Annotated in this window: 49 protein-coding genes and 1 pseudogene; 43 read left to right on the top strand and 7 right to left on the bottom strand. The window is 28.6% G+C overall.

The annotated features are described in order from the left end of the window. From B5X81_RS25150 to B5X81_RS25095, 12 genes are all read left to right on the top strand, one after another. On the top strand, nt 1-2,193 hold a 2,193-nt coding region (locus B5X81_RS25150; RefSeq protein WP_079495787.1), incomplete at its 5' end, for an S-layer homology domain-containing protein. A gap of 193 nt (nt 2,194-2,386) precedes the next feature. Then, a complete protein-coding gene (locus B5X81_RS25145) occupies nt 2,387-2,635 on the top strand; it encodes a TIGR04540 family protein (protein ID WP_170917608.1) in 249 nt (82 codons plus the stop codon). A gap of 13 nt (nt 2,636-2,648) precedes the next feature. Beyond that, nucleotides 2,649-3,011, top strand: coding sequence for a nucleotidyltransferase domain-containing protein (locus B5X81_RS25140; RefSeq protein WP_079495785.1), 363 nt, complete (start codon nt 2,649-2,651; stop codon nt 3,009-3,011). Nucleotides 3,012-3,039: 28 nt separating this feature from the next. After that, nucleotides 3,040-3,969 carry a copper amine oxidase N-terminal domain-containing protein gene (locus B5X81_RS25135; RefSeq protein WP_170917607.1) on the top strand — a complete coding sequence of 310 codons (930 nt, stop codon included), beginning with the start codon at nt 3,040-3,042 and terminating at the stop codon, nt 3,967-3,969. Beyond that, nucleotides 3,962-6,394 (top strand): Athe_2463 domain-containing protein, encoded by a 2,433-nt coding sequence (locus tag B5X81_RS25130; RefSeq protein ID WP_079495783.1) that lies wholly within the window; start codon nt 3,962-3,964, stop codon nt 6,392-6,394. Before B5X81_RS25135 ends, B5X81_RS25130 begins: the two co-directional genes overlap by 8 nt. A gap of 23 nt (nt 6,395-6,417) precedes the next feature. Next, nucleotides 6,418-6,636, top strand: coding sequence for a hypothetical protein (locus B5X81_RS25125; RefSeq protein WP_079495782.1), 219 nt, complete (start codon nt 6,418-6,420; stop codon nt 6,634-6,636). A 248-nt stretch (nt 6,637-6,884) separates the two neighbouring features. Next, nucleotides 6,885-8,666: a VirB4 family type IV secretion system protein gene (locus B5X81_RS25120; RefSeq protein ID WP_079495781.1), complete on the top strand. Its 1,782-nt coding sequence runs from the start codon at nt 6,885-6,887 to the stop codon at nt 8,664-8,666. Continuing rightward, nucleotides 8,635-9,750 carry a M23 family metallopeptidase gene (locus tag B5X81_RS25115; protein WP_079495780.1) on the top strand — a complete coding sequence of 372 codons (1,116 nt, stop codon included), beginning with the start codon at nt 8,635-8,637 and terminating at the stop codon, nt 9,748-9,750. The genes B5X81_RS25120 and B5X81_RS25115 overlap by 32 nt, the downstream gene beginning before the upstream one ends. Continuing rightward, nucleotides 9,743-10,018, top strand: a complete 276-nt coding sequence (locus tag B5X81_RS25110; protein ID WP_079495779.1) for a hypothetical protein — start codon at nt 9,743-9,745, stop codon at nt 10,016-10,018. The genes B5X81_RS25115 and B5X81_RS25110 overlap by 8 nt, the downstream gene beginning before the upstream one ends. Before the next feature lie 83 nt (nt 10,019-10,101). Beyond that, nucleotides 10,102-12,141, top strand: coding sequence for an FtsK/SpoIIIE domain-containing protein (locus B5X81_RS25105; protein WP_079495778.1), 2,040 nt, complete (start codon nt 10,102-10,104; stop codon nt 12,139-12,141). 224 nt (nt 12,142-12,365) lie between these two features. Further along, nucleotides 12,366-12,959 (top strand): HD-GYP domain-containing protein, encoded by a 594-nt coding sequence (locus B5X81_RS25100; RefSeq protein WP_079495777.1) that lies wholly within the window; start codon nt 12,366-12,368, stop codon nt 12,957-12,959. 108 nt (nt 12,960-13,067) lie between these two features. Beyond that, on the top strand, nt 13,068-13,658 hold the full coding sequence (locus B5X81_RS25095) for a metal-dependent hydrolase (RefSeq protein WP_079495776.1): 591 nt from the start codon (nt 13,068-13,070) through the stop codon (nt 13,656-13,658). 47 nt (nt 13,659-13,705) lie between these two features. Here B5X81_RS25095 and B5X81_RS25090 read toward each other — a convergent pair whose 3' ends face one another. After that, a complete protein-coding gene (locus B5X81_RS25090; protein WP_079495775.1) occupies nt 13,706-14,017 on the bottom strand; it encodes a hypothetical protein in 312 nt (103 codons plus the stop codon). A 28-nt stretch (nt 14,018-14,045) separates the two neighbouring features. Next, nucleotides 14,046-14,261, bottom strand: coding sequence for a LexA family protein (locus B5X81_RS25085; RefSeq protein WP_170917605.1), 216 nt, complete (start codon nt 14,259-14,261; stop codon nt 14,046-14,048). A gap of 178 nt (nt 14,262-14,439) precedes the next feature. Between B5X81_RS25085 and B5X81_RS25080 the strand changes: the two genes are divergently transcribed. The 7 genes from B5X81_RS25080 to B5X81_RS25050 all read left to right on the top strand — a co-directional run bounded on the left by B5X81_RS25080 (nt 14,440) and on the right by B5X81_RS25050 (nt 20,595). Then, nucleotides 14,440-15,261 (top strand): DNA adenine methylase, encoded by an 822-nt coding sequence (locus B5X81_RS25080; protein WP_079495788.1) that lies wholly within the window; start codon nt 14,440-14,442, stop codon nt 15,259-15,261. Between the two features lie 81 nt (nt 15,262-15,342). Continuing rightward, nucleotides 15,343-15,570: a hypothetical protein gene (locus tag B5X81_RS25075; protein ID WP_079495773.1), complete on the top strand. Its 228-nt coding sequence runs from the start codon at nt 15,343-15,345 to the stop codon at nt 15,568-15,570. A 15-nt stretch (nt 15,571-15,585) separates the two neighbouring features. Beyond that, entirely contained in the window at nt 15,586-15,864 is a 279-nt protein-coding gene (locus B5X81_RS28905) for a DUF7678 domain-containing protein (protein ID WP_456298925.1), read from the top strand. A gap of 901 nt (nt 15,865-16,765) precedes the next feature. Continuing rightward, a complete protein-coding gene (locus B5X81_RS25065; RefSeq protein ID WP_139380472.1) occupies nt 16,766-18,922 on the top strand; it encodes a P-loop NTPase fold protein in 2,157 nt (718 codons plus the stop codon). Between the two features lie 94 nt (nt 18,923-19,016). Beyond that, nucleotides 19,017-19,586, top strand: coding sequence for a hypothetical protein (locus B5X81_RS25060; protein WP_079495770.1), 570 nt, complete (start codon nt 19,017-19,019; stop codon nt 19,584-19,586). Nucleotides 19,587-19,776: 190 nt separating this feature from the next. After that, a complete protein-coding gene (locus B5X81_RS25055) occupies nt 19,777-20,157 on the top strand; it encodes an RNA polymerase sigma factor (RefSeq protein WP_139380471.1) in 381 nt (126 codons plus the stop codon). A gap of 189 nt (nt 20,158-20,346) precedes the next feature. After that, the gene (locus B5X81_RS25050; protein WP_079495768.1) at nt 20,347-20,595 is read left to right on the top strand and encodes a hypothetical protein; all 249 of its coding nucleotides are present in this window, start codon (nt 20,347-20,349) and stop codon (nt 20,593-20,595) included. A gap of 81 nt (nt 20,596-20,676) precedes the next feature. Here B5X81_RS25050 and B5X81_RS25045 read toward each other — a convergent pair whose 3' ends face one another. After that, complete coding sequence (locus tag B5X81_RS25045; protein WP_139380470.1) at nt 20,677-21,204, bottom strand: hypothetical protein; 528 nt, start codon at nt 21,202-21,204, stop codon at nt 20,677-20,679. 773 nt (nt 21,205-21,977) lie between these two features. Between B5X81_RS25045 and B5X81_RS25040 the strand changes: the two genes are divergently transcribed. Together B5X81_RS25040 and B5X81_RS25035 are read left to right on the top strand one after the other, a co-directional pair. Then, complete coding sequence (locus tag B5X81_RS25040; protein ID WP_079495766.1) at nt 21,978-22,640, top strand: Fic family protein; 663 nt, start codon at nt 21,978-21,980, stop codon at nt 22,638-22,640. Nucleotides 22,641-22,694: 54 nt separating this feature from the next. Next, on the top strand, nt 22,695-23,591 hold the full coding sequence (locus B5X81_RS25035; protein ID WP_079495765.1) for a tyrosine-type recombinase/integrase: 897 nt from the start codon (nt 22,695-22,697) through the stop codon (nt 23,589-23,591). A 278-nt stretch (nt 23,592-23,869) separates the two neighbouring features. Here the strand turns inward: B5X81_RS25035 and B5X81_RS27975 are convergent, their stop codons facing one another. Next, the gene (locus B5X81_RS27975; RefSeq protein ID WP_208985134.1) at nt 23,870-24,007 is read right to left on the bottom strand and encodes a hypothetical protein; all 138 of its coding nucleotides are present in this window, start codon (nt 24,005-24,007) and stop codon (nt 23,870-23,872) included. Between the two features lie 112 nt (nt 24,008-24,119). Here B5X81_RS27975 and B5X81_RS28875 point away from each other — a divergent pair. Then, nucleotides 24,120-24,218: pseudogene (locus B5X81_RS28875) on the top strand (transposase); the annotation flags it as partial. Nucleotides 24,219-25,429: 1,211 nt separating this feature from the next. On the opposite strand, the gene B5X81_RS25015 reads toward B5X81_RS28875, so the two are convergent. Further along, nucleotides 25,430-26,245 carry a hypothetical protein gene (locus B5X81_RS25015; protein ID WP_079495762.1) on the bottom strand — a complete coding sequence of 272 codons (816 nt, stop codon included), beginning with the start codon at nt 26,243-26,245 and terminating at the stop codon, nt 25,430-25,432. A 405-nt stretch (nt 26,246-26,650) separates the two neighbouring features. Here B5X81_RS25015 and B5X81_RS25010 point away from each other — a divergent pair, with 405 nt between their 5' ends. The 11 genes from B5X81_RS25010 to B5X81_RS24960 all read left to right on the top strand — a co-directional run bounded on the left by B5X81_RS25010 (nt 26,651) and on the right by B5X81_RS24960 (nt 40,968). Then, nucleotides 26,651-29,740 carry a hypothetical protein gene (locus B5X81_RS25010; RefSeq protein WP_079495761.1) on the top strand — a complete coding sequence of 1,030 codons (3,090 nt, stop codon included), beginning with the start codon at nt 26,651-26,653 and terminating at the stop codon, nt 29,738-29,740. Nucleotides 29,741-29,756: 16 nt separating this feature from the next. Further along, the gene (locus B5X81_RS25005; RefSeq protein WP_079495760.1) at nt 29,757-31,253 is read left to right on the top strand and encodes an LPXTG cell wall anchor domain-containing protein; all 1,497 of its coding nucleotides are present in this window, start codon (nt 29,757-29,759) and stop codon (nt 31,251-31,253) included. Nucleotides 31,254-31,723: 470 nt separating this feature from the next. Then, a complete protein-coding gene (locus B5X81_RS25000) occupies nt 31,724-32,653 on the top strand; it encodes a hypothetical protein (protein ID WP_139380469.1) in 930 nt (309 codons plus the stop codon). A gap of 294 nt (nt 32,654-32,947) precedes the next feature. Further along, complete coding sequence (locus tag B5X81_RS24995; RefSeq protein ID WP_079495758.1) at nt 32,948-33,700, top strand: hypothetical protein; 753 nt, start codon at nt 32,948-32,950, stop codon at nt 33,698-33,700. Nucleotides 33,701-33,711: 11 nt separating this feature from the next. After that, nucleotides 33,712-34,104 carry a recombinase family protein gene (locus B5X81_RS28280; protein WP_079495757.1) on the top strand — a complete coding sequence of 131 codons (393 nt, stop codon included), beginning with the start codon at nt 33,712-33,714 and terminating at the stop codon, nt 34,102-34,104. 497 nt (nt 34,105-34,601) lie between these two features. Further along, a complete protein-coding gene (locus tag B5X81_RS24985; protein ID WP_244282245.1) occupies nt 34,602-36,530 on the top strand; it encodes a DEAD/DEAH box helicase in 1,929 nt (642 codons plus the stop codon). A gap of 26 nt (nt 36,531-36,556) precedes the next feature. Next, nucleotides 36,557-36,757 carry a hypothetical protein gene (locus B5X81_RS24980; RefSeq protein ID WP_139380468.1) on the top strand — a complete coding sequence of 67 codons (201 nt, stop codon included), beginning with the start codon at nt 36,557-36,559 and terminating at the stop codon, nt 36,755-36,757. Nucleotides 36,758-36,841: 84 nt separating this feature from the next. Further along, nucleotides 36,842-37,495 carry a hypothetical protein gene (locus B5X81_RS24975; RefSeq protein WP_079495754.1) on the top strand — a complete coding sequence of 218 codons (654 nt, stop codon included), beginning with the start codon at nt 36,842-36,844 and terminating at the stop codon, nt 37,493-37,495. Nucleotides 37,496-37,998: 503 nt separating this feature from the next. After that, nucleotides 37,999-39,066, top strand: coding sequence for a PIN domain-containing protein (locus B5X81_RS24970; RefSeq protein ID WP_079495753.1), 1,068 nt, complete (start codon nt 37,999-38,001; stop codon nt 39,064-39,066). A 231-nt stretch (nt 39,067-39,297) separates the two neighbouring features. Beyond that, the gene (locus B5X81_RS24965) at nt 39,298-40,140 is read left to right on the top strand and encodes a hypothetical protein (RefSeq protein WP_079495752.1); all 843 of its coding nucleotides are present in this window, start codon (nt 39,298-39,300) and stop codon (nt 40,138-40,140) included. 225 nt (nt 40,141-40,365) lie between these two features. Further along, complete coding sequence (locus B5X81_RS24960; RefSeq protein WP_170917603.1) at nt 40,366-40,968, top strand: nitroreductase family protein; 603 nt, start codon at nt 40,366-40,368, stop codon at nt 40,966-40,968. A 484-nt stretch (nt 40,969-41,452) separates the two neighbouring features. On the opposite strand, the gene B5X81_RS24955 is transcribed toward B5X81_RS24960, so the two are convergent. Then, nucleotides 41,453-41,959 carry a hypothetical protein gene (locus B5X81_RS24955; RefSeq protein ID WP_079495750.1) on the bottom strand — a complete coding sequence of 169 codons (507 nt, stop codon included), beginning with the start codon at nt 41,957-41,959 and terminating at the stop codon, nt 41,453-41,455. 244 nt (nt 41,960-42,203) lie between these two features. Between B5X81_RS24955 and cas13a the strand changes: the two genes are divergently transcribed. From cas13a to B5X81_RS24920, 6 genes are all read left to right on the top strand, one after another. After that, on the top strand, nt 42,204-46,079 hold the full coding sequence (gene cas13a, locus B5X81_RS24950) for a type VI-A CRISPR-associated RNA-guided ribonuclease Cas13a (RefSeq protein ID WP_079495749.1): 3,876 nt from the start codon (nt 42,204-42,206) through the stop codon (nt 46,077-46,079). Nucleotides 46,080-46,106: 27 nt separating this feature from the next. Further along, a complete protein-coding gene (cas1, locus tag B5X81_RS24945; protein WP_079495748.1) occupies nt 46,107-47,009 on the top strand; it encodes a type II CRISPR-associated endonuclease Cas1 in 903 nt (300 codons plus the stop codon). Continuing rightward, nucleotides 46,999-47,325: a CRISPR-associated endonuclease Cas2 gene (cas2, locus tag B5X81_RS24940; RefSeq protein WP_079495747.1), complete on the top strand. Its 327-nt coding sequence runs from the start codon at nt 46,999-47,001 to the stop codon at nt 47,323-47,325. The genes cas1 and cas2 overlap by 11 nt, the downstream gene beginning before the upstream one ends. Before the next feature lie 1,599 nt (nt 47,326-48,924). Continuing rightward, a complete protein-coding gene (locus B5X81_RS24930) occupies nt 48,925-49,698 on the top strand; it encodes a hypothetical protein (protein WP_079495746.1) in 774 nt (257 codons plus the stop codon). Nucleotides 49,699-50,058: 360 nt separating this feature from the next. Beyond that, nucleotides 50,059-50,484, top strand: coding sequence for a hypothetical protein (locus B5X81_RS24925; protein WP_079495745.1), 426 nt, complete (start codon nt 50,059-50,061; stop codon nt 50,482-50,484). A 36-nt stretch (nt 50,485-50,520) separates the two neighbouring features. Continuing rightward, a complete protein-coding gene (locus B5X81_RS24920) occupies nt 50,521-50,733 on the top strand; it encodes a hypothetical protein (RefSeq protein ID WP_079495744.1) in 213 nt (70 codons plus the stop codon). 99 nt (nt 50,734-50,832) lie between these two features. Here the strand turns inward: B5X81_RS24920 and B5X81_RS24915 are convergent, their stop codons facing one another. Continuing rightward, complete coding sequence (locus tag B5X81_RS24915; RefSeq protein WP_079495743.1) at nt 50,833-51,285, bottom strand: helix-turn-helix domain-containing protein; 453 nt, start codon at nt 51,283-51,285, stop codon at nt 50,833-50,835. Between B5X81_RS24915 and B5X81_RS24910 the strand changes: the two genes are divergently transcribed. The 4 genes from B5X81_RS24910 to codY all read left to right on the top strand — a co-directional run bounded on the left by B5X81_RS24910 (nt 51,270) and on the right by codY (nt 56,266). Further along, nucleotides 51,270-51,767: a magnesium chelatase subunit ChlI family protein gene (locus B5X81_RS24910; RefSeq protein ID WP_079495742.1), complete on the top strand. Its 498-nt coding sequence runs from the start codon at nt 51,270-51,272 to the stop codon at nt 51,765-51,767. The genes B5X81_RS24915 and B5X81_RS24910 overlap by 16 nt on opposite strands. A 90-nt stretch (nt 51,768-51,857) precedes the next feature. Beyond that, complete coding sequence (dprA, locus tag B5X81_RS24905) at nt 51,858-52,940, top strand: DNA-processing protein DprA (RefSeq protein WP_170917601.1); 1,083 nt, start codon at nt 51,858-51,860, stop codon at nt 52,938-52,940. A 267-nt stretch (nt 52,941-53,207) separates the two neighbouring features. After that, complete coding sequence (gene topA, locus B5X81_RS24900) at nt 53,208-55,274, top strand: type I DNA topoisomerase (RefSeq protein WP_079495740.1); 2,067 nt, start codon at nt 53,208-53,210, stop codon at nt 55,272-55,274. A gap of 212 nt (nt 55,275-55,486) precedes the next feature. Next, nucleotides 55,487-56,266, top strand: a complete 780-nt coding sequence (gene codY, locus B5X81_RS24895; RefSeq protein WP_079495739.1) for a GTP-sensing pleiotropic transcriptional regulator CodY — start codon at nt 55,487-55,489, stop codon at nt 56,264-56,266. Nucleotides 56,267-56,623: the final 357 nt, after the last annotated feature.

The following is a 56,623-nucleotide window of genomic DNA, read 5'->3' as shown; positions in this document are numbered from 1 at the left end:
ATAGCTGTAAATGCACCAAATACCCTTAAAGTACTGCTGAAGGATAAATTCAGCAATATTACAGAAAAAGAAATTGCAGTAAAAGATAAGGATGAGATTATATACGGAGAAGTACCAGATGATATAAGAGATATTATAGAAGGAGATAAAAATAAGAACAGGGATAAAGATAAATTGGAAGATGAAGATATAGTTATTACTGACCCAGACATTGATGAAGAAATAAAGGAGGATATAATAGACACAATTAATGATACCGATGTAAAGCCTGGAGATACAGACCTTAATAGTGGTGAAGGAGAGCTAATCATTGATATATCCGATAGAATAAGTAATAAATACAGAAATGGAGATTATGGATATAGACTAGATATTATAAAAAAGGAAAATATGAAGCTAGTTTATACTAAAATACTGGATAAACCCCAAAGGGTGGAAATCCCTAAACTCCAGGACAGCACAACATATATAGTGAGAATAAGCATATTAAAGGGAAATAAAGAATTAGCATTTAAAGAAATAGAAAAAATGACAAAGGATAGAACAGCTCCGGTCATAGAAAAAATATTTGTTCGTAATAACAAAGTCAATGTAATAGCAAGTGATAATGTTAAGCTTCACAGCAGAGCCTATAAATTTGATATAGTAGGGAAAGATTCCTTAGCCGTGAAAGATGGAATCAGTGTTAATAAAGGAATACTTGTTGCAGGTATAGATAACTCACTGGACATTAGACTACTTGCATCCAGTCTTGAATGGGCAGAAAACAATTGGAACAAAGAGAATGTAAAAGAATCAGAAAAAGGAAGCAGATTAATAGTAACGGTAAGAGATGCCGAAGGCAACTGGACACAATCCGAGGAAATAGTAACTGATGAAAACGGAATACTACAGGAAACTGTAAATCCTGATGATCCGCTAAAAGTAGATAAAGGATCTTCCCTTGATATTGATGAGATAATAGAAAATATAATCGATGAATTAGGTGAAAACACTAATCCTGAAGATTTAGATATTAAAATTATCCAAGGTGATGCTGACATAGAAAATGGAAAAATCAAAATAAAGGGTAATGGAAATATAATTGTGAGTATAAAAGACCCAGTTACAGGTAGAACCATACAATATCTCCTCAATGCAGTAGATAATGATGACTTTAATAGAAGGATCATAGTTGAAAAGAAAAGCCAGACAAATCTAGAATTGGCATTTAAAGATACTCTAATAGATGAATTTAGAGAAAACAGAGAAATTACCTTTGAGACTACAGATGAAAACATAAGTATAGAAGGTTATGTACTTAAAGCAAATGAAAATGGAATAGGTACTATTACAGCAAGTAATGGAAGAAAAAATATTAAGCTCTATGTAATTGTGGCAGATTCTATCTCCAATGTTAGAAGCAATATAGAAAAAATAGATGATAACGTGGCTTACACAATTCTTAAAGGAAAAGAAATAAATATTAAAGATTACCTAGAGTTAGAAGGTAAAAATGTTAATAGCAAATACTTAATTACTGAAACAGATAGTAAAAATATCAATTTGCTTGACAGTTTTAGATTTAAAGCAATAGATGAAGGTGTAGCATCTATAAGAGTGATAGACCTTGCACAAGGAAGGATTAGGAGTATCAGCTTTAAAGTTGTTGATATTAAACCTTCAGATAAGAAACCTACAGATATACAAACTCATTGGGCTAAGGAAACTATAGAAAAAGCTATTTCAAAGGGCATCATTGATGGTTACAAGGATAATACTTTTAAACCTCATGAAACGGTTTCTACTAAAGAGTTTTTAGTAATGCTTAATAAAGTAAAGCTCCTAACAAACAAAGAAGATAAAAAATTAAATTCAATAAATCTAAATAAAGCCGACTGGAGCTATTATGAAGTTGCCAATGCAACTATGGGAATTAAAGAAGAGAATCTAGACTTTTTAAACAATAATGAATGGAATAGAGATTTAATAAGGGAAAAGGCAGTATATCTCATAGATAAAGTTTTAAATATTAAATCAGATGCGAAGGTTAACTTTAAAGATACAGATAACTCTAAATACAAAGATTCAATAAAATCAGTAGGAGGAATACTAAAGGGATATGAAGATGGAAGCTTTAAAGGAAATAAAGCTATAACCAGAGCTGAAGCTTTAACTCTAATTATTAGGATACTACAAGAGTGTGGAGGTTGAAAAAAATAATGCTATATCAAGTTTGATATGAAATATCCTGTATAAAAATATAGAATTTATAGGAGAATATTAATTTATTCTCCTATAAATTACAAAATATGGTTGAATATCCAATGGAATAATGATACGATAACAATATAATAATGATATAAATATTATAAAAATGATACAATATGGTAAAGGTGTGTTGGCGATGGATATTCAAAGACATCCAAGGTCAGTTGTTAATTTGGCAAAAGAATTAAAAAATCTTATAGATGCTTACTGGAGTAGGGATATTTCAGAAGAGCAGATGAGAGAGTATGTTCTCTACTTTGCTAAGTATGAAAAGAAAAAATTATTTCGTGCAAATGACTACAGCCCTACTATTAAGCAAAGAGTAGGGAAGAAAAGATTAGAAGTCATAGATAAGGTTCTTGACGGTTATCAAATGAGTTTTTGAAAGGATACTTTTAATGAATAAACATATAGAAGTATTAAAAAAAGGGATTATAGAAAAATTTAATCCTAATAAAATAATTCTTTTTGGATCATATGCAAATGGAACTGCAGCCGAGAAGAGTGATATTGACATTTGTGTTATCTTTAAAACTATTTATGATAGAAGAAGCTTAAAAAGGAAAATAAATAAGTATATATATGACAAAAACGGATTGGATTTTGATAAGCCAGTTGATGTTCTCATATACACAACTCAAGAATGGGAAAAATGTTTATTAGAAAAAGGTACCTTTGCAACCCATATACTAAATACGGGCGTGATAATATATGACAGACGGCGCAATATACTTAATAATGGAGCAAATCCAATCATTTAAAATTTTGGGAAGAAGGGAGATAAAAAATATGAGAAAAATAATAAGTATGGTATTAATATCAATGTTGACTTTAACTGTGATTTCATTCGCAGAAGAGAGTAACTACAAAATAGATGTAGATGGGAAACTGATAGAGGTGGATGAAAATTTTGATAATACAGTTGATGTAGAAGTCGATGGAGTTAAAATCAAGTTTAAAGATGCTAAACCCTTTATAAATAAGGAAGAAAGAACAGTGGTTCCGGTTAGATTTATAGCTGAAGCATTGGGAGCAGAGGTTGATTGGAATGGAGAAACAAGAACGGTACTTATAGACCAGGATGAAAGACATATTGAACTTAAAATAGGAGCTATGGAGGCTACTGTTAACTCAGAAATAATAAAATTCGATACAAAAGCTGAGATTTACTTTGATAGGACTTTTGTTCCTTTACGTTTTGTCTCTGAAGCTTTAGGAGCTATTGTAGGTTGGAATGGAGAGACAAGGACAGTTACTATTGATACCAAAACCAATGGAAAAGAAGAACAAGTAGAATCACCAAAGAATGTTGAAGAAATGATTGCAGTAATTGAAGATGAGGAATTAAAAGAAGTTGTTAAAACAATACCCAATATTCAAATAGGTAAAGACAATAATGTTATTCTTTATGATGAGGAAAATCTATTTGAGTGGAATACCATTGATATAGATATTGATGGTGCAACAGCAAATGATCCTACAACTTTAATTACGGTTTATCCAACTGTGTATGATGATTATTCAATTCTGAAAGAAATGCTTAAAGTATATTATCCAACTCAGTATGAAACGGTATATGAGTATGTAAGTGGAGTAATAGAGCAAGAAGAATATACGAAAGGAAAAGCAGAAGAATTTGTTTATGATAATAGAAGTTTTGCATGTGCAAAGGGTGAAATGGCAATTAGTATATATATAGGAGGCAAGGCTAATGAATAAAATTATTTCAAGGCTTTTAGCCTTTTTTTTATTTGTTTCTTTTTTAGCATTTCCAATAAGCACAACAGCACATGAGAAAGACTTGGTGGCTTATGTACCTCATTATAGGTTAGAACAAAAAGGAATATTAATATACAAAGATCAGGAAGGAAATTGGATAAATGGTGAACTAGGTAAAAAAATTGATATAGAACAGCAAATAGATCTTAAGGAATTTGAAGACCAGGAAACAATAGATAAAATTTTAAATGTTGTTGTTTATCCATATGACTTAGGTTTTATGTTTTCAACAGAAGATTTTTCAAGGAGTATAAATAAGTTTTCCCAGACTAAAGAAGACTTTATAAAAAACTACTATAACCATGGAACCGACAAAATTGAAATAAAGGAAAGGTATTTAAGCGATGGAGTTGTTAAACTTAAATATAATGCAGAGCTTACACCGCAGATTGAGCCTTTAAAAGTTTCAGAATATACCGATGAAGATATATATATTCTTTTAGGGCAAGATCCCAACAATCCAGACCCTAAAACCAAAAATGCCCTAGAAGTTATTAGAGAGCTAAAACCTACTATAGAAGACTTAAATCTTCCAGTTCCTTCTGCAACACCTAAAGGTCTACTAAATATAGATATTCTTTTTAAAAAGGGCTTGGCTGTCTATGGCAAGCCTGGAAGTATTAAAAATAACGAATTTAAAGAGGGAGAATATAGATACCTAGGATACGATATAAATGGTACACCCTTTACAAACGAAGACTTTCCTAATGACTTTAATATAGATAAAGAACCCTGGGAAAAAAAGTGGATATATGAACCTTGGAAAAAGAACATTGACAATCAAAAAAGACCAAACAAATCAGCATTTAATAGAAATCCAAATGCTCCCCAGTGGCTTGATCATTTAGAATGGGCAGGGAAAAACGGATGGACAGGAGAAAAGCTTGTAGAGTATTTTATGATCCAAGCACCTCAAACTGATTACACGCCAGGATCCGCAGTTGGATGGCACAGACTAGATAACGGAAAAGTACTTTATCAGACATTTGATATACCACCAGCAAAGAGTTTATTAGATGAGTTAGGAGCTGAAGCCTATATAGTATTTATCCCAATAATAATTGAATACTGGGTAGAAGCAAAAACCGATAACTTGGCCATAAAAGATATTAGAAACGAAGTAAGTGAAATAGAATATGACGAGATGTATGAAGTGAAATTTGATGTGTATAATATGTGTCTTAGAGATGCCTATGATGTAACAGTAGATTACTATTTACAATATCCTGATGAGCTGAAATATATGTTTACAGATGCAGATAACGAAGTAGAAGCTCTAGGAAAGTCAACTGGAGGATTGTTTTATAATATCCCTGAGGAATACAAAAGAGATACCTTTGAGCTTGTGGCCAAATTAAACATGAACGAAAACCATCCTGCAAAGTTTCAAGATGGCACAATCATAGAGGAAAACACAATGGCAGATAACGAAGTATCAATACTCATACCAATAAAAGATAAGGAAGCCTTTGACCTTGAGGTGGTGGATATTAAATATAATAAGTACCAGGCAGGATCCTATTCACCGGTTATAGTAAAGGTTAGGAATAATGGAACGACCAATGTAGTAACAGATTTAAAAATAGATGTAGAAGGAAATGCCATAACAAGAAATTATGTTTTCATACCGGCAGGAAAAACAGGAAACATTACCTTTGGACTTCAAACTCCTGATGTGGAAACTAGATTTAAGATAACAGCAAAGGTTGATTACAATAACAAAATTAAAGAAACCAATGAAAAGAATAATATTAGAACTATAAATTCCAGAACTATTAAAGCTGAAGAAAAGGAATGCAGCCCATCCTATGTTACATGGACAGAATACCGGTCCAAGGGAAGATATAAAACTGGTGAAAGAATAAAAACCTGGACCCATACAGAAGAGCGCTGCAGTGGTTCCGGAGAAAATAGAACATGCAAAACAATAACTGTTGTTGATGGCTATACAGTAAGATTTTATGCTAAGCTTAGAAATTTTAAGGTTGAAGTTGATTGGAGAAATAAGGAGCAAGGCTTTATAAAGTCCGGATATGGAATAAAAGTCAAAGCAAAGGCAGACATAGTATCAAACTATGATAAGCCAGAGCAGATTAAAAATATTCAAGAAGCCTATTTCTATTCTCCAAATGAAGTTATTGAAATGGTAGGTTCAAATGGTAGATTTGAGCTTCCTATTAATCAAAGAAGTAAGATTGATGAAAAAGTACATTATATACCAGTCCATACACCCGATGGCAACTATAAAATTTCAGTTAATTTAAAGGGTGCTTCTACTCCTGGGGGAATACTAAATATATGTGAGGATGTAATAATACCTGTAAAGGGAAATATGTATGAAGATGATTATACTGGAAAACAGTAAATGATGGTAGAAGGTGATAGAATATGAATATAATAATAGGCTTGTTTAGCGGGGTAGGAATTATAATTTTACTTATATTAATAATTCCTATTTTACTAGGTATTTTAGCAACACTAATGATACCTAAATTTGTAGAAAGAAGAAAGAAATTAGAAAGAGATAAAGCAGAGCTATACATGAACACTATTAATAATAAAGAGCTTAGTGAAGACAATTTCTTTAGAAAAAGAAATAACCAATAGTATAGTTTTTCTTATACAAGAAAAAACTTCTTAATTAATTTAAAGGACCTAAAATATAAAAGTCATAGGTGGTTCCGGCTAGTAAAATCAATGCCGGAACCACCTTTTAAGTTGAAAATATTTAAGGGGCATGCAAATTGAACTAAAAAACTGGTTCCGGGCAGTAAATATGGGGCCGGAACCAGTTTTTTAGTTTAATAATTAATCAATAGTTTTTAGACTGTATAAAAAGGAAAAGGGGTGGAGGTATGGGAGCTACAGAAAAAATAAAGGTATATTCTAATCAAATACTTTCAGGAGGATATTTATCTAGAACATATATGATAAAACAGTATCCTCCAGAGGCTATTCCAGGTATTTTATATAGACTTACCCATCTTGAAAAGTTTAAAGAATATAAAAAGGCATCAATTAGAGTTGCCTATAGATATATTCCAGCAAATATAAAGTGGGACTGGAGAATGAAAATGAAGTTTAGGAGGCTTCATGCCACAGTCCAGGATCAGAGGAGTAAGCCTGGCGGGATAGTTGATGAAGGAGTAGAAAAGGCATATTTTTCACTACTTCATCTAAAGGAAAAGGATAGAAACCAAGGAAGCAAAGCTGTTGATCTATGGGTATATATAACACTTTCAGCGCCTTCAGAAACAATACTAAAGACATTAGAAAAACAGCTTAGTACAGAGCTTGACAATATAAATATAAAGCTTGAGAAGTTTAAGCATGAACAGGATATGGCCATTAAAGCAACTCTATTAAACTCACTGCCGGTTAAAGATTTTTTTAATAAATATTATGGAAGGCTTATGGACGATGATGCTGCTGCAGTTTTTTTCCCGTTTATAGATGGTTCTTTTTCTGATGGAAAAGGAACATATTTTGGACATAGAGCCCACGATACAACTCCAATATATTTAGATTTAGAAAAGGATGAAAACAATAAAAACATTGTAATCGTAGGAGCTTCTGGAGAAGGGAAATCCACTTTTATAAAGGCACTAGTTGTGTCTTTGCTTATGCAAGGCTATAGGGTATTTATCTTTGATGTAGATGGAGAGTACTATAAGCTATGCAGGAAAGTAAAGGGTCTTTGGATAGATCATACTCTTTCTTCAGGAAAATATATAGATCCCGTGCGTATTTTAGAGCCGATAGGAAATGAAAAAATAGATAAGGGTAGATATCAAGATGCAGCAAGTAGAATGAAAAGAGTTATATCTCTTCTAGCAGGAGAAACAACACCTGGGGAACTTAATGCTGCAGATAGAGCTTTAATGAAGACCTGGAAAGATGCCGGAGTTGTAAAGGAAGATCAAAGTACATGGTCTACAGAAAAAACAAAAAGAAAAGCAAATATACATAAATGGTATAAGAATCTATGTAGTGAAGAATCGGAGGGTGCAAAAAGTTTACAGGATAAAGTATGGATATATTTTGAAGGAACTATGAGCGATATGTTTGGAAAAGAAGATGATCTTAATGAAATACATGAACAAAGATTAGTTGTATTCCATGTTGCCCAGGAGATAGACTCCGATGTGGATCAACATACTGGATCAGTAAAAATGGCCATAGCCACGGATACCGTATGGCATGAAATAAAAAGAGAAAAGGAAAAAGGAGAAAAATTTTCTGCAGTAGTTGTTGACGAAGGGCAGAGAGCTCTAGAAAATGAAATGATGTCAAACCATGTGCATACCGTAGGGACAACAATTAGAAAATATGATGGACTTTTGGCCTTAGCAACTAATACCCCATCGGTTATATGGAAGTCAAAGGGGGGAGAATCCCTTTGGGATAACTCTGCAATAAAGATTGTGTTTTGGACAGAAGAAGCTCCACTAAATCTTATTAAAACTAAAGCTAAGTTTCCAGAAGAAATCGTGGAGCAAATAGAAACGCTCTACCAAACAAGACAATTTGTAATAAGGTACAAAGATCCAGACAGAAAAGGAAAAGAGTTTGATATTGCAAGGCTAATACTTAGCACGGAAGAAGGTGAGCTTTATAAAACAAGAAGAACAAGTTAAAAGAGATTCTATTAAAAAAGAAGTTGTCAAATCATCTTCAAAATTAGCACTTAAACTTATAATAGGAAGCATTGGGCTTCCAGCTACAATTTTAATAGCAATTGTTATTTTAGTACTACCTATACCACTGATAGTTATAGGTGGATATGCGATATATAATGAGCCAGTAAATGACAATATAGGATACTATGGAGGAAATATAGAAATTCATGGAAAGGATAGATTTGCATGGCCAATACCGGGATGTTATAGAATAACCTCAGAATATGGGCTGAGATATCATCCTATAGATAAGATTAAAAAGATGCATACAGGGGTTGACGTTGCAGCACCTTCAGGAAGAAAAGTTGTTGCAGCAGATGATGGAGTAGTATATTTTTCGGGGAACAAAGGGGGATATGGTAAAACTGTAATAATAAAGCATGAAGGCAATATAGAGACATATTATGCCCACAATTCATCTCTAAGAGTTAAAAAAGGAGATAAAGTAACTAAGGGAGATGTTATTGCTCTTTCTGGAAATAGTGGTAAATCTACAGGAAGTCATTTGCATTTTGAGGTTAGAATTGCTGGAAATCATGTAGATCCACTAAAATATTTTAGGGTGGAAAGGGTTATTCCTGATGATGGATTACCTGAAGATTTAAAGTTTAAAAAAGCTAATAAAAATAAGCTTAAAAAATGGCTTGAAGATAGAAAATCCTACTTGGCAAAGGAATCTTTTATTGAGAGTTTTATAGCTGCAGGGAATCAGTATGATTTAGATCCATTACTACTTGTGGCAATTACTGGTCAAGAACAAAGTTTTGTTCCAAAGAATCATCGAAAGGCCAAGCAAATATCAAAAAATCCATTTAATGTATTTGGCTCATGGGAGGTATATGGTGAAAGCTTTGAAAAATCTGCTAAAATTGCAGCTGCTACAGTTATAAAACTGAGTAAAGATAGGCCAGAAGGAGAGCATCCTTTAAAATGGATTAACAGTAAATCAAATCCAAGGGGATATTATGCAAGTCATAGTAGATGGTGGATTGGTGTAAATAAGTTTTATAACAGTCTCAGAAAGGAAGTAGGGTATGATTAAGTCTATATTAAATGATTTTGATTTAAATAGGTTTTTAAATTTCGTAAGTTTTGTTATGGTTTTATCTTTACCTATAAATACATTTCATGATAGAAATAAAAAAATTAATTTCCTTGGAGCTGGAATGGTAATTTTTTTCATACTTCATATTTTTTCAAAATCTAATAACGTAGATTTAATGGATGGTATAACGGTAGGTATTAAGGAATTAAAGAAAGCTTTTTCTATTATGTTTAATGTATTTCTTCAAATGCTTAGAAGTATATAAATTATAGAAAGGAGAAATTCACAATTAAAGATATAACTTTAAGTAAAAAAATTAGTAGGTGGTTTTTAGACTATTTTTACACTATGATAGCAATTTCTACGGTATTGGCTCTTTTTTCAACTATTATTCTCTATACAAATATAAAAATAAGATTAGTAAATTTATTTCCAGTTGCAATTCCTTATATAGAGAATTGTTTTTTATATGGATGGATATTTACTATAGCATTAATTTTGACACTTACCCTTAGAAGGATGTATAGAAGTATATTTAAAATTATTATAGATATATCCAAATTACTAATTGGTATAACAAGTTTTGTTTTTAGGAAAAGAGAAAAATTAAGTGCTTCAGAGATCAAGACCGAAGAAAAGGGGCAAAAATTAAGACGTGCTTTTAGTTGGATATCTTCAATGAAAGCTGACAAAGGTTTTAATAAATTACAATCTAATAAAAAAGAAAGTAAGATGAAAGATCCTTTTATAGTTTCTATAGATGTGCTGCCTAAGAATAAGCAAAACAGTAAAACTGAGAGTATAGGAAAAAGTAAGTATCAAGCTATGGTAAAAAAAGCATTTATTAGGGTAGGAGCTATGAATGAAGAGCAGCTAAAATCAGTAAGAGTATACAATGTTTTAGAAGGACCTCAAGCTATGCTGATAAATATCAGCTTACCGGAAGGTTATACCGTATCAAAACTTAAAAGTACAACCGAGGATCTTAGACATGCCTTTGATGCACCTTCATTTCAAATTGAAGCTGCAAAGGCTGGAAAAGTTAACCTCATAATATTTAGGAAGAAAAGAAAAACTGTTCTATTAAGGGACCTTCTAGAGAATCCTAATGTTATAAAAGCTATCTCAAGTTACAAGCTTCCGGTTGTTGTAGGCCTGAGTCCAATAGGTGAACCAATATTCATGGACCTGGTAGATGCTCCACATTTGCTAGTGGCTGGAGCTACTAAATCTGGAAAGTCTTGGTGGCTTAATCAATTGTTATTTGTACTTTTGATGGTGTTATCACCTGATGAATTAAGTATTTGGATTGTAGATCCAAAGGTTGTTGAATTTGGGCAATTTAAAGGTGTTCCCCATGTTGAAAGAGTAGAAACAGATGTTGAAGCTTCTGTAAAGCTTTTTAGAAATCTTGTGATTGAGATGGAGAATAGATATAGATTTTTACATAAACATCAATGTAAAAATATAGATCATTATAATTTGAAATACCCAAATAATAAAATGAAATATATTGTTGTTATGGTTGATGAGCTTGCGGACTTGATAGTCCAAGATAGAAAGAATATAATCGAAGCTATTATGAGGCTTGCTCAAAAGGCCAGGGCGGCAGGGATTCATCTAGTAAACGCAACACAAAGGCCCTCGGCAAAAATCATCGATGGAGATATAAAGGCTAATTTACCATCAAGAATAGTATTTAGACTTAAAACCCAGGCAGATTATAGTACGGTACTTGATCGTGATCCCAAAACTAATCTCATGGGGTTTGGTGATGGCATAGCCGATATAGAAGGGTATTTTGGATATAAAAGATTTCAATCTCCTGGAGTAGGACCTTCAGATATTGAGTTTGAAAAAGCACTAGAAAAACTCATTGATTTCTGGAATGGAAAGAATAAGAAAATAGACGATATAGAAAATATAAATGATCCTAAAATTGATGAAAAAGATATAGTGTTTTCACATGGCCATGGACAAAAATCTAAGAGTTGTGAGGAAAAACCAAAGGTGGTTCCGGCAGGTAAAATAGCCGAGGGAACCACCTTTATTAGACAGAAAAATGATACTGATAAAGATGAAGAAAATGAGGATCAAAATAAGGAAGTAGATCCGGAAGCTTATATTAGATTAGAGATTCTCAAAAGTTTTTTAACTACTATAAAGCAAAATGATGATGAAAATGATATCTTTGCACCATCTAGTAACGAACTAAGTAAAAGTTTAGGAATTCGTAAAGCCACTATTATAGAGCATTACAAAGACTTGCAAAAGGAAGAAATAATAGAAAAACATCCGAGTAGAAGATATGTAATAAAATCTAATGAAAATGAATTGAGTGACATGATTGTCAACTTTGAAGATTATTTTGAATTTGTGGCAGAGTAGAAAAAAGGCTTGTTATGATTCAAAAATGTATAACGATTGTATAACAAGCATAAATATTCAAAGGATTACTGGTTCCCGTTACTGGTTCCGGAGGTGGTTCCCATGAAAAATTCCCTTAAGGAAAATAGGGGGAGATAAGAAGTGGGAACCACCTATGGGAACCAGCTTAATTCCGAATAGAATTATGCATATTTATAAAGAAATCAAATTGATAAGGAGGAGAAATGTATCAAAATAATCATATAGTAAAACTTTCAACTTTACTAAAAAACGAAAGAGTAGTGGAGCATTCAAAAAGAGTTGCTCTTTATTCAAAAAATTTTGGATATGTGTTAGGTTTAGAAAATAAGGAATTAGAAAGGCTTTTTGCATTAGCACTGCTTCATGACATTGGTAAAAATAAAATAGAAGGGTCTATACTTAATAAGCCTGGATCTTTAAATGATCTTGAAAGAAAAGTTATAGAAAGACATTCAATATTTGGGGAGCAGTACATACGACTTATTCCTGAATTAAAAACTTACTCTAATATAATTAGGTCTCACCATGAAAGATGGGATGGAAATGGATATCCAGATGGCCTTATGGAAAGTAAGATACCCTTTCTAGCGAGAATTATTTCAATAATTGATGTTTATGATGCATTAACAAGTGAAAGGCCCTATAGAAAAAAAGTGTATAGCAACAAAGAAGCAATAAATATTATTTTAGATGGAGCTGGAACCCAATTTGATCCAAGGTTATCTGAACTATTTATAGAGAATATTGACATTGTATTAAATCCATTTAAATCAAAGAAAAAGGCTATATATAGTTAAAAGGTAGTATTACATAGCTTCTTTTAAAAAAAGCCGATAAAGGCCGATTAAAAGGCTGTTTTTTTTATGCTTATCTATCAATGAAATAATGAAAGGAAATGATAAAAAATGAATATAAAAGGTCATGTAACAATAGGAACTGCTGCTGCTTTTTTAGTAAATCCAGCTCTAGGTATTCCTTTAACAATAACTACTGTTATATCTGCAGCTTTTGGATCGGTGATCCCAGATCTAGATCATCCTAAAAGTAAATTGAATCAAAAAATATTGCCTCTAAAAAGAAATAAGGCTATGAAGATGTTTATTTATTGTTTGTTTGGTTCATTAGCACTATATAGTAGTTATGCAAAATTCAATAGTACATTATTAAATTGCATTGGAATAATTTTGATAATGATTGGGATATCCCATCATAGGGGATTTACCCATTCAGGAGTTGGACTATTAATATTCTATATAACAGTTCAACTTTTTACACAAAAATATGGATATAAATATGAAGGAATGAGCTTTATGATAGGATATGCTTCACATCTTGCAGGAGATTTTTTTACGGATCAAGGAATAGAAATTTTATATCCTATTGATGATAAAAACTATAAAGCTCCACTTAGATTTACTACTGGGGGAGATGTTGAAACTTTGTTGACTGCAAGTTCGGTGGCGTTTATAGGTTATCGCTTAATCAATATGCTATAAGCAAGCAATATACAATTTGATGGAATTAGACCAGGTGTAATCCTGGTCTAATATTTTAGTTGATTATTATTTTTTATATAAGATTTAAAGCAAAGATACATTTCATCTGTGGCTTTAAGTTTTTTGAGCAAATTTTTAAGCTTATCTTTAGTCTCTTCAAGCTTATATTTAAGATGCAATTTTTCGTCGCTATTATCTTGATACTTGGTTAATTCAATTATTTTATCTATTTCTTCCCTTGTTACAATAACTTTTTTAGAAGTAATTAACAGCTGATCACGAAGATAATTATCTGTATCATCAAGTCCCAGCTTTTTTATAAAATTTTTTATGATATTTGTATGTATAGAAACTTCCATTTTTACACTCCTTTTTATCTCCCTAGATTTAAACTACCTTTATAGCCCTGGGCCTTCTTCTATGCCCTACTTGAATATACCCAGCTCTTTCAAGTGTTTTCAAATGAGCATAAACAGTGCTTGGGGATTTATAACCACATGTTTTCTGTATTTCACGTATAGATGGAGAATATCCATATTTTTCACAAAAACTTTTGATAGCCTTATATATTTTTACATGACAATCATTTAGTTCTATTGCCATATATAAACCCTCCTTTTTTCCTTTTATTTTGAGCTCTATATTAACATTATAATCGAACATGTGTTCTGTTGCAAACTATTATTTTTGTTTCTATTCTAGTAAAATTAAATTAGAAGATGTCATGACATTAAAAACAAAAGACAAAAAGTGAGGTGTAGTATTGACAAACAATTTTAAAATGCTAAAACCTCCTATTCCACGATTAGGAGGGAAGTCAAGATTGAGAAAGAAAATTATATCTATGCTGCCTGAACACAAATGCTATGCAGCACCATTTTTTGGCGTAGGATGGGTGTTTTTTGGGAAGCAACAATCTAAAGTAGAAGTTATAAATGATATTGATGGTGAGTTGATGAATCTATTTAAAATGATTAAATACCATGCTGAGGAAATTGACAGAGTAATGTTTTATGAAGTTAGCAGCAGAGATAGATTTAATCAGTATAAAAGAGCTGATATAGAAAATCTAACAGAGATTCAAAGAGCTGTGAGGTATATATATATTATATCTCAAAGTTTTGCTTCTAAGGGTGGATGCTATGGTTATGGAACTAACACTAGACCAAGTCCACAAATTTATAATACAGAGTTTCTTGTAGATCTAAAAAAGAGGCTTCGCAACACATATATAGAAAACTTGGATTATAAGGTAATATTTAAAAAATATGATAGGGAGTGGACTTTCTTCTTCTGCGACCCTCCATATCTTGATACTGATATAAAATTTTCTTCAGGATGCAAAATTAACTTTGATAAGGAAGAACATATAAAACTTTCTAATATTCTAAAAAATATTAAGGGAAAGTTTTTACTTACAATAAACGATCATCCATTTATAAGAGAGTTGTATGAAGGTTTTAATGTTATCGAAACTAAGGTTAACTACTCTGTAGCTAAGAAAAGTTCAAGTCGAAAAAGATATAGGGAACTAATTATTACTAACTATGACGTTGATTATGGCAACTTCAACAGTGAAGAATACTTGTCAAAGGTGGTATAGTTGAGAAATCTAGTATATTTATAGTTGTTTTGTTTAAGTGAGGAGGAGATATAAATAGAAAATAAAATTATAAATACTTTTATGGTTGTTGATGATTCAATAATTCCAGGATTTAAAGTAGAAGTTGATATAAAGCATAATAATAAAGCGAAATTGAAATACAACGTAAAAGATGTTATTAAAGATTCCTATGATTGCAGCGTAGATGAACTTGAAAATTTAATAGTTGAGCTTATAAGTAATATTAGACTAATAGGTAATCAAGATAGGGTTATTGAGAGAGCTCTACATAAGATTTTTAGTAAGTAGAAGGAGGACTTAGATATTATAAAAGTTAAATTTACAAAGTTTCCAAAAGACACAAAATGGGTTGAAGGTATTGTTAACAATAAAGAATATAAATTTTATGCTAAATTATTTGATGGTCCCTCAATCTATGGCATAAACAATGGAAGAGTGAGTAAGCTTTCTATACGTGGAGAAGATTCAGGAGAAATAGTGAATTATGATAGGGGATGGGATATAAGACCTAGTGAAGAATTTGAAGAGGTATTTAATGCGGTATTAAACTTTTTAGAAAATTCACCGGAAAGGTTCAATTAGAAATGTAATTTAATTAATGATATATAAGTGATATATAGATTTAAAAGAGCTTTTCATATTCTGAAGAGCTCTTTTTATATGCTATAATTATACTATCCTTTCGTTTTTGAGAAAGGAGGTGACAAAGTAATGTCTTCTAACGAAAGAAGAAGATACATAGTAGAATTAATTGTAGCTTTTTCAGCACTAATAACAGCAATTGCAGCACTAATTAATTCAGTAAAGTGAAAGAAAGCAGGTAGTGGGCCTACCTGCTTTCTTTTTGTGACAAAAGTTGTCTTCTAACAAAAGATTTATCTTATTTATAGTATACCATATTATTTGACATTCATTCAATGGTTTTTGACTTTATTAAAATAGAAATAATCCATAAATAATATTTGCAACATAATTTTTTGTATTCTTAGATAAATACTCTATTTTATAATAAAAATAGAATAAGTTATAGCAAGAAATTTTTGCAACATAAAAATATTTGAATAATTATATACCAATTTTTATTATTTTAGGAATTATAATATAATAGTTATTAGAAATGTATTTAGTGAGTAAGAATGGAGAATTTGATTTTTGATTGCCATTATTTTTTTATTATTAGGATATGGAGATGGTCAGTACATAGAGTATATTTATTATGTTTATAATGGGTAGTTGAAAAAATTCAGTATATAAAGAGTGAGGTTAAAATGGAGAGTATACGATCATTTTTTAATAAATTATTAATAAGTACAATATTATCATATTTAATATTGTATACAACTAATATTGATGTAATTCATTTTTTTTTAATTATATTTTTAATGTGGGTTTGGTTGTTATGGAATTATGATATGAAAAAAACATAGAAGTTTTTGATACATTTATAATTATATCTATAGGTAATTTAATATTATATGTAATAATGAAAGTAGTTTACAGCAATGAAAAATCAACATGGATAATGGGTATGCTATTTTATTTATTTATACTAGGTATGTTAATATGCAGTTTCCTATTAGATACAAATAAAAAAAATAATATAGAAAATAAGAAATTAATAGTTAAAAGAAAAAAAGATTTAAAACGACTTTTAGACTATTTAGACCTATTTAAAATCATAGGAATTGACGGTGAATGGGGATCGGGAAAATCTTTTTTAGTTAATGAACTGAAAAAGAAAATCAAGGATAAATATGAAATAATTGAAATAGATGTTTTATCATGTGATCTTAATGAACTTCAATTAGTTTTGACAAAAGAAATTGAGAAAATAATACATAAGCATAGAATAATATCTAAATACTCAAATAAATTAAAGAAATTTTTGGGTGAGGATAAATTTATACAAAAATTAAGTAATTTAATTTTTCCTGAAACCTATACTTATTCTGAAATAGTAAAAGGATTTAAAGATGAATTAAATAAGATAGATAAAAAAATTTTGATAATCTATGAAGATATAGATAGAATTTCAGATAAAAAAATTATAAAAAATATATTTGCCATATCGGAAAAAATTTCCAGCGATAATATAAAAATTATTTATCAATTCCATGAATATAAATTAAATGAAATTGGTTTTGATAGTTCTTACTTAGAAAAATACATACCATATAGGATGCATCTGACACAAATGAACTTTTTTGAGATTGTAAAATTTGTGTTAGAAGAAAACAATATAGATAAAAGCATATTAGAAATAAAAGATTTTGATTTTATGAAAGATTATAAGCAAAGAAATAGATATACTGTTTTGCGAGATAAATTTCAGATGAATCAGGAATTATTTTTAGATTTTTATAATTTTAGCATAAGAAAAGTTGAACACTACATATTTGAATTATTTGTTATATTAAAAGATGAAGAATATAGAAAACACAAAGATACTGTGCTTAGTTTCTTTTTAGTAAAACATTTCTTACCAGAAGTATATAAGGAAATAAATATTGAGAAAGGATTAGTAGAAACACTTAAATTTAATCACGATTCAAATTCATATACATTAATAGAATTAATCGCTATGAAAAAGTCAGGAAAATTAAATAAAGAAAAAATTAATAATATATTCAATATTAAAAAAAATAAGAAGAACTATTGTGTTCTAAAGTTATTTAATTATAATCATGATGAACTTATTAATGAAAAAGATGTTAAAAATCCACTTAACGTATTAAGAAATAGGATAAACAATGAGAAAAAGGATAGAATTATATGGAGTTTGCTAGAAAACGGGAAGTCAAAATATACTGACTATGAATATGTTGGCAAGAAATTTATTCATGATGTATTGAAAAAACCAAGAAATTATCGAGTTAATGCTTATAATAATTTTCATGATGATTTATTTAATCAAGATAGTCAAGAAATTGATAATACAACAATATTTAAACTTTTCACTTCACCTTTTCTAGAATTATTTAAGGCATTTCGATTTTTAGATGTGACTGATGAAGAAAAAATAGCTCTAATTGATATTTATTTTAAAATAGATGAAATTAAATATATTAGTAGTGAACTTATTCAGAATATAAATTATTGTTCCTTAACAACCAAAAAAGAATATATTTATATATTAAAAAGAATAAATAAATTAAATGTTAGTTGTAATTTAAATGTTGAAAGAAGTTTTACCTATTTTTTAAAAAAATGTATTATAGCCTTATATAATTTTGGATATATAAAGTATGGAGAACATAGTGCGATTTGTGAAGTAGAAGTTATTAGTGATTATAGAGAATTGGTAATAGAAGATATTAAAGAAATTATTAAGGATATAAAAAATTTAAAAAATAAAATAATTATGCATTTTGAATTTAAGGAATTAGAAGATGAGTTTAATACAATAATAATATTTTTTGAAAAGATGATTGAACTTTTAGATTGTAAAATTCATGAAAAAAATAAAACTAAAGGTCCATCGATAAATTATTCTATAAGCAATAAAACAAATCAATATGAATTTGAAAGGTTAAAAGCATTAAAGAAAAATAGTAATTTCAATCAAGAAGTGAAAAAAAGTTATTCAGAAGGAAAAATAACGCCTTATGAAATTTATAAGTTAATTGAAATATTAACATAATATATTTACAAAATAGCTTATCATTATTCTCATGAATTTTGGCAACACAATACGTTAGGTAAAATCTCCTAAGTAAAGAAATGAGGGCGAAGAAATGAAAATTACTACTAATGAACAAAATCATTTAAGGACAATATCAGAAAAAATGGATAGTCTTAAAAGTTATTTAATATCTAAAAATGAAGACTATAAATTTTCAATTTGTCAATGGTATATATATATAAGTCAGTTTAAACGTATAATGGGTAATCTTAATAACGATGTTAGTTTTATAGCTTGTATACTTGCCAAACAGTTTTTAACTGCATTTCATAGAATAAGTTCTGATTTTGATGTCGCAGATAAGCCACAGGGAGCTTCTGGCTTAGATATTGATATAAAAACAGTAGATGGAAAGCGTATAATAGCTGAGATTAAGACTACTATTCCATATAAACCAAATGACCTTGGAGCACAACAGAAAAAGATGTTTAAAAAGGATTTTCAGAAGTTAAATAAAGAGTCTGCTGATCACAAGTATTTTTTTGTTACTGAAGAAAAAACTTTTCAAATAGTCAAGAATAAATATCTTGAAGAATTAAAAGGAATAAGTGTCGTACTTGTACCAGCAGCCTTAAATAACAGCAAATATATAATTAGAGTTCCGTCTGACTCCGGATATTAAAAAAACAATTAATTCTAGAAATATAGAGGCTAAAAGATGAGATTTAGCAGATAAAATAAGAAAATTTATATATTAAAGGCTAAGAGTTCTGGATTAACCTCTATAGAAATTAAGTCAGAGGATGTACGAGAAGCAATGGGGCTTAATGCAAGGCATGCAGCTGTTTGTAGTGCTATGAAAGGAAAAAAGATTGAAGAACATTATAATGTTCCTATTATTGATAGAAGAGGCAGAAACAGATTTAATCATATTTTTAATAGAACTGGTTAATGATCTTAATTTATCTAACTTTAATCCTGACAATGAAGGAGCATTGGCTATATTTATTCATAAGTTTTTAAGCAATACATTTAAGAATTTGTGCAAGAAGAATAAAAGAAGGAATAAGGTGGCTGTTGAAATTGACTACAGTATTATTAGTGATAATTCTATAATTAGTTTTGATAGTGAAATTTTCATTTCTATGTTACTTGATTCTTTGCCACAACTACAAAAGCAAATCATTTACAAAAAATATATCCAAGGATATTCAGATAGAGAGATTTCAATTATTTTAAATATATCAAGGTAAGCTGTAAATCGAGCAAAGAATCGTGGCTTAAAAAATCTTAAAAAACTTTTAGCAGATGATAATTAATGGTGTAATTAAGTATAAATACCACTCCTTAAAATTAAAAATAGAAGGTATAAATTATTGTACTTGTACTATATTTAGGTTAGAAGCTACTATTTATTATTCTTCAAAATAAGGAGTATAAGTATGAAAACTGTTATGATAGCTATATTAATGATAATTGTTATGCTTTCTGTGGATATATTATTACAATATTTAGATATGCCTCATATAGCTCGTATGCTAACAGCTTATGGTATAGTTGCTTATAATTGTATGCTTAGAAAAAAATTCGGTCTTTTTGGAACATTTGATATAATAATTATTATATTACTGATTTTAGTTCTAATTCTTATGTTTGTGTTACCTTACATCTTAAGAGTAATTTATCTATAGATACTTATTATTACAATTTTATATTACAAGGAAAAGAGGCTATTCACAATGAAATAGCCTTCTTTGTAATGTGATTTATTATTAATCAATTTCTTTTACACATGAGCTGCCATTAGTATGCTGATATAACCCAGTTTTATAAACTTCTATTATCTCTACTTTATTTTCAATTGCATTTACTGTATCTTCCATATCAGATTTCAGTTGCTTAACATCATCGTTTAAATCACTTAGTGCAGCTATTGCATCTAAAGCACTTGCTGCTTCCTCAGCAATACTCGATCCATCGCCAGTACCTAACCAAGCACTATAAGCACTCATAAAAGCGGAAATTGCATCTGTAAAGCCTATTCCTACAGTTTTACCCATCTCGTCATAGAGAGCTTCCATTTGTTCTTCTTCAGCTACCAGCATGTCATTTAGATCAATTAACTCATTTTGTTCAATTACCATATCATTATGATAATCGTATGTTACTTGGCAATTTGTATAAATATTATCATACAATTGTTTCCATTCATCCATATATACGCAAGAACTTGCATAAGCCACAGCTCCGAAAGCTATAACCAATACTAATAATACTGAAACAGAACGTACTTTTTTCATCTTTTTCATAACAGCACCTCCGATATTTTTATCCGAGAGCTTTAACCGGTTAAATGCTTCTCATATATTAAAAACAACTTTTAAGAGCAAATTGTAAACCCCAGCTACAAAAAATTTGAAAAAAGTTTTAAAACTACTATGCGCTATAAGATTAAAACAGTTAATAAAGATAATTCTAAATAAGCTAATCTGAGAAAAGTTTATTATAAATTAAAAATCTCCTAAACCATTAGCATGTATACAGTAAAGTATAAATACCAATGATTTAGGAGAATCATTTATATTTATTTGCACCAGAAAGATATTTTCATTAAGGATAACTTTCTTTATGTCTAAAGTGGTAAATTAGCAAATATCTTCAGATCTAACCCAGTACCAATCAATATCCAGCCTAAAATAGCAAAAAAACCCCTCCTAATTTATTCATTGGACATGCAAGTTTTACATTTAAAATAATAAACTATATTAATCAGGTGTATTAATTATAATTAACATACCTTATACTGAAAAAAATGTTGTATTTATAGGGGTCTCACCAACATATTAACATTATCCTACGCTATGATATAATTTAGAAGTAATTTCTTAGGATTTACTATTCTAAGGAATCACTAATAATTAATCCGAGAAATAAGATTCTCGGATTAATTTTATGTATATTCCATTGATATATTACCGAGAATACGGTATAATATATGCAATTAGGTTTACCGAGAATACGGTAAAGGTTTTAGAAAATTATTATAACACAAAAATGGAGGTTGAATAATAATATGATATTTAAAAATTATTCAAATAAATGTAATTTATCAATCAAAGAAAACATATTTCATGCTAAAAAAATTATTATCCAAAATATATATAACAGTGCAAAACTTGAGGGTTGTAATGTTACCTTTCCTGAAACTGAAACAATACTAAATGGTGTAAATGTTTCAGGAGTAAGTATAAGTGATATTGAATGTATAATTAATCTTAGGAATGCTTGGCGATATATGCTAAAAACTATAGAAGAACCCCTAACTTTAGAATATATTTGCAAAATACATGCTGAGGTTGCAAGAAATGAAGCTCTGGAATGGGGTGTACTAAGGACTGGTAGAGTAGGGATTTCAGGAACGTCTTATATACCTCCGGTACCAGATAAAGACCAGGTGGAATTAGAACTAAATAAAATACTTAATCTTCCTACTGCAACATCAAGAGCTATATATTACTTTTTATGGGCAGCAAGAAGTCAATTGTTTTGGGATGGAAATAAACGAGCAAGTACTCTCATTGCAAATAAGATACTAGTATCTAATGGAAGTGGTATTTTTACTGTCAAAGAAAATGATTTGTTAGAGTTCAACACTAGATTATCTGCGTATTATGAAAGCGCCGATTACTCTGAGGTTGATGATTTCTTATATGATAATTGTATTATATACTATTAAGATGTCTTTAAAGAATATTATAAAATAGACTACCCAGTAGAGAAAGGATACTTTATGGAAACTATAAATCAATATATAGATTGGTTAAAAAATGAGGAAAAAAGTGAAGCCACAATTAAAAGTTATAGATCTGCTTTAGGAAAGCTGGTCGATTGGTATGTAGAAACAGAGAATGAGGATTTTGTACCGGATAAAGTAACAACAATGCATTTATATGAGTTTCAAGCCTATATGGACAAGATTAAAAAATATGAGCCAGCATATAGTAATAAGATTATTGCATCATTAAAAACATTTTTTAAATTCACTACTGAAATGCATTTAACGACTTTTAATCCTGCGTTAAAAGTCAAAATGAAAAGGACAATGAAACAATATGCAGCTCCTAAGTGGTTAGGAAAAAGGGAAGTTGCAAAGTTTTTTCATGCAATTAGTAATGAAAAGAATGATACTGTTAGAAAAAGGGATATGGCAATATGCCGATTAATGGCCGGTGCTGGATTGAGGGTTCAGGAAGTTTCTGACCTTACTATTTCAGATGTTTGTTTGAAGAAAAAGATGGAAGATGTTACTATCCGAGGTGGTAAAGGAGATAAATATAGAATAGTACCCCTAAATGGTGATGCAATTCAAGCATTACAGGAATGGTTAGAAATTAGGAATCCTGAAAGTCGAGACGACCCTTATTTTTTAAGTGAAAGGGGAACCCCACTATCAGATCGTTCTATTCGATATATGGTTTATAAATACGCTAATAAGGCAGGACTTGAAAATGTTTCACCACATATACTCAGACATACTTTTTGTAAAAGCCTTGTAGATAATGGTGTACCCCTACAAAGGGTGGCATATCTGGCTGGTCATGAAAGTTTAGAAACTACACGTAGATATATCCAGCCAAGTAGAGCTGATTTGAGAAAGGATGTTCAATCAATATCAGAAAAAAGATAATTAATGATCGGGGGCGTTATCATTGTATTTGAGAGTTAGGGAACTATTAACAACTGAGCAAGGAAAAGAATTCACCAGTATATTTTTCGGCTTATAATAGAACTATAGTAGAATGTAAATAGTGTTGAAGAAAATATGAAAAAATAGTTTTAATTTGATTCTTGGTTTTAGGAGATTTTTTAATATGTTATTAGGAGATTTTCTTTTCCTTTTTTTGATGAATATCTAGTTTTTTTTTACAAAGTCTATAAACTTTTCTTCTTAAGACTATAGCTATCTTAAAGTTTCTTATCTAATAGTTTTTTAGGCCTATCATTTTTCTTAATGATGGTATCATTATCTTTGCCATTATTATATTTTAAAGAACTGGCAGGAGTATTAATTTGTTTCTGACCCATCTGTTTACTGTACCACATAGCAAATCATATTCTCTTACTACTTAATGAAGCATTACTAGTTTCTTTTACTTCCTTAATAATTTGATTTTAAGATATATTGTCCAAAATAATTAGGAGGTTTAAAAGAACTGAAGGATTTAACAATAAAATTAAAGTGTTAAAAAGAGTGCCATTCGGACTCAGGAGTTTTCATAGATTCCGTAATAGAATTATTTATTGTACTAACTAAATAATAATTAAATATCAATATTAAAGCCTATATTTTAGCTAGGTTTATTAAATACATCCAAATTCATATAGAATTTTATTGCTATATTAAAATACGCTCTAATATAATAATGGAGCAGGATTAAAACTAATCCTACCCCAACTGTTGGCAAAGAGCCTAATACAATAAAGTAAAAGAAAGCAGATAGCCTCACTACCTGCTTTCTTTTTGTGACAAAGTTGTCTTCTAACAAAAGATTTATCTTATTTATAGTATAGCATATTATTTGACATTCATTCAATGATTTTTCGCCTTGATATGGGGTTGGTATAATATATATTATATAATGTGTTTTTCTATAGGATAGATTGCCTTATTCGGTGTTGCAATCGTACGACACCTGTCTATTTATAGGGGTTAATGATTTGTAATTGATAGAGTTATTTTAACTCTATCAATTTTTGAAAAAATAGAATTTAAACAGTTAATCTATTTAAAAAATTCTGGTGTATCTCTGGACTAGTGGGAAGGAGTTTATCTTAGAGTTTAGCTTAGCTATGGTTCATAGAGTAATTTCTTATAAAGAATATGTTTTTAAGAAGTCCACTTTAGCTCTTGCATATGGAAATTTTTTAATAGTTTTAATTCTATTTATCTATGGCTATTGAAAATACTTAATATTTTAGAACAGGATTGTCAAAATATATTTTTTATTTACTTATGCTAACATTGGTATATAAAATTTTAAGTTACCTTCCATAAAATACATTAACAAGAAATACTAATATAAGTATTGTTATAGCTAGACTAATGAATATTGTACTTTTTCTAGCGAAATATTTTATGATTTGAGTTGTACGAGTATGCTTTTTACTTGTAAAAATACCGATCCATAAAAATACGTTATATCCATATTTAAATACTAATCCAATTATCACAAATATCCCTGCTAGTATAATACTTATTTTAGTAAAGAGATCTATACCCCTTGATACCATACTATCACACTCTCTATTTTCTAATGTTTTATATCTATTGTTATGCTAATTTAACTTTTACTGTATTTACAATAACTTATTTTGTTTATTTCGTCAAACGGTTATATAAATAGTCATATGATAAGAGCAAATCCTAGTATATTAACTAAAAAGACTCCCTCCTGAATTAATACATTTTAATATTTATCAGAAAGGAGTTTATCTTATCTTAATAAATCAAAGAATTATAGAAGTCTATAAATTATTTATCTCGTCTACAAGTCTACGACAGTTCCATAAATTTGCTGCAACTACAGGACCTAAAGTTAAAGATTCTATAGCTGCTGCACCTAAGGATATTCCAGGTATAGCCTCAACAAGTGATAGTAATAAATTCAAAAGCTGGGCAGTTGAATAATCTTCATATACATCTACAATTTGTTCCATAATAGCTCCCCATGTTATTGCAAAGCCGTCACCAGGCATATTACTTGCGATAGCTCCTTCTATTCTTTTGGTAAATTTATCTGCCGTTTCTAATTGATTTATAAAATAGTCGCCTTTTTGTTTTATCCGATAATCTTTTGAATTATAATCATCAAGGTATGCTCCCCTAGCCCAAGCTTCTGCGGAATCTTCAGGGACATCTAATTCATATTTTGTATCACCATTTGAAAATATGTCTCTAATATAACTGTATCTACGATAATATTCAGAAGTATAATTATCATAGCTTGGTTCTTCTGAAGACATTCTATATAAATTTTTATTTACAGTTTTCATTTGATTTTCATATTCGTTTATTTTTAATTCATATGTTGCTTCATTTTTATTTGTTGATAAAGTTGCCGTGTTTTCTTTTTTGTTATACTCAACTTTTGATACAAAACCGTCACTACCTTTTGTTTCAACAATACGAACATTATTATTTTCCGACACCTTTATTTCGTAGATTATCCCATTTTTTTCTAATGTTTTAGTGCTTTCTAGCTGATTGCTATTTGCAAAACTTACTGTGCAAAAACTTATCATCATTGTAAACACTAATAAAACACTTACTATTTTTTTCATAATGTTAGCCTCCTAAAAATGTTATTGTTTTGTTACACGCGTGTAGTAAAATATTACCATACAATAATTTGGAAAAAACGTCGAAACTTGCGAATTGTACATATTGTAATATAATTGTAATAAAACTAAATATTTTAAATTTTGGTAAAAAATAAAATTGCCACAGTCTAAAAAATAAGATTATCTATATTTAAAAATATAAAACTCAAGTTAATATAATATTTAAAGAAGGAGAACTCCATCTCTATTTATGATTTGTGAATAAGAGAGTATATTAATTAGCGATAGTTTGCTGTAAAAATAAGGCATACCCCCAAAATATGTATTAGTTACTAAAAATTGTATCAACTGTTATTGTGTGTTAAAATTAAATTGCTGCAAGATGATGTATTTAGGGGGATAACAATGAAAAAAGTATTTATAGGTACATTTATAGTTATAGTTCTTGCGTTTATTACAAGCTTATCAATTTATGCTGATGGAGATATTTCCTCTGATAATGTTAGGGTCGAGTGGTCTAAAATAATTCCTAGTGGGGAGGGTTGGATTGAGCCGCGATGTATACGAGAATCTAGTAGTGGAGGGTATATAATAGCTGGGGTTACAAGTTCAGATGGAGGTAATGTAAGTAAGTTTGGAAAATATAATGCCTTTGTTGCAAAGCTATCTGCAGAAGGTAAGCTTGAATGGAAAAAAATATATGGAGGTAGTGATCATGATAGTGCTGAAAGAATTAGAGAAACAAGTGATGGGGGATATGTTTTTATAGGTACAACATCTTCAAATGATGGTGATGTTTCTGGAAACCATGGTTTAACTGATATTTGGTTAGTTAAATTATCGCCAAAAGGAAATATTGAGTGGCAAAAGTGTTTTGGTGGTAGTAATGAAGAAGCAATGGGTAGTGAAGGAGATAATTATGGTGGATTAGTCTTAACTGATGATGGATATGTGATTTTAGGAAGTACACACTCAAACGATGGTGATATTTCTGGAAATGATAGAGGCAAAAGTAATTGGATATCTAAAATATCAAGTAATGGTGATATTGAATGGCAAAAGTGTATAGAAGGATTTGAGCATTTTAGTATTACAGACATTAAGGCTGCAAATGATGAAGGCTATATAATTTGTGGCGAAAAATATTATCCATCTAATGAGGAAGATATATATGATGCTGGTGTATTAAAGTTATCAAAGAAAGGTGATATTGAATGGCAAGAGACCTATGGTGGTAGTGATTTTGATGGAGCTAGTAATGTTTATCCTACAGAAGATGGAGGATACTTATTCTCTGGATATACTGACTCAAATGATAGAGATGTTTCGGGGAATAATGGAGGAAGAGATATTTGGGTAGTTAAATTATCTCAAAAAGGAAGTATCGAGTGGCAAAAGTGTTTTGGAACAAAAGAAACTGAATTTACATCTTTTATGGATAAAACAAAAGATGGTGGATATATTTTATCATGTGGTTTTAGTAAGGGCGAAAATTGGTGGAATGCCAGTGAAGGAAATACTGATATTTTGATATTAAAACTTTCTAGTAAGGGTAGTTTTCAATGGTCTAAAAATTTTGGAGGAAATGGTCATGAGTTATATTCATATATACAACAAACTAGTGACGGTGGATATGTTATTAGTTGTGAGACGAGATCAGATAGTTTGCCAGGATACCCTGATCATCAAGGGTGGTCGGATGCATGGATATTAAAGTTAAAGGATGATAATACATATTCAAATAGCATATTAGAAGAAGTTCTAGGAGAAAACACAAAAGATGTGCCATCTGCAGTAATCTATAATAATGAATTTATTTTAACTAAAGTTGTAAATAAAAGTATTAATAAAAGTGAGTTAAACGAAGAGGTTTATATAGAAATAAATGGGATTAATATCACTGATGACATAAAAATAAAGTTTGGTGATATTTCATCGAATGATGTTAAAGTGATTAATGATACAAAGCTAAAAGCTAAGCTTCCTAAAGAAATTGAGCCAGGAGTATATGATGTAATTGGAATTAATAAAGAAGGTCAAACTTCAGTGCTACATAATACTTTTACTATTTACGAATCTTTGACATTAAATTCAATTAAGGTAGGAAATTTAAATATTAATGCTAATACAATAACCCAAATAGAAGATAATGAATTTATAGCTAGTGGAAATGTAAGAATAAACAATTTTCTAAGAACACCAGGGGAATTAGAAATTCATGCTTATAGTTTAGTTAAGGACAATGAATATAAAACAGGTTATGTAAAAGGAAATAAAAAGCTATATGTTTCTTTTAACAGTAATAATAGTAGTTTTATCCATAAAGTACTAAGTTATAAAGAAATAAATATTTCAAAAAGTAATTTTTTTATTGATGCGTTAAGCAGTAGTAAAAGTTCTTTTAAAAAAGCTGGATTATGTAATATAGACTTAGGAGTTTTTAAACTTGAATCGGGAACTATATCAGTGCTAAATGATGGGCTTGATTTAACAATTGGTAAGTTTGCATTTGGTAACTTGCTAAGAGATTTTAAAAATAAAAATGCTGTAAGAGGAAAGTTCTTTCCAATTATAGATGAAGCAAAATTAAAGATAACACCAAATGATGTTTTATGTAGAGCTAACTTTGGGATTGATTTTATCGGTAATTCTATAAAGTTACCGTTATTAAAATTTGCTTCTCCAAGTAATTTGAGATTAGAGATAGATACTATAAGTGAAAATAAAAAATTTTTGTTTAAAGGAGATTGTGGAATTGCTTTATTCAACAAAGTTAAAAAGAATAATTCTTCTTTTAGTATGCTTTATAAGGCCTATAGCCAAGATTTAAGATACCCTGATGAGATAGGGATGAAACTTGCCTTAGGAGAGAAAGCTATACCATTACATCCTTCAAAACTTATTTACTTAAAAGGTTTTGGTGGAGGAGCTAGTCAGCTATATGAGATAGTTAAAAATAATAATATTGGTGGTATAATAATAAATTCAACTTGTGATATTGGTATTGGGTTAAATACTCTAAAACTTCCCTTAACAGGAGATGTTGATATTATTAGCCTAGAAAATTTAAAAGGTAGTGCAAAACTAGACTTTAAAAATTTATCAATAGAAGGAAAATTAAAGTTTTTAGGATTTGATTTGGCTAACGGATTAATGAAATATGACTATTATAATGGATTTACAGCAAAGGCAAATGGTGAAATAGAACTTGCTCTTATTTTAGTTGAGTTTGGAACTAAAGGTGATATGTTGTTTTCAGTTACTAATGATGGAATTCTCGCTGAAAACAATTCAGAATTATACATTAACAAATTATGGACTTCAGAAAAATATAGTGGTGCTGGGAGTTCTAAATTTATTTTCAATAAAGATGTTACAGTATTTATATTAATGGCTAGAGGAAATAACGATGCTATGAGTATTAGAGTTGCTTTAGATAATGACGGAAACATACTTAATTTACTTAAGAAAGTTAAGATTGAAATAGATTTTTAAGAAAGGAAAATAAGTAATGAAAAGAGTTATTACATTTATTGTATTGTTTGTTTTCATTTTTTCTGGCTTTATAGCCTATGGAAAACAGAAAGAAGTTGATTTAGAAATCAAAGATAAGATGGAAAGCTCCCTTTTCTTAATTACATGGGAAAATGATAGTGAGGCATCTATTGAATTGACTACTCCTAAGGGAGAAATATTAAATGCAGAAAACTTAAAAGAAAGATATAGATTATATAAAAAATCTATCGCAATTTTCATAAATGCTCCTGAAATTGGGAGTTGGAAAGCTAAAATTAGCGGTGAAAATCTAGGAAAGGTATTAATTGAGGTAAGTGAGATTACTGACTTAATAGCAATTGAGAAATTTAATGTTTTAACTGAAGATAATGGTAAAAGCTATGAATTTGAATGGAATATAAACAATGCAGACAATGGAAGTACTGTGTCCTTATATGCTGATAATGATAACACTGGATATGATGGTATAAAAATTACTAGTTTTATCGGTGAAGTAAGTGGAAAAAAGAATATTAAAATTGATAACTTAAGTTATGGTAAATATTATTTCTATATAAAAGCAGAGGCTAATAATAAAGCGGTTGATTATAGGTACTTTGATAAATCATTTTTAGTAAATAGTCAAAACACACCAGAAAAAGTAGAAAATATTAAGACAATGTTTGATAACAACCAGTTAAACATTATTTGGGACAAAGCAGAAAATATGAATATAGAATCTTATAGAATAATGTTATTTGAAAAAGGCAACAATAAACCTTTTTTCTCAGAAGATATAAATGATATAAGTTACAATTATTCATATTTTGACGAAGAAGATATAGAAGTTGCAGTTGCAGCAGTTAATAATCAAGGTGTTGGGGGTGTATATGATAAAAAAACGATCAATATTCAAAATTATAAAACCTTAGAAGCTAAAATAAAATTTCCAGAGGAAGAAATATTGAATACTAAAAAAGTTATTTTGCCTATTGATTTAGAAGAAAATTGCAAAGCAAGTTTATCAGTAAATGATACTATTGTTATTAAAGATATTTTAGAATCAAATACTTTTTTAGTTACTTTGGTAGAAGGAGTAAATAATGTAGATGTTATTTTGGAAGATAACCATGGGAATAAAAAAAATTATGACAGAAAATATTTTGTAGATACATATCCTCCCCAGTTAAATTTGAATAAGGATTATGATAACATACAAACTAAGTCTGATAGCATAATTATATCAGGTGATTTAGAACCTAACGCGAAATTATATATAAATGATAGTGAAATAGATATACCACAGGATAGATCTTTTGATCACAAATTTAAATTAATAAATAAAGAAAATAAGCTTAATATAAAAGCCGTTGATTTAGCTGGAAATGAAATAATATATAATGGAATGATATATAAAGTAAATGATACAAACAATTTTATATTAATTTTATTAGGTGGTTTATTGGCAGCTGGAATAGCAGTATTTTATTTTATTAAAAAAAGTAAAGAATAGAATTAGCCTAGAAATGTTGATATTTGAAATATGAATTATTTATAGCAGGAATCTAAAATAGCTTCCTGTTTTTGAATAAATATGAACGATAGGTTGAAAGTAAGTAGAATATGTTTTTATATTTTAACAAAAATTGACTAGAACTATTTTCTTATTAATTTTAGATATTTTGCTTATTGCTTATATTGTAAATAAAGGGATAAAGCTACTTGTTAAAGTCTTGTATTTTTCATTAATTAAATTTACTACGACAAATAGGAATGTGGAGCATTATTAATATAATACCAAGTTGTTGATATATATTAGTATTCTTTCAAACTAATATATATCAATTAGTGTAGGGCTTAGGCTCTGCTCCTTCTATTTTGCACTAAAATTTTAATATGTTTCTGTTAAATTTTGCAATGATATGTTAAAATGTAGAATATATTGTTAGATTTCCATGATATGGGGGGATGGCCTTGAAACCTTTGAAAAAATTTACGCAATACTATACTGATGATAAGAATAAGTGGGAGTATTGGGAAGCACACAGAAAGTGTATTCTTTCAATAATCAAAGATAGAATTATTGATGTTCAGGGTAATTGTGATAATGTTGCCATATTTGGTGCAGGACATTGCAATGATTTAGATTTGTTTGAATTGTCTAAATTGTACAATGAAATTTTATTGCTAGATAAAAATACTCAACATATGGAAGATGGAATAAAATCGCAAAATCTTAATAAAAATAGCAATAGTAAAATTTCAATAATTGGAGGTATAGATTTTTGTGGAATAACGCCAACATTTTACGATGATCTAGAACGCTTACTAAAAGATGGAGTTAAATATAAAAATATACAAAAGTTTATCAGAAAAGAGGCAAATAATCTTTCTAAACCATCATTACCACTAAATCATAGGAATAATTTTTCGACTGTCATTTCGACTGCTGTTCATAGTCAGATATGTATTAAAGCGGTGGCATTGCTAGGGGAATACATAGATAATTATAGTCGTAAAGAAGTATTAAAGTTGAATGATGAAATAGGATACTTATATTCTAAAGCAGTTAAAATATATAATGATTTAATAATTTCGTTAGCTAATGACAGTGGCAGTATATTATTTATTTTAGATCATTCGGAAATATCAGATATTAGTAAGAATCTAAAACTATTACCAATATTGGAGCAAAATTTAAATGAAGGTAAGCTTACTGATAATTTAGTTATTACACAAAATTGTAGAGTAAGGGGATCAATAGACTGTACAAAAGATATTGAAAAAAGAAAAAAGAACAAAGCTTTTGTAGAAGATGAAGAATTTATTCATCAATGGCTATGGAGATTTGAGAACAAAAAATATTATCTTGTTTACGCATATACAATTAAAAAAGGTAGGCTAATTAGTTAGTCAGCAACTTATAGTATACATTAGAATAGTTTAGTGTATTTTATTAAGAATTAAATATAGAAGTTAATGAGGCTAGGGCCTATGCTCTAGCTTTTTTATTTTGCTCTAAAATTATAATTAAGAAAAGAGAGTAATTATAGTTTATAAAATAATTTATGATTTTACCTAATACTACTAAATAATGATATAATATGAAATGAATATATTAGTTATAAGGACAGATTATAGATAGAAAGTTTGTAATAAATTCAAATTAATAGATAATTACTATTGGAATGTTGAGGAGATAAAATGATGGAGGTACTATCTAAAAAATATAAAAAGAAATTAAAACAATTCTCGTTAAATGAAAAAACTGATTTTATTATATATTTACAAGAATTAATTGTTAGAACTGATAAATGTCTTGTTAAAATGAAACGTAATTTAGACAATTTGGCTAAGTTAATTAAAAAACATGATATGAATGAATTAGAAGAAGGTTTTTCTGGTGAGATAATAGTTCCGAGTGAGAAATATGGGATGTATGTAGATCTTCTAAGTAATAATACATCCTATCTATTAAATTTAATTGGTGACCAACAGAATAGTTCAATTTCATATAAGAAGTTTAGGTATATTATAGATAGAAGAATTAAAAAGAAAAGTTTGAAATTTGAAATTAGAGAGATAGATGAAGAAGTTAATAAAATATTATGTGACTTGAATAAAATGAGGAATTGGTTTAATCATGTGCCGGAATCATTATTGCTTTCAGAAATAGAATTAATAAGAGAGGGCAAATTAAATTCGCATAAATTACAACCAATTGAGATTTACTATCCTACATATTGTTCTTTAAATGTAGTTAAAGACTTATATGAAACTTCATTTGGGTTCTATAATATTTGCCGAAAAATTCATCAGAATGCGAAAAAGGACTATTCGTCCCTTATAGGTAAAAGCGTAACTATTAACAGAATTAGTATTGACGAACCAAAAACAATGGAATATTTTGAAGCAACAAAATTGTCATCTGACGTTCAAGGAATAAAAGGTTATATATAACAAATGGTTAGCTGTGCCTTATAAGTTATATAACAAAAACAGACTTTAGCGTAAGGTGGGGCTTAGACCATGCTATATTTTGTTCTGAAAGCAGTTATAAAAAAAGATATTCTAAGAAAAGTACTGATTTATTTGTAAAAGGATATAGCACTATTTCAATATCATGTAAATTAAATGATATGGGGCTGAGAACAAGAAAAAACAAAAAATGGACTACTGGATCTATATACTTAATTTTGAAGAATGAAACATATACAGGTAAAATAAGAAGAGGGATTAAAAAAGGAGATTGCGAGCTTTTTGAAGGATTACATACGCCAATCATAGATGGAAATACATTCAAAAAAGTAAAAAAAATTTTTAAAAAACGATCTAATGGAAGGGCAAAGTATCTATATCGATAAAATAGAAATCAAGTAAATTCATTTTACTTGGTCTTTTTTTATTTAAAATAAATAATATAATCATTATATGCAATAGAGTAAGATGGAACATAGCTGTTACAAAAACTGTATATAAGCCTAAAAATATCTAAGCAAAACCATATAAACAATTCTATAAAGCGATTTATGTACCATGCCACAAATGATAAAAGAAGCTATAGATAAACTTTTATTCAAACATGATAGATTATCAACTTCAAGAGAATTCAAAAAACTAGATATGCCGTATTTTAGGTTTTGCTACGAAAAGTTCCATAGTAAATTTTTAAGTCGAGTAGTAGATAAAGTCCTTAAATATTTTATATGAATTCAATAAAGCAAAATAGAAATTTGCTGTCTATTGTTGTCGATTTTGGAAGAATAAACTCTGTACTGATATAATCATGTAGTGGATCTAGATAGAATTAGTTAAAATAATAAACATTACATAAGTACATGAGGTGATTAAAGTGGCGACTATGATCCCAGAAAACATAAGTGGATTATCTAGTGTTACTGCAGGTGAAAAGAGAGTATTTAAATTATTTAAGGAGTTACTTCCTGATGATTATATTGTTTGGTATGAACTTAGGGTTGAAAAAAGACACCCAGATTTTATAATTGTAGGGCCTGATCTTGGATTAGTAGTAATTGAAGTAAAAGACTGGCAAGTGGGTTCAATTGTTTCAGCTGACAAAAACAATTATGATCTTAAAACTGATATAGGGATAACTATTAATCCTCAAAAGCAAGCAAGAAAATATATGTGGGAAATAATTAATAAATTAAAGAAAGATTCTAAACTAATTGGACAATCAGGTAAAAGTAAAGGACAACAACTTATATTTAACTATGGCCATGGAGTAATATTTACTAGAATTGCAAGAAAATCCTTTGAAAAACATGGATTAACTGAAACAATAGATAAAGAAGTTGTAATATTTCAAGACGATATAAAAAATATTGAAGACAATAAAGATTCAAATCTACTAAAAGAGAAAATAATATCAATATTACCATTCTATTTTAAAGATAATGTATTAAAGAATGAACACATTGCTAGGATACGTGGTAATATTTTCAAAGAAGTAAAATTAGAATCAGACAATGATACTGTTTTTAAAGTAATGAATCTTAAACAAGAACAATATGCAAAAGGACTAGGATATGGCCATAGAGTTATACGAGGTGTTGCGGGATCAGGTAAGACTATAGTTCTTACTTGTAGAGCAAAGTATCTTTCAGAAGTTCATTTAGATTGGAAAATACTAATGTTATGCTATAACACTTCGCTTGCCGCATATTTAAGAAAAATTGTAGATACTAAAAGTCATAATAATATAGAAATTAAACATTTTCATAACTGGATAAACGAAATTTTTAAAAAAGTGGATATGGAATCTGGAATCTATCAAGATGAAAAAATAACAAATAATATTTTCAATATTACAGATGAAAAGTTAAATACATTAGATAAATATGATGCAATCTTAATTGATGAGGGACAAGACCTTGAAGAAGAATGGTTAAGATTTATAGTGAAAATGTTGAGAAATCCAGAACACTCTCATTTGGTACTTGCTTCTGATGGGGCTCAGAACTTATATAGTAGAAAATACACATTGAAATCTGTTGGTATTAAAGCAAAAGGTAGAACTATAATCATGAGAGAAAATTATAGAAATACCAAGGAGATATTAGAATTTTCTCATAGATTTATAACAGATGACAAAATACATAAGAGTTTTGATAAAGAAGATAATGATTTTTTTATTGATCCAAAGTCTAGTCTTAGAAATGGTCCCGACCCCAGACTAATTAAATGCAGTGATTTTCACGAAGAAATTAATGTGATTGCAAATCAAATTAAGGAATTAAAGGCGCTAGGTGTAGATTATAGAGATATTTGCATTTTATATTTTTATGGTAAACAACTTGGAATTATAGAAAGTAAAATGCTTTCAAATAATATATACTATTTTCCTATTTGTAAGAGCGCAAAGAATAAAAAAATGTTTAACTATGATCAAGATAGAGTTAAGATATCAACTATTCATAGTGCAAAAGGATTAGACTTTAAATATGTCTTTATCTGTGGAATTTATAAGGGGCTTTCTAAAAGATATAACGAATCTAAGAAATTGATATACGTAGGCATGACAAGAGCTAGAGAAGAACTAAGGATTACATATAGTATTGACAGTGATATTACTAGAAACATTATTGAGATTGCACCTAAAACTAATCTAGAATTAAAAATATTAAAGAAACGATTAGAAAAAGATAATTTTAAGAAGTCGCAAGAAGAAGCTGCTATAAGTAAAGAAGTAGAAGTAAATAAAGAGATACAAAAACCAAAACCTAAAAGAAAAAGTATTTTAGGGAGAATAATGTCTATATTCAAATGATATATTGTCCATTAGGAGCACAAATTATGGCTGAAGAAAAAGAACAATATAAAGTAAATAATGTAGTGAAAAAGAAAACGGAACTTTCCCTACTGGCTTCAAGACTTAAAGATGTATTTAGAGAGCTAGATAAGCTCTCAGAAGAAGAAAAAAAGGTGGGCATAGAAAAGGATAAATTATCAATAAAGGTTCTTTATGATGCACTCAATAATTATATAGGGTGTTAAATATGAAAATATAGAATAGGAAAAAATTCGTTTTATATTAAGCAATAGAGAATATTGAAATACAATTTTCAAAGGGGAAGAACAATGTGGAGAACTAAATTAACTCTTGAACGTGTTATTGTGTTTATTTATATAGTTATTCTTGTACTAGCCTATTTTATTAATTACAAGTATATGTATATAGATTTTTTTATATGTGGGCTTTTTTTCTGTTATCCATATATTACAAAATTATTTTATGGACCTCAGTATAAAATTCAAAAAAATATTAAGTACATATATAAAAAATATAAAGAAAAAGACATTTTAGATTTGATTGAACACATAAGAAATTATTATAATAAAAATTATTTTTCAACCAACGAACTGCTAAGTAGGAAATTTGAACTTGAAAAAAACTTTTATGTTGAACAAGATATTAAATTAGGATGTTTCTCAAGTGCTGTAATTTCTTTTCTATTTTTTGTGGGCACCCATTTAGATTTTATTAGATTCTCTGATAAATATAGTTTATCAATAAGAATTATTATAATAGTTATTATAGCATTGATTATAATGGGAATATTTTCAGCAATAATAGTTATATTTCTATTATTATTTTTATATCTTACTAGTCTTGTACCCAGCAAAAGTAGATCGGTGAAACATTACTTGAGAGAAAAAGAATTAGAAATACTTATAAAAAAATTAAATGAAAAATTAAAAGATAATTGCTTACATGTAACTTCAAAAATTTAGTAGTATAGCAATACAAGCTCAATTTATATAAAAAAAGACCTTTTAATTAATAGGCTATAATAATATTATCCTTTCTATGAAAGGATATGTCAATTTGCATCAAACAAAGGAAAAAACTATTTGTATATAAGTATAATTTAATATGAACTATATTTTTATTCAATAATATTAATGTTTGAATATGTAAAAACAAGAAAGTATTTTGCAAAAAATAGGCTATTATATTTGAATATGAGTATATCATTTTGCATTCAACAAAACTAAAGAGATATCGACAAGAATAGTCAAAGGATTTTAGAGTAATTTATATAAGTATTTATAGTTGAAGATGAATTTAAAAATGTGATATTAGATTTTCATTAATATTATATATATTCATTATGTCTATTAGGCGAAGCTGTGAACCAAGACGACTAAGTGATATCCAAGAACATTTAGAAAAGAAAAAGCCAAAAGCAAGCCGGAAAAACATGGAAGTTATTGCTGGGGAGGTTGAGTAACTAATGAGTGATGAAATGTTAAAAACTGCAATCGTTTTGGATACGAATTTTATTATAGAACACATTAAAGATCTTTATAAAATTCTCGAAAAACTATCTGAAAACTTTGATGTGTATGTCACAGAGATATCTATTAACGAAAGAATTTCTCAAAAGTATTTAAAGTTAAAATCCAAATACGAGAAAATAGAGAGTTTTAGAAAAGAGTATGATGCATATGCAATAATAAAGCTAAAAAAGACCTTTGAAGATAGATTTGATGCTGAAAAGAAATATACAATTAAAGGATATGAAGAACAATTCAATGATAAAATTATTCGTTTTAATCCTAGTCATAATTTATTAAAAGATGTAATGGATAGAGTGTATAAAAAAATACCGCCTTTTCTAAATACTGACAATGCAAGTGATAAGGGCTTTAAAGATACACTTCTATGGATGTCAATGATGGACTTTTTCAAGTCAATTGATGAAAATGTAAATGTCATTTTCATTTCCAATGATAAAGGGTTTATAAATTATGCTGAAACTCTTCAAATGGAGTTTTTAACTATAACAGGCAAAAAAATTGATATTAGGAAAAATAATTATTATAAAGATTTATTAGGGGAAACAATAGAAGTCATTAAAGTAGAAGACATACATGACAAAGAGCTTTCTGTCTCTGAGAAAGCAGAGCTAAGAGAACGAATTTCAACCGTAATTTATAATATTTGTAATGTTTTACAATATGATGGATATGGAGATGAGTACTGGGAAATGGCGTTTGAGACCAATACATACTTTGATAATAAAAAAGTGAAAAATGCGTTTGAAAACATGGAAGATATTATCGCCGATCATATTTTAGAAAGTGATATTAGCGCAAGTACCATTTGGGGTTTTGATTTTATGATTAAAGATTATTATAAAATTTCAATAGAATATGTAGAAGCAGCGATAGAATTATATAAAACAATAAAATCTAAATACAATGAATATATGACGCCATTTTTAAATGCTGCATGTGAGATAATTAATAGGAATTATAGAGAGATTGTTGAAAGTAACGATGATGACCTTCCATTTTAAATTGCAAAAAGTTAAGTAAAGAGGCTAATCTGCCAAAGAATATAACTTAATATATGATAGAGTAAGTAGCAATATAAAGTATTAATTTCTCATTGTTCATATACATATTAGGCTAATAATACCAAATTTAATTGTATTTTTAGATAGGATGATAGTGTGAAACATACGCTAAAACAGTAGAAGGAAAAAGGGTTCAAAGAAATAGGTTGGATTATACAGGGAGGGAAATAAATGAATGATAGAATAGATAAATTAAATTTGAATATTTATGAAATAAGAACATTGGTTTTAGAGGCATTAAAAAATAAGTCAGAGACGCAGTACGTCAATTTGTGTTGTGAAGTTGCAAAAGTAGCTGTAACAAAAGGGATTACAAATGATCCTAATAAAAATTCATATTGTTCTTCAGGATTTATATATTTAAATGATAGGGACGAAGATTATGTTAGAGAAATAATATGGAACTTAATTACTGAAAATATACTAACAATAGGAATAAATAGTTCCAATCCTAATTGGCCATGGTTAAAATTAACTGAGTATGGAAAAAAAGTTGTAGAATCTGAAATGCCGGTTCCACATGACCCGTCAGGATATTTAGCAAGAATTCATGATCAGATTCCAAAGTTAGATAATGTAATATATATATACCTTGAGGAATGTCTTAGGACATATAACATTAACGCATTATTATCTTCAACGATTGCATTAGGATGTGCTTCTGAAAAAGCTTTATTGTTATTAATTGAAGCTTATACTAATGCAATAAGTGATTCAAAGAGACGAGAAAAATTTAAACAAAAAACAAATGGAAGAATGATAAAAAGACAATTTGATGAATTTACAAAAGCCATAAGTAATTTAGTTGGTAGTATGCCATCAGATATTTCAGATGGATTAAATAATGTTTTAATCGGAGTTTTTGAGATGATAAGAAATTGCAGAAATGATGCAGGACATCCAACTGGAAAGGTGATAGAAAAAGAGATCTTGTTTGCTAATATTCAAGTTTTTATTCCATACTGTAAAAAAGTTTATGAACTAATAGATTATTGGAATGAAAATGTAATATAGCTAAAACCATGGTATCTTTACCGTTCTAGCAAGCTAGCAGAGCACTCTCTTAGTAAATGTATCTAGCCCGCCTCGAATTATGTTATAGAACTAGCTACGCATTATCCATATAAAATCAAGGCAAGAAGTTAAATGTTTTTAAATATTATTACACAAAAGAATAGTTATGTGACATTGACTTATTCATGTAGGTATATTCCTTTTGGGAAAATAAAGGAGGATGTTATGGAATTATTAGAAGTAATGAGAAAAAGAAGGTCAGTAAGAAAATTTGAAGATGTGGATATTGATAATAGTATTATTACTGACATTTTAGAAAGTGCCAAACTTGCTCCTGAGACAGATACCTGTAATTACTATTTTGGAGTAATAGAAGATAAAAAAGTAAAAAATGAAATTTCTAGTGTAACATTATGGGCTCAGTGGGTATCAAAAGCACCAGTAATAATTGCTTGTTGTTGTGATATTAGTTGGGACATTGGTGAACAAAATGATGATGACTATGGTGTTATTGGGAATAAGCTTAGATATGGAGAAGATATTGTTAATTTTCTAAGAAAGCATGAAAACCGTAAAGCATGTAAAACATTAGTGCAAAGCACGCCTGTTTACATAGCAGCTCAACATATAATTCTTACTGCAGTTTCCCATAATTTACGTGGTTGTTTAGTTGATTTTATCGATATTGAAAAAATAAACAAAATACTAGGGTTGCCAGAGCATATTACATGTCAACTTCTTGTTCCTATAGGATATGCAGATGAAACACCAGAACAAAAAAGGAGCAAAAATAGGGATGACATGATTTTTTACGATAAATGGGAATAGCGATTAAAGTGATAATATATTAATATTTGCTTTGAAAATGAATAAGTCGACATCGTATAACAATGTTTGCTCATAAAGATATAAACAAGAAAGATACTTGAGTATAGACAACATAGAGTGTAAGTAGTGCTACGAAAAAAAGGTCTGCTAGTCCAGTTTATAAACACCGTAAATATGAACTGTTACCTCGCTAAAAGAGATAATAATGAATGGATATTAGATGGAATTGAAGGAACTATGTGTTATAGTTGGGAAAGATAATCTATATATATAGTTAATTTAATGATAAAACACAAAAGCAGGTATTTCTATATTAGTATCACCTAAATATCAGAATCTTATATCAGAAAGATAAATGCAAAAAATAGGAAACTGTAAGACAGTTACATAGAGTTACATAGCAAAGATAGTCTTTAATTAGAAATCCCAAAAAGGGTTCCCGTTTTTTTCGACAAGATTCTAGTTGCACTTGGAATCTTTAAATCTAACCTCTATATACTTTTATATAGCCTTTTGTAGGCAACTCTCTATAATTTCCATACTTACCTTTTTTAAAATATTTTCCCGCAATGGGATATCCTAATTGTTGTAAAATTATTTCAAGTTCTTTTTGTAAATCCCTATAATTTTCATTGTTTAATTTAGATATCTGGATTCTATTTTTTAAGATATGCATTCTATTATGTAATTTATTATATATTTTTTCACCTAAATAAATTTGTTTTAATTTTTTAAAAGTGGATTTATCAATTTGTGAGATTTCTTTTTTTATGCTTGTTTTGCTAGCTGTGTATAACTCATTTAATCTGATTAAAGATTCAAATTTCAATCCTTTAGGTTTACCTATATAAAATAATGATTTAGACTCATTATCAGAAGTCCCCTTTTTTAATTTGAAAAATTCTATTCCAGTTCTATTGATATTAATATTAAATATTAACCCGGGAATAATTTTTTTATTATATTTAATTAAGCAAATCTTACTATACACAATAATCCTCCATTTTTTCTATTGATAGTAAAATTATAACATGTGATTTGTATAAAATTCCAATTCACACTATAAATTTTTTGAAAAAATTTAATTTAATGTATAGTTATACCAATTTAATATAAGAAATAAATACACAAAAGATAAATTTTGCTATAATAGTAATGTAAATATTACATTTACAGTTTTAGAAAATATAATTTCTTAATAATTGATAGTGATAATTGAGATAAGGGGGATATAATTGAAGATTACAAAGATTGATGGTTATGAATTTAGAAGAAATTTTAAACAAGGAAGTATTGTAAAAGGGAATGATGAAAATATTAAAATTAGTGACATACCTCACTGCAGCTTAGATATTTTTTTAGAAAAGGAATTAAGAAGAAGATTGCTGAAAGGTTTAAAAGGCGAATATAAGAATAAAGAAAAAAATGATAAAGATGTTAAAGAAATAAATAATAAAAGAATGGCTGTAAAAAAAATCATAAAAAATATAGGTGTTAAAAATTGCAGGATATATTTTTATTATAAAAATGTGAGAAATATAGAAAAAGCAGTAGAGCAGCTTAACAATTTTAATTATCCAGAAGTAAATACAGAAGGTAAGAAAATAACTAAAGAGGAGATTATTTCTTATAATTTTAAAAAGAATAGTATATTAGAAAAGCTTAAATTTCAAAAAATAATTACAAGATTGATGAGTAAAAAAAGATTATATGGAGGAACTATTTTTATAGTATTTAAAGAAAATAATTGTTTACTGCGTAATATGCTAAACATAGAGGGTTTAAAAAAATATTATGCACAATTTCAAAATAAGCTTCAAGGATCTATAGACAATAATATTATTACAAAATTTAATAATGAAGTAGTTATAAAAGATAGAAATAGCTTTAAATATAATTTATATAATAAGTTAATTCTCAATAATGGAGAATTTGAAGCTCAGCTTAATGAGTATAGAAATAAATATGATCTTGAAAAATTGCTAAAAGTTATTAACTTCATTTTGAGTTGTAAAGCAGAATGTCAGGATCCTGAAATAGCGGATATAGTATCTTACATAAAAGAAAATACACAAATAGGACAAAAGGATTTAAAAGAAAACAAAGAAAAAATTAATAATGATAAGTATTTTAAGAATAGAGTCATAAAAAAATCATTAATTGGTTATCAGCGAAACCATGATGAGTTGCAGCAAGCCAGAAAAGAAAAATCTGGGTTAAATTATTATGATGAAGAAGTAATTGCTTATTTTAATAAATACTATCCACCTAAAAAAACGAAAAATAAGAAGAAAAGAATACCAAGTAATAGTTGTACATTAGAAATTAATGTATCAGCAGATCAAATACATAGAAAGATTACAAATATACTAAAAAATAAAGTAGTTAATGCAGCAATAAAAAGTGGACAACTTAATGAATTTATGACAAATAACAATAAAAGAATTGAGGAAATAACAAGCAGGGATATAGAGATTATTCATATTCAAGATGTATTTTCAAGAAAATTATCATCATCAATAACATATGCAGCCAATGCCTTTAGAAATGAAGTTTTTACAAAGGACATGAAAAAATATTTAAATATATTTGGAAAAAATTCAATTACAGTAAATGGTTATGAATTAAAGAGTTATATAGGAATCGATGGAATAGATAAAAAGAGTAAAAATGAAGAAATAAAAGAATATTTAACAACAATGTATAATTTAAATAAAAGTAAATCTTTAGATCAGATTGATAAATTTATAGAAGATTTAAAAAAATTAGGCTTCAATCTAAAAGCTCTTAATGATGAAGATGATTGGCGCAAAAAAATCACAATATTAAAGGGCTTTATAAATGAATATCCAGAATATTGTCGCAAATATAAAAAAATAGAAGATTACTTTAATGGAGGAGATTTTCTAGTACAAGACGCTTATAAAAACACATCTTTGAATATAATACTTGAGTTTCTAGATGAGAATGGACAGCTGTCAAAACTAAGGGGTGAAAATATATATCCATTTATTAGGGCTTCAATTTATGCATTTAGAAATACATCATTTCACTATAAAAATACTATAGAGACACAATTTATCAGTAAAGAAGAAAATGGATATTATGAGGATTATAAGGAAGCAATAAATAGCTTAAAGGAAGATTTGAAATCCAGAATAAATGATATTCCTAAAATAGAGATACATAAAGCTTATAGTAATGCTGTATTCAGATTTTTTGATGAAGCTAAAATATTAGAATTTTATAAAGAAAATAACTTATTCTATCCAAAACAAAATAATAAAATGCCAAGCTTTAAAAGCATACTGAAAAGCTATTATGGACTTAAAGAAAGCAAATTAAAATTAGGTAAGGATTTATTAGAACAATTGGTGGCTTTAGATAAATTAAAAGGAGAATCAAAAGATATTGCCTTTAAACAAGCACAAAAGTATTTATTAATAAAATTATATAATACAAAATATGAGGAAATACTTGAAAAAATTAAGGAATTATCTTCATCCTATTATGATAAGAAAATCTCAAAGTCAAATGATGTAGGGAATTATAAAAATATTAGAAAGGCAATTAAGAATTTCAAAACAGAAAATAATCAAAAATACTTTCTTAATTTAAAATCCGCTGTTCAAAAGGATAAAGAATTAGCTATATTGAGGGGTAAAGAAGAAGGCTTTGCATTTAATATAGAAAAGGAATTAACTGCACGGGCATTTTATGAAGTTATCAAGAAAGAGGAATATAAATTTATCTTTAACAGCCCTAGGGAAGAAAAAGATATTAAAGAGTCAGATATAATTAAAGAATATGAAAATAATAAAGTTGAGCTAGAAAAATTACATATTAATCCTTCAAATGACTTGATTTATGCCTTCTATGCAATGTGTTTAATGCTGTCTAAAGCAAGAATTTCAGAATTATATAATAATATGGTTAGTTACCAGCAAGCCTATATGAAATTAGCAGATGTAGAAAAAGAAGATATCAAAATATATGAAAATAATAATCATTTTATTATGATAGATGATGCACTGGAGGTATTAAGGATTTTATTATATTCTTATAAGGTTTCCTTTAAAGAAGGTAGTAAAGCAAAGGATAATAATGATAATATTGATGAAAATAAATATTTAAAAATCCTTGAAGGCTTTATTGAATTTACTTCTAAAGACAATGAAGAAAGGGAAATTGAAAAGAGCGAATTAATAAAATTCAATGAAGTATTAGATGGTCGGGATCAATTATACATACAAAAGGATAATAAAACACTGGTGAAATTTGGACAAATCATTGAAGCCTATAAGGAAAATCTTTTAGGAAGATACAAAGAATATTATAAAAATAATAAAATTGCTCTCGATGAAGTCAAGAGATTTAATGAATTAGAGAAAGATATCGGTGATATTACTAAAGAAATAGATGCAAAAAAAGAAAAAATGAAAAAGAATTCTAAAAATAATAACAAAACTAAAAAAGAATATAGGGAGAAGTATAAAAAAAAGCTAGAATATATATGGCTGAAAAATAGAATATTATTCAATGATGTATCAAAAATGAATAGATTAATTATTGATGTATATAGCAGACTAAATGGTTTAATCGCTGTTCTTGAAAAGGATTTTGTCCATCTATTAAAGGAAAGAAATCCAACTTTAAGGATTACTAAAAAAACAGATATTATAGATAGTTTTATCAATAATAATAGCCTTAATAGTATTTATCATTATAGTAATAAAGACTATAATCCCAATGGCCGTTCTCCAAATGAACAAGATAAGGAGATTAGAAATAGATTTGCTCATTTTCATTACTTAAGAGATGACAAAGGATCAAGTGTTGACTTTATTACACAATTAAATCTATTAAGAAGGTTATTGAGGATTGATAGAAAGCTTAAAAATGCTGTTACTAAAACAGTTATTAAGACCTTTGATAAACATGGTTTTAATTTAGTTTTTGAGTTTGAAAATCATGAAATAAAATCCTATTCATTAAAAAGAAATAAATTAACTGACAAATATCTTGACAATTATATTAATGTGTATCCTAACAATGATTTTATGTTAGAAATGATTGAAAAGATTATATTTAAAGATTGTACAAAGAAATAGTAAATCTTTAATAGGGGGCAGCCATATATGTCTATTGTTTTATTAACAGAGGCTTCTAAAGTAATGATAAAAAATGGAAGACTAGAAATAAAAAAAGATGAAACAAGTATATATTTAAATATAGAAGATATTGAAGCCTTAGTAATAGAATCGCTACAAGTAACTTTAACTCCAAGTGCAATCCTATATGTGTCAAAGAATAAAGTCCCATTAATCTTCTGTAATAAAAAGCATCATCCCCAGTGTTTTTGTTTGGATTTATATAATCATTTTGAGGTGTCAAAGCGGATACATGAGCAAGTAAAATGGGAAGGGTCTAAAAAAATATTAGTTTGGCAAAAAATAATTATTTCAAAGCTTAAAAATCAAAAAGAATTATTAAAAGAATTAGGAGCTAATGCTTGTTCAATAAAGAAATTAAAGAAGTATATAAAAAATGTAAAAATGAGTAATAGTATTGAGGGTATAAGTAGTTGCGAAGCAATAGCTGCTAGAATATATTTTAAATCTTTATTTTTTAAAGAGTTTAGGAGAAAAGATGAAAATATTGTTAATGAAGGTCTGAATTATGGATATAGCCTATTAAGAGCATATATATCGATAATAATTACTTCAAAGGGTCTTCATCCGAGCTTAGGAATATGTCACAATAGCAGATTTAATGCATTTAATTTGTCTGATGATATAATTGAGATATTTAGACCTATTGTAGATTATGCTGTATTAATAGAATATAAAAACACTAAAGAATTTACTAATGATTTTAGAAAACATCTTCTAAAGGTTATGTGTCAAAAAGTAGTATTTAATAATAAGGTAGTATCATTAAAACGAGGAATAGAACTTTTTATAGACAGTATGCTGAAATACTTTAATGAAGATGAGAAGTTAAAAATACCTAAGCTGGATGTGATGCTATATGAGTATTAAGGCTGAATATATTTCTATGATACTATATGATTTACCTACAAAAAAGAAGGAGGATTTAAAAATATATAGGAAATTTAGAAAGTTATTATTAGTTAATGGATATTATAAATTACAGGAATCGGTTTATTTTAAGAGATTTAAAGAAAAACAACAAGCGAAAAGTTCTATGAAATTAATAAAAGATAATAGACCAAGTAAAGGAGATGTTAGGGGTATTATATTAACAAGTAAAGTTTTTAAAAGTATGGAATGTATAGTAGGAAATTTTAAGGTAGAAGAAAAGCTCTTATTAGGTGAAAAGATAATTGAAATTTGAAAAAAGAATGGTTGGAAATTAATATTATTACTAGAAAAATTATGTTATAATATTATATATATTTGTTGCAAACTCATTTTATAAAAAAATAAATGAGACATAAGCACAAATAATTTCCAATTTTTAGCAGATATAGACAACCCCAAAATAGTAGGGGACTAAAACGTTTTTGATAGTCGTTGAACTTTATTCTTATGATACAGACAACGCCGAAATAGTAGGAGACTAGAACAATAAATCTAGTTTCCTTAAATTTGAATAGAGATAATCTTGAAATTAAAACTTTATTTTATGTAGAATGACTAAGTATTGTATTGAGCAGCAAATTTAGAAGGGAATATGGTTTATGCTTTTAAAAGTTGATGAAGAATAATAAGTATGGAATTATGATAAGAGCTTATTTTTAAACAGCTAAGTATTTATGTAAACAAAGAAATTAAAATAGATTGGTATTCGATTATATTGTGAATTATCTTACAATACACAGTATAGAGTGGTTTTTAAAGTTAGAGGTCTTATTATTTTAGAAAAAATTTGAACGGAGAATCTAAAAGGGATTTTTCGTTTTTTTATTTTTGATAAAAGTTGTGTGGTAACTAGAATATTTGATGTTTTAAAAAGATATTGTATTAAAATTATATTTTCTTCAGTATTTTTTTTATGTAGCCAAAACAATGAATTAAGATTTAGAGTAGAATAATATGCCGCTTAACAATGAAGATTTGACAAAAATTGATATATAAGTAGAAATAATAAAATTAGTTGAGAATGTAAAAGATTCAAGAAAGTTAATGAAACTTCAAGTAAGTTTTGGGGATTTTAGACGACAGATTTTGGTTGGAATGCAAGGTGAAAGAGAGAATCCATAAGAAAGCTTTGGAAACCAAGCTCTATTTGTAGAAAATTTAGCTCCGAAAAAAATGACTGGAGAAATAGCTGAAGGAATGTTGTTTAAAATGGTTTATGAATCTAAAATAATTCTGGTTTTAAATCAGCCTAAAAGGCCAGGTAGCCGTGCAGAATAATAATATTAATTGTTACACAGCGATAAGAAACGCATTTCTTTTACAGCAATTATTAGCAACAATTCAAATAAGACCATGTTAATTTCAGAAAAGTATCTTTGCTTTTATCATGGTAAAGAGCTAATTCAAATATGTTTATAACTGACTACAATGGTCATTTTGTGGACTGCCCATTATCCATATAATACCAATGTGTTGAACTGTACATATTAGTATGCTGTCAAACTAATATAGAAATCAATTAGTGTAAGGCTTAGGCTTTACTCATTCTATTTTGCACTAAAACTTTAGTTAACGTAGACCAGGTAACCCGGTCTTTATTTTTTAGTAGAAGAATAGTTTAGTGGAAGATTAGAATAGAGTTCAATTTTATCTTTAGTATATGCGGTTTGACATATATGACATTATTAAGTAAAATATTACCCAAATATGATATGTAAAGAATATTTTGTATATAGGAGAGTATTACTAACACAACTAGTCGTATAATATACTTATTTAGAAGTATTAGCGCCATAAAGAAGACTGTAACCCCTAAGTTATACGAAATTAGTTATTATAGAAAGGGGATAACATGAAAGAAAATATAATAAAAAAATATCTGTCAGATGCAGTGATTATTGCTATAATGCCTATTATTGGATATTTAGTAATATTTGCATATGAATATGGATATGCAAAAGCTTTCAACATACCTATACAGCTTATAAATATTAACAAAACTACTTTTTTTGTGGTTGCTAGTGCATTGTGGGCAATAATATTTCCTGTAATTGGTATTGTTAACATGTTTATTATACTATTTAAAGATGATTCTAATGTTATTTACAGAGAGTTCATTAAAATAGCTCCATTGCACATAGCAACAGTTGTTTTCGTACTTGTTTTTGGGAAGTCTATTACATTTGAAGATATACAGTTTTTTCTGATATTACCTTTAATAATAACAGTATTTCACTTTGGTTTTCCATTGTTAACCCAGAGAAAAACAAAAGGTTATAAACAGAAATTATTAGAACAAGAAAAAGTAGACTCTGAAATTAAGGATATTGGCTTTTATTTAGAAAAATATTTAGGAAAATTTGGACAATTAATAATTATCTATACATTTTTTGCAATTTTTTTGAGCCATTACATAGGGTATTTCGCTCCTCTAAATCAATCTGAGTATTTGCAAATAAATTCTTCAGATAAAATCGTACTTAGGATTTATGGGGAAAATTTAATTTGTACTACTTATAATAGTGAGGATAAAACAGTGAATAGTGAAATTTCTATTATTAAAATAGATAAAAAAGATGTAACCTTAATTCCCGTTAATATTGGACCACTTAACATTTACGATTAGCAGAATCACTAACTCTGTATAACAATATATTTGCGCAAGGGGTGTGCTAGGGAGATAATGGATATGAGTACCCATATCTTTTCACTGGAAGTAAAGCTCCATCAAAGGAGTATTCTTTTAGTCTTTAGTTCAAAAGCGTCGCAAACACGAACGGTTACAACACTAAAACAGACATTAACGCAGAAAGGAAGCCAAATGACTTCTTTTTTTCTTATACATAACTTTCACATCTAATCCACCGTTTTTCATAAATAAATTTTTTCTTAAAAAATATATATTCCATAAAAAAACATTGAAGGATAATCAAGGAAAATGTAGAATCAATAGATAGAAGTAAATATTTTGAATATAGGTGAAAAAATGAGAAAAACAAAATTTTCAGATGAGGATCTGATAAAATGTCTAAAATCTTACATACAAGAAAATAATGAAATCCCTACTATAAAGCAATTTCAAAAGTATAATAAGCAAGTAGGAATATCTATATGCAATAGAATAGGATGGAACATAGCTATTATGAGAGCTGGCTTTGAGCCTAAGAATATTCAAGTTAAACCGTATAAAGAATTCTATAAAGCTGATATAAATACTGTGCTTGAAATGACAAAAGAAGTTATAGATAAATTTTTATTGAAACATGATAGACTTCCAAAAGCAAGAGAATTCGAGAAGCTAGATATGCCGTATTTTAGGTTTTACTATGAAAAATTTAATTGTACTTATACAGAATTTCTAATTGATATATTAGGTTATAATGAGGAGTTTTTGAGTTCAAGTAGCAGATAACGATAATAAAAAAACTAAGATTCAGGAGGGTAAATTATGACCTATGAAAAAGAAGAATATAAAGTAAATAATGTAGTGAAGAAGAAAACGGAACTTTACCTACTGGCCTCAAAACTCAAAGACATGGCAAGCGCCTTAGATAAGCTCTCAGAAGGAGAAAAAAGGGTAGTCATAGAAAGAATAGATCAAAAGGATAAATCATCAATAAGAGGACTTTATGTGACTATATTGGGCGGTAATAAGATTTGAAGCCAGGGGTTATTCCTGGCTGTTTATAATAAACAATTAAAGCAATGATATAATATTCTAAAAAGCTAATAATGGTAAATAAATCGAGTTTCTTCATTATTATACATAGCCAATAATTTTATATATTTTTTTAATGGTTTCAGGATTTCCTTTGATTTTTCCGTTTTCATAATCTTTGATTGTTGACTTATTAAGATCACATTTTTCTGCTAAGTCTTCCTGAGATAGGCCATTCATAAGCCTATATTTTTTGATAATTTCATCTGGAGTTTCTTCAGGTAAAGTATCAATTTTAAATAATTTTGCAGGAGAAATACTAAGACTTTTACATAATTTTCGTATGGTAGACATATTAGGAATTGTTTTACCGGTTTCTACATTATATATAGTAGCTTGACTTAAACCGGTTTTAATTGCAAATTCTTTTTTAGTCATTCTATTTTTTTTCCTTAATTTAGTAATACGTTGACCAAGAGTATCTTCTGGTAGATTTTCATAGTTATTTATTTTGCATTCAATCTTAAAAATTTTGTGTTTTGCTAATACATCCATGTCCTTGCGGTTATTACAATGATCCTAAGAATGAGTGCAGCTGCAGACCATATCAAGTAAAAAAATATTTATCAAAAATATCCGGCCCGCTGCTGGATAGAATAGACATGCACATAGAGGTCTTTCCTGTAGAGTATAAGGAATTGGCAGGAAAAACTATTAATAGAAGCTCTGAAGAAATAAAAAGAAATGTAGATAAAGCCAGAAAAGTTCAAATTAGAAGGTATGCAAATGAAACTGCAAGATACAATTCACAATTAACTCCAAAGCTTACAAAGAAATATTGTAAATTGGGTAAAAGTGAAAGCCAGCTTCTTGAAAAAGCTTTTAAAAAATTGAGATTAAGTGCACGTTCATATAATAAAATAATCAAATTAAGTAGAACCATAGCAGACCTTGATAATAGCGAAGATATTGAGCTTAGACATTTATCTGAAGCTATTCAATACAGGAGCTTAGATAAAAACTTTTGGAATGTATAAAATTTGTTCCAGATTATTAATTGAAAGTTTGAGAGGACGTAGTAGAGTTTTAAATTTTTTATGAATAATCTGAGCTTAAGGAGAAAAAAAATGAATGAAAAAGATTATCTTATTTGGCTTAATTCAATTCATGGTATAGGATACCTGACTATAGAAAAGTTTAAAGAGTATTTTAAAACCCTTGAAAATTTATGGAATGCACCAGTAAGTGAAATTTATAAAATTCCTAACTTAAGAAGAAATGTTGCAGATAGTATTATAAAAACCCGAAAGGAAGAGTATATTAGAAATTATAAAGAAAAACTATTGTCTATGAAAGTACAGTGCTTAATAAAAAATGAGGAATTGTACCCAGTAGTTCTAAAGTATATCAAAGCTCATCCCCAGATTTTATATATGAAAGGAAATATAAAAAAGGAAGACGAAAAGGCAATAGCTATAATAGGCTCAAGGAAATGTACTTCTTATGGAAGAAATATAGCATATAAATTTGCAAGAGAATTGGCAAGCTATGGAATAACTATAATTAGTGGAATGGCATATGGAATTGATTCTGCTGCCCATAAAGGGGCTTTAGATGGAGGGGGAAGAACAATAGCAGTTTTGGGATCAGGAATTGATATTTGTTATCCTAAAAGCAATGCTAATTTAATGAAAAGAATTATAGAAAGTGGTGCAGTAATATCTGAGTATCCACTGGGAACTCAACCGAGACCAGGAAATTTTCCAAGGAGGAATCGAATAATATCAGGTTTAAGTATGGGAGTTTTAGTGGTTGAAGCAGGGCTTAAAAGTGGTACTTTGATAACAATTGACTATGCACTAGAACAAGGGAAGGATGTATTTGCAATTCCTGGAAATATTAATTGCAGTGTAAGTAAAGGTACTAATAAATTACTAAAAGAAGGTGCAAAGCTTGTAACCTGTATAGAAGATATTATAGAAGAGTATAATATTGAAAGGGAAACTTGTAATATAGAGAATAAATATAGTGATCTTAGCCAGTCTGAAAAATCAGTTTTAAAAGTTATTGAAAAGAAACAGCCTATTCATATAGATTTAATATCATCAATTCTACATTTAGATGCTGGGGCAGTAAATGGTATAATTACAGTTTTGGAAATAAAAGATTATGTTGAAATGCTACCAGGTAGAATCATTATACTTAAATAGAGAAATACTGATTCTTATACTACAGTTTTTATTTTTTTATACATAATTAATAATTTGATAATAATAAATATATAGACTTTATTTGCAATTTAGACTATACTATTTGAGGGAAATCAAAAAAACTGTTTAAAAAGATTAGATTATACTGTATTATTGTTAGGTGAGGGGAAATATAATAAAAAATGAAATTTTTAATTTAAGTTTTGAAATTTTAAGAATTTTTTGATATAATATCATTCGTCGCAAAGTAAATTCGGAGGTGCTATAATGGCAAAAACTCTTGTAATAGTAGAATCACCAGCTAAAGCTAAAACTATAGGGAAATTTCTTGGAAGGAATTATAAGGTGAAAGCCTCCGTAGGTCATGTTAGAGACCTACCTAAAAGCAAATTGGGAATTGATGTTGAAAATAACTATATACCCCGTTATATAACTATTAGGGGAAAAGGTAAGGTAATTAAAGAGCTTAAAAGTGAAGCTAAAAAGGTTGATAATATATTACTGGCAACTGACCCCGATAGAGAAGGAGAGGCTATATCCTGGCATTTGGCTAATATACTTTCTTTAAAAGAAAATCAAAACTGTAGAATAGAATTTAATGAGATTACTTCTAAGGCCATAAAGAATGCAGTAAAAAAACCTCGTCCTATTAAGAAAAAATTGGTTGATGCACAACAAGCTAGAAGAATTCTTGATAGGCTTGTAGGTTATAGTATTAGTCCTCTATTATGGAAAAAGATTAGAAGAGGACTAAGTGCCGGCAGAGTTCAATCTGTGGCAACAAAAATAATTTGTGACAGAGAGAAAGAAATTCTGGATTTTGAGCCAAAGGAGTATTGGACAATAGATCTACTGCTTAAGACATTAAATAATTCACAAAACCTTGAAGCAAGCTTTTATGGGATAGATGGGAAGAAAGTAGATCTGGAAAATTCTGAGCAGGTAAACAATATTGTCAATGATATTAAGGATAATACTTTTAAAGTTGTTAATGTAGAAAAGAAATTAAAAAGAAGAAAGCCTTATTTACCTTTTACGACCAGTAGTTTACAGCAGGAAGCTTCAAACAAATTTGGATATTCTACAAAGAAAACCATGTTATTGGCACAACAATTATATGAGGGCATAGATATTGAAGGAGAAGGTACTGTTGGTTTAATTACTTATATAAGAACTGATTCAATAAGAATTTCAGATGAAGCAAAGGTAGAAGCAGAAAAATATATAGTAGATGAGTTTACTAAAAAATATTTAGCTAAGCAAAAGCGAAAAGCAAAAAATAAAAAGGAAGCTCAGGATGCCCATGAAGCTATTAGACCAACTTCCGTACTCAGAACGCCATTGGCCATTAAAGATTCATTATCTAATGATCAATACAATCTATATAGATTGATTTGGCAAAGACTTGTTTCAAGTCAAATGGCAGACGCTACCTTCAATTCATATAATGTTGACATTGTAAATGGTAAATATTATTTTAAGGCTAAAGGAATAAAACAGGAATTTGATGGTTTTCTTAAAGTTTATTCCTTTGCTAAAATTACTGAAAAAGAGCTACCAGAAGTAAAAATAGATGAAAAACTAAATACTGAGGAAATTATACCTAAACAACATTTTACTAAGCCGCCAGCTAGATATACAGAAGCAGCTTTAGTTAAGGAAATGGAAGATAAGGGAATAGGTAGGCCCAGTACTTATTCCCCAACGATATCTACCATTCTAAGTAGAGGATATATAGAAAGAGAAAATAAAGCTCTTAAGCCTACAGAACTGGGGATTCTAATTAATGGAATAATGGAAGAGCATTTTACAAATATTGTAGATGTTGATTTTACAGCTAATATGGAATCAGATCTTGATAAGATTGAGGAAGGAAAAATGTCATGGGTTAAGGTAATAGACGATTTTTATAAACCCTTTGAAAAGACCCTTGAGAAAGCAGAAAAATCTATTGAAAAGATTGATTTAACTGAAAAAACCGATGAAAAATGCGAAAAATGTGGAAACTATATGGTGATAAAGCATGGTAGATTTGGAAAATTTATGGCCTGCTCAAACTATCCTGAATGTAGTTTTACAAAATCAATAATTAATAAAACAGGGCTAAAGTGTCCCATCTGTAATGGCGATATAGTAATTAGAAAGACTAAAAAGGGAAGATTTTTTTATGGATGTGGCAATTATCCAAAATGCAATTTTATGACATGGAATAAACCCATCAATAGAAAATGTCCTCAGTGTGACTCAATATTAGTTGTGCAAAATAAAAAAAATAAAAATATTATAAAGTGTTCAAACAAAGAATGTAAGTATAAAGAAGAGGAAGAGAATTAGATTGTATAATTTGACTGTTTTTTTACAAATATGCTTAAAACCACAAAAAATGGGAACAAATAAATGAAGGGACTATTTAATTCGTGATATGAGTAGAAATATGTACTATTTAATGTCAAATATACAATTTAAATATATAAAATAACCAAAAATAAAAATGATATAGATTTAGAGTTGGTTATTCAAAATTTAATAAAACAAGGAGGAAGATCATGTCAACTACACTTTTAGAAAAAACCAGGAGATTAAACAAAATACTTCAACAGTCAGGAAAAACCCCTGTTTCTTTCTCAGAATTATGTCAGACCTTAGGTGAGATTTTAGATGCCAATGTTTATGTGGCAAGTAGTAAAGGAAAGGTGTTGGGTGTAAGTCTTGCAGATGCATCTGATTGTCCAATTATTGTTGATAAGGAAACTAATGAGAAAAAATTCCCGCAGGAATATAATGAAGAACTTTTGAAAATTACAGAGACGAAATATAATATTACTGGTGACGAATTATTAAAGATATTTAAATATGACATTGAAAGCTACAAAAAACTGGTAACAATAGTTCCCATCAATGGAAGTGGACAGAGACTGGGTACTATGGTTTTAGCAAGACATGACAATACTTACACTGATGAGGATTTAGTATTAGCTGAATACTCTGCAACAGTTGTAGGTATGGAAATTTTAAGATCAAAAAGTGAGGAAATTGAGGAAGAAGCTAGAAAGAAAGCTATAGTTCAAATGGCTATAGGAACTTTATCCTACTCTGAGCTTGAAGCAGTTGAACATATATTTGAAGAGTTAAACGGCTTAGAAGGTCTTCTGGTTGCAAGCAAAATAGCAGATAGAGTAGGTATAACTAGATCAGTAATAGTAAACGCTTTAAGAAAATTTGAAAGCGCTGGTGTTATTGAATCTAGGTCCTTAGGAATGAAGGGAACACATATAAAAATTCTAAATAATAAATTATTAGATGAATTAAAGAATCTAAAGAAATAACAGCCTAATAAAGGCTGTTTTTTTGTTTGCGAGGCATGTTGCCGAGCCGATGGTTTGAAAGAAAACCTGTCACCTAGCTAATGGGAAGACAAGCTGTAGGCAAGGGCGCTTTCGGCGACGAAAGGGTCTGAAGGAAGCTGATGGTGGTTGTTGGAACAAAATGTTAGTGAACCAGTGTTGGCATGTGTAGTGGATAACCTTCCAAAAAGTGGGAACGTCCTAAAATTAGCTAAACTGCATATGTTTTGATGGTTGTTTTAACAACAGGCGGAGTAACTTAACCTCGGAAGTGCTGTATTCGAAGCTGTAGATTTTGCTTACAAGCGAAAGCAAGAGGCAAAATTAGAATGCAGTATG

The sequence above is a fragment of the Maledivibacter halophilus genome (genome assembly GCF_900167445.1).
Taxonomy (GTDB): Bacteria; Bacillota; Clostridia; order Peptostreptococcales; family Caminicellaceae; genus Maledivibacter; species Maledivibacter halophilus.
This window is presented reverse-complemented; position numbering and strand designations above follow the sequence as displayed.

What these genes read in the sequence shown, in the direction of transcription:
- B5X81_RS24920 (WP_079495744.1), top strand. Translation starts at nt 50,521, where the DNA reads ATGACCTATGAAAAAGAAGAATATAAAGTAAATAATGTAGTGAAGAAG.
- B5X81_RS25100 (WP_079495777.1), top strand. Translation starts at nt 12,366, where the DNA reads ATGTATCAAAATAATCATATAGTAAAACTTTCAACTTTACTAAAAAAC.
- B5X81_RS25045 (WP_139380470.1), bottom strand. Translation starts at nt 21,204, where the DNA reads ATGAAAAAAGTACGTTCTGTTTCAGTATTATTAGTATTGGTTATAGCT.
- B5X81_RS25005 (WP_079495760.1), top strand. Translation starts at nt 29,757, where the DNA reads ATGAAAAGAGTTATTACATTTATTGTATTGTTTGTTTTCATTTTTTCT.
- B5X81_RS25050 (WP_079495768.1), top strand. Translation starts at nt 20,347, where the DNA reads ATGAAAACTGTTATGATAGCTATATTAATGATAATTGTTATGCTTTCT.
- B5X81_RS25110 (WP_079495779.1), top strand. Translation starts at nt 9,743, where the DNA reads ATGATTAAGTCTATATTAAATGATTTTGATTTAAATAGGTTTTTAAAT.
- cas1 (WP_079495748.1), top strand. Translation starts at nt 46,107, where the DNA reads ATGTCTATTGTTTTATTAACAGAGGCTTCTAAAGTAATGATAAAAAAT.
- B5X81_RS25010 (WP_079495761.1), top strand. Translation starts at nt 26,651, where the DNA reads ATGAAAAAAGTATTTATAGGTACATTTATAGTTATAGTTCTTGCGTTT.
- B5X81_RS24985 (WP_244282245.1), top strand. Translation starts at nt 34,602, where the DNA reads ATGATCCCAGAAAACATAAGTGGATTATCTAGTGTTACTGCAGGTGAA.
- B5X81_RS25085 (WP_170917605.1), bottom strand. Translation starts at nt 14,261, where the DNA reads ATGGCAATAGAACTAAATGATTGTCATGTAAAAATATATAAGGCTATC.
- B5X81_RS24995 (WP_079495758.1), top strand. Translation starts at nt 32,948, where the DNA reads ATGGAGGTACTATCTAAAAAATATAAAAAGAAATTAAAACAATTCTCG.
- B5X81_RS25135 (WP_170917607.1), top strand. Translation starts at nt 3,040, where the DNA reads ATGAGAAAAATAATAAGTATGGTATTAATATCAATGTTGACTTTAACT.
- B5X81_RS24965 (WP_079495752.1), top strand. Translation starts at nt 39,298, where the DNA reads ATGAATGATAGAATAGATAAATTAAATTTGAATATTTATGAAATAAGA.
- B5X81_RS25040 (WP_079495766.1), top strand. Translation starts at nt 21,978, where the DNA reads ATGATATTTAAAAATTATTCAAATAAATGTAATTTATCAATCAAAGAA.
- B5X81_RS24970 (WP_079495753.1), top strand. Translation starts at nt 37,999, where the DNA reads ATGAGTGATGAAATGTTAAAAACTGCAATCGTTTTGGATACGAATTTT.
- B5X81_RS25125 (WP_079495782.1), top strand. Translation starts at nt 6,418, where the DNA reads ATGAATATAATAATAGGCTTGTTTAGCGGGGTAGGAATTATAATTTTA.
- B5X81_RS25035 (WP_079495765.1), top strand. Translation starts at nt 22,695, where the DNA reads ATGGAAACTATAAATCAATATATAGATTGGTTAAAAAATGAGGAAAAA.
- topA (WP_079495740.1), top strand. Translation starts at nt 53,208, where the DNA reads ATGGCAAAAACTCTTGTAATAGTAGAATCACCAGCTAAAGCTAAAACT.
- B5X81_RS25090 (WP_079495775.1), bottom strand. Translation starts at nt 14,017, where the DNA reads ATGGAAGTTTCTATACATACAAATATCATAAAAAATTTTATAAAAAAG.
- B5X81_RS25015 (WP_079495762.1), bottom strand. Translation starts at nt 26,245, where the DNA reads ATGAAAAAAATAGTAAGTGTTTTATTAGTGTTTACAATGATGATAAGT.
- B5X81_RS27975 (WP_208985134.1), bottom strand. Translation starts at nt 24,007, where the DNA reads ATGTGGTACAGTAAACAGATGGGTCAGAAACAAATTAATACTCCTGCC.
- codY (WP_079495739.1), top strand. Translation starts at nt 55,487, where the DNA reads ATGTCAACTACACTTTTAGAAAAAACCAGGAGATTAAACAAAATACTT.
- dprA (WP_170917601.1), top strand. Translation starts at nt 51,858, where the DNA reads ATGAATGAAAAAGATTATCTTATTTGGCTTAATTCAATTCATGGTATA.
- B5X81_RS25145 (WP_170917608.1), top strand. Translation starts at nt 2,387, where the DNA reads ATGGATATTCAAAGACATCCAAGGTCAGTTGTTAATTTGGCAAAAGAA.
- B5X81_RS25105 (WP_079495778.1), top strand. Translation starts at nt 10,102, where the DNA reads ATGATAGCAATTTCTACGGTATTGGCTCTTTTTTCAACTATTATTCTC.
- B5X81_RS24915 (WP_079495743.1), bottom strand. Translation starts at nt 51,285, where the DNA reads ATGGATGTATTAGCAAAACACAAAATTTTTAAGATTGAATGCAAAATA.
- B5X81_RS25065 (WP_139380472.1), top strand. Translation starts at nt 16,766, where the DNA reads ATGAAAGTAGTTTACAGCAATGAAAAATCAACATGGATAATGGGTATG.
- B5X81_RS25075 (WP_079495773.1), top strand. Translation starts at nt 15,343, where the DNA reads ATGGTTGTTGATGATTCAATAATTCCAGGATTTAAAGTAGAAGTTGAT.
- B5X81_RS25130 (WP_079495783.1), top strand. Translation starts at nt 3,962, where the DNA reads ATGAATAAAATTATTTCAAGGCTTTTAGCCTTTTTTTTATTTGTTTCT.
- B5X81_RS24930 (WP_079495746.1), top strand. Translation starts at nt 48,925, where the DNA reads ATGAAAGAAAATATAATAAAAAAATATCTGTCAGATGCAGTGATTATT.
- B5X81_RS25080 (WP_079495788.1), top strand. Translation starts at nt 14,440, where the DNA reads ATGCTAAAACCTCCTATTCCACGATTAGGAGGGAAGTCAAGATTGAGA.
- B5X81_RS25060 (WP_079495770.1), top strand. Translation starts at nt 19,017, where the DNA reads ATGAAAATTACTACTAATGAACAAAATCATTTAAGGACAATATCAGAA.
- B5X81_RS25095 (WP_079495776.1), top strand. Translation starts at nt 13,068, where the DNA reads ATGAATATAAAAGGTCATGTAACAATAGGAACTGCTGCTGCTTTTTTA.
- cas2 (WP_079495747.1), top strand. Translation starts at nt 46,999, where the DNA reads ATGAGTATTAAGGCTGAATATATTTCTATGATACTATATGATTTACCT.
- B5X81_RS24980 (WP_139380468.1), top strand. Translation starts at nt 36,557, where the DNA reads ATGGCTGAAGAAAAAGAACAATATAAAGTAAATAATGTAGTGAAAAAG.
- B5X81_RS24925 (WP_079495745.1), top strand. Translation starts at nt 50,059, where the DNA reads ATGAGAAAAACAAAATTTTCAGATGAGGATCTGATAAAATGTCTAAAA.
- B5X81_RS24960 (WP_170917603.1), top strand. Translation starts at nt 40,366, where the DNA reads ATGGAATTATTAGAAGTAATGAGAAAAAGAAGGTCAGTAAGAAAATTT.
- B5X81_RS25140 (WP_079495785.1), top strand. Translation starts at nt 2,649, where the DNA reads ATGAATAAACATATAGAAGTATTAAAAAAAGGGATTATAGAAAAATTT.
- B5X81_RS24975 (WP_079495754.1), top strand. Translation starts at nt 36,842, where the DNA reads ATGTGGAGAACTAAATTAACTCTTGAACGTGTTATTGTGTTTATTTAT.
- B5X81_RS25120 (WP_079495781.1), top strand. Translation starts at nt 6,885, where the DNA reads ATGGGAGCTACAGAAAAAATAAAGGTATATTCTAATCAAATACTTTCA.